Origin of the sequence: Candidatus Chryseopegocella kryptomonas, from assembly GCF_001536065.1 — a bacterium.
Taxonomy (GTDB): domain Bacteria; phylum Bacteroidota; class Ignavibacteria; order Kryptoniales; family Kryptoniaceae; genus Kryptonium; species Kryptonium kryptomonas.
The window spans coordinates 1-57,671 of sequence record NZ_CZVW01000010.1; the positions used below are offsets into that span (position 1 = coordinate 1).

Annotated in this window: 54 protein-coding genes, 1 tRNA gene and 2 pseudogenes (1 of these 57 running past the window's edge); 43 read left to right on the forward strand and 14 right to left on the reverse strand. The window is 36.9% G+C overall.

Features of this window, described 5'->3' with window-relative positions; translation table 11 throughout:
• Positions 1 to 132: 132 nt before the first annotated feature.
• The 3 genes from aroB to AWW83_RS05410 are packed head-to-tail and all read right to left on the reverse strand — an operon-like array spanning position 133 to position 2,409.
• Positions 133 to 1,224 (reverse strand): 3-dehydroquinate synthase, encoded by a 1,092-nt coding sequence (gene aroB, locus AWW83_RS05400; protein WP_159421114.1) that lies wholly within the window; start codon positions 1,222 to 1,224, stop codon positions 133 to 135.
• Positions 1,217 to 1,762 (reverse strand): shikimate kinase, encoded by a 546-nt coding sequence (locus AWW83_RS05405; protein WP_092349675.1) that lies wholly within the window; start codon positions 1,760 to 1,762, stop codon positions 1,217 to 1,219. The genes aroB and AWW83_RS05405 overlap by 8 nt, the downstream gene beginning before the upstream one ends.
• The gene (locus tag AWW83_RS05410; RefSeq protein ID WP_159421115.1) at positions 1,759 to 2,409 is read right to left on the reverse strand and encodes a class I SAM-dependent methyltransferase; all 651 of its coding nucleotides are present in this window, start codon (positions 2,407 to 2,409) and stop codon (positions 1,759 to 1,761) included. Before AWW83_RS05410 ends, AWW83_RS05405 begins: the two co-directional genes overlap by 4 nt.
• Before the next feature lie 121 nt (positions 2,410 to 2,530).
• Between AWW83_RS05410 and AWW83_RS05415 the strand changes: the two genes are divergently transcribed.
• The 6 genes from AWW83_RS05415 (at position 2,531) to AWW83_RS05435 (ending at position 8,415) form a co-directional block, all read left to right on the forward strand.
• Entirely contained in the window at positions 2,531 to 3,073 is a 543-nt protein-coding gene (locus AWW83_RS05415) for an RNA polymerase sigma factor (protein WP_092349681.1), read from the forward strand.
• Positions 3,070 to 3,516 (forward strand): zf-HC2 domain-containing protein, encoded by a 447-nt coding sequence (locus tag AWW83_RS05420; RefSeq protein WP_092349684.1) that lies wholly within the window; start codon positions 3,070 to 3,072, stop codon positions 3,514 to 3,516. Before AWW83_RS05415 ends, AWW83_RS05420 begins: the two co-directional genes overlap by 4 nt.
• An 11-nt stretch (positions 3,517 to 3,527) precedes the next feature.
• Positions 3,528 to 3,962: an energy transducer TonB gene (locus AWW83_RS05425; RefSeq protein WP_092349687.1), complete on the forward strand. Its 435-nt coding sequence runs from the start codon at positions 3,528 to 3,530 to the stop codon at positions 3,960 to 3,962.
• A gap of 121 nt (positions 3,963 to 4,083) precedes the next feature.
• Positions 4,084 to 4,656 (forward strand): TolB family protein, encoded by a 573-nt coding sequence (locus tag AWW83_RS10015; protein WP_234697258.1) that lies wholly within the window; start codon positions 4,084 to 4,086, stop codon positions 4,654 to 4,656.
• Positions 4,556 to 6,127, forward strand: a complete 1,572-nt coding sequence (locus AWW83_RS05430) for a dipeptidyl-peptidase 5 (RefSeq protein WP_234697259.1) — start codon at positions 4,556 to 4,558, stop codon at positions 6,125 to 6,127. The genes AWW83_RS10015 and AWW83_RS05430 overlap by 101 nt, the downstream gene beginning before the upstream one ends.
• Positions 6,128 to 6,336: 209 nt before the next feature.
• On the forward strand, positions 6,337 to 8,415 hold the full coding sequence (locus AWW83_RS05435; protein ID WP_092349690.1) for a multiheme c-type cytochrome: 2,079 nt from the start codon (positions 6,337 to 6,339) through the stop codon (positions 8,413 to 8,415).
• A gap of 64 nt (positions 8,416 to 8,479) precedes the next feature.
• Here AWW83_RS05435 and AWW83_RS05440 read toward each other — a convergent pair whose 3' ends face one another.
• From AWW83_RS05440 to AWW83_RS05460, 4 genes and pseudogenes are all read right to left on the reverse strand, one after another.
• A complete protein-coding gene (locus tag AWW83_RS05440) occupies positions 8,480 to 9,808 on the reverse strand; it encodes a thymidine phosphorylase (RefSeq protein ID WP_092349693.1) in 1,329 nt (442 codons plus the stop codon).
• An 18-nt stretch (positions 9,809 to 9,826) separates the two neighbouring features.
• Positions 9,827 to 11,674: pseudogene (locus AWW83_RS05445) on the reverse strand (bifunctional homocysteine S-methyltransferase/methylenetetrahydrofolate reductase).
• Positions 11,675 to 11,694: 20 nt separating this feature from the next.
• Positions 11,695 to 12,390, reverse strand: coding sequence for a HisA/HisF-related TIM barrel protein (locus AWW83_RS05455; RefSeq protein WP_092349701.1), 696 nt, complete (start codon positions 12,388 to 12,390; stop codon positions 11,695 to 11,697).
• 61 nt (positions 12,391 to 12,451) lie between these two features.
• Complete coding sequence (locus tag AWW83_RS05460; protein WP_092349704.1) at positions 12,452 to 13,318, reverse strand: TRAP transporter TatT component family protein; 867 nt, start codon at positions 13,316 to 13,318, stop codon at positions 12,452 to 12,454.
• Between the two features lie 162 nt (positions 13,319 to 13,480).
• Here AWW83_RS05460 and AWW83_RS05465 point away from each other — a divergent pair, with 162 nt between their 5' ends.
• The 6 genes from AWW83_RS05465 (at position 13,481) to dnaA (ending at position 25,316) form a co-directional block, all read left to right on the forward strand.
• Positions 13,481 to 14,011: an acyl-CoA carboxylase biotin carboxyl carrier protein subunit gene (locus AWW83_RS05465; protein ID WP_092349707.1), complete on the forward strand. Its 531-nt coding sequence runs from the start codon at positions 13,481 to 13,483 to the stop codon at positions 14,009 to 14,011.
• Between the two features lie 18 nt (positions 14,012 to 14,029).
• Positions 14,030 to 15,238, forward strand: a complete 1,209-nt coding sequence (locus AWW83_RS05470; protein ID WP_092349710.1) for an OmpP1/FadL family transporter — start codon at positions 14,030 to 14,032, stop codon at positions 15,236 to 15,238.
• Between the two features lie 27 nt (positions 15,239 to 15,265).
• Positions 15,266 to 16,690 carry an SGNH/GDSL hydrolase family protein gene (locus tag AWW83_RS05475; protein ID WP_092349713.1) on the forward strand — a complete coding sequence of 475 codons (1,425 nt, stop codon included), beginning with the start codon at positions 15,266 to 15,268 and terminating at the stop codon, positions 16,688 to 16,690.
• A 179-nt stretch (positions 16,691 to 16,869) separates the two neighbouring features.
• Positions 16,870 to 21,756: a T9SS outer membrane translocon Sov/SprA gene (gene sov, locus AWW83_RS05480; protein WP_092349716.1), complete on the forward strand. Its 4,887-nt coding sequence runs from the start codon at positions 16,870 to 16,872 to the stop codon at positions 21,754 to 21,756.
• A 162-nt stretch (positions 21,757 to 21,918) separates the two neighbouring features.
• Positions 21,919 to 23,478 (forward strand): hypothetical protein, encoded by a 1,560-nt coding sequence (locus AWW83_RS05485; protein ID WP_092349719.1) that lies wholly within the window; start codon positions 21,919 to 21,921, stop codon positions 23,476 to 23,478.
• 344 nt (positions 23,479 to 23,822) lie between these two features.
• Positions 23,823 to 25,316, forward strand: a complete 1,494-nt coding sequence (gene dnaA / locus AWW83_RS05490; protein ID WP_092349722.1) for a chromosomal replication initiator protein DnaA — start codon at positions 23,823 to 23,825, stop codon at positions 25,314 to 25,316.
• Between the two features lie 301 nt (positions 25,317 to 25,617).
• Here the strand turns inward: dnaA and AWW83_RS05495 are convergent, their stop codons facing one another.
• Positions 25,618 to 25,947, reverse strand: a complete 330-nt coding sequence (locus AWW83_RS05495) for a hypothetical protein (protein WP_092349725.1) — start codon at positions 25,945 to 25,947, stop codon at positions 25,618 to 25,620.
• A gap of 124 nt (positions 25,948 to 26,071) precedes the next feature.
• Here AWW83_RS05495 and AWW83_RS05500 point away from each other — a divergent pair, with 124 nt between their 5' ends.
• Genes AWW83_RS05500 through AWW83_RS05535 form a run of 8 tightly spaced genes read left to right on the forward strand, consistent with a single transcriptional unit; the run spans position 26,072 to position 33,613 of the window.
• Positions 26,072 to 27,601 carry a bifunctional metallophosphatase/5'-nucleotidase gene (locus tag AWW83_RS05500; RefSeq protein ID WP_092349728.1) on the forward strand — a complete coding sequence of 510 codons (1,530 nt, stop codon included), beginning with the start codon at positions 26,072 to 26,074 and terminating at the stop codon, positions 27,599 to 27,601.
• Entirely contained in the window at positions 27,591 to 28,364 is a 774-nt protein-coding gene (locus AWW83_RS05505; protein ID WP_092349731.1) for a DUF4013 domain-containing protein, read from the forward strand. The genes AWW83_RS05500 and AWW83_RS05505 overlap by 11 nt, the downstream gene beginning before the upstream one ends.
• Positions 28,322 to 28,579, forward strand: coding sequence for a hypothetical protein (locus AWW83_RS05510; protein WP_092349734.1), 258 nt, complete (start codon positions 28,322 to 28,324; stop codon positions 28,577 to 28,579). The genes AWW83_RS05505 and AWW83_RS05510 overlap by 43 nt, the downstream gene beginning before the upstream one ends.
• Before the next feature lie 7 nt (positions 28,580 to 28,586).
• Positions 28,587 to 29,333 carry an outer membrane lipoprotein-sorting protein gene (locus AWW83_RS05515; RefSeq protein ID WP_092349737.1) on the forward strand — a complete coding sequence of 249 codons (747 nt, stop codon included), beginning with the start codon at positions 28,587 to 28,589 and terminating at the stop codon, positions 29,331 to 29,333.
• 6 nt (positions 29,334 to 29,339) lie between these two features.
• A complete protein-coding gene (locus AWW83_RS05520) occupies positions 29,340 to 30,569 on the forward strand; it encodes an ABC transporter permease (RefSeq protein ID WP_092349739.1) in 1,230 nt (409 codons plus the stop codon).
• Positions 30,566 to 31,777, forward strand: a complete 1,212-nt coding sequence (locus AWW83_RS05525) for an ABC transporter permease (protein ID WP_092349742.1) — start codon at positions 30,566 to 30,568, stop codon at positions 31,775 to 31,777. The genes AWW83_RS05520 and AWW83_RS05525 overlap by 4 nt, the downstream gene beginning before the upstream one ends.
• Before the next feature lie 8 nt (positions 31,778 to 31,785).
• Positions 31,786 to 32,472: an ABC transporter ATP-binding protein gene (locus AWW83_RS05530; RefSeq protein ID WP_092349745.1), complete on the forward strand. Its 687-nt coding sequence runs from the start codon at positions 31,786 to 31,788 to the stop codon at positions 32,470 to 32,472.
• Positions 32,453 to 33,613: a hypothetical protein gene (locus AWW83_RS05535; protein ID WP_092349748.1), complete on the forward strand. Its 1,161-nt coding sequence runs from the start codon at positions 32,453 to 32,455 to the stop codon at positions 33,611 to 33,613. The genes AWW83_RS05530 and AWW83_RS05535 overlap by 20 nt, the downstream gene beginning before the upstream one ends.
• On the opposite strand, the gene dtd is transcribed toward AWW83_RS05535, so the two are convergent.
• The 3 genes from dtd to AWW83_RS05550 are packed head-to-tail and all read right to left on the reverse strand — an operon-like array spanning position 33,604 to position 35,419.
• Complete coding sequence (gene dtd, locus AWW83_RS05540; RefSeq protein WP_092349750.1) at positions 33,604 to 34,065, reverse strand: D-aminoacyl-tRNA deacylase; 462 nt, start codon at positions 34,063 to 34,065, stop codon at positions 33,604 to 33,606. The genes AWW83_RS05535 and dtd overlap by 10 nt on opposite strands.
• The gene (gene prmC, locus AWW83_RS05545; protein WP_159421116.1) at positions 34,062 to 34,973 is read right to left on the reverse strand and encodes a peptide chain release factor N(5)-glutamine methyltransferase; all 912 of its coding nucleotides are present in this window, start codon (positions 34,971 to 34,973) and stop codon (positions 34,062 to 34,064) included. Before prmC ends, dtd begins: the two co-directional genes overlap by 4 nt.
• Positions 34,970 to 35,419, reverse strand: coding sequence for a Mut7-C RNAse domain-containing protein (locus AWW83_RS05550; protein WP_092349756.1), 450 nt, complete (start codon positions 35,417 to 35,419; stop codon positions 34,970 to 34,972). Before AWW83_RS05550 ends, prmC begins: the two co-directional genes overlap by 4 nt.
• Positions 35,420 to 35,494: 75 nt before the next feature.
• Between AWW83_RS05550 and AWW83_RS05555 the strand changes: the two genes are divergently transcribed.
• The 16 genes from AWW83_RS05555 (at position 35,495) to AWW83_RS05625 (ending at position 50,081) form a co-directional block, all read left to right on the forward strand.
• Positions 35,495 to 36,040, forward strand: coding sequence for a 2'-5' RNA ligase family protein (locus AWW83_RS05555; protein WP_092349758.1), 546 nt, complete (start codon positions 35,495 to 35,497; stop codon positions 36,038 to 36,040).
• 61 nt (positions 36,041 to 36,101) lie between these two features.
• Positions 36,102 to 37,388 (forward strand): phosphopyruvate hydratase, encoded by a 1,287-nt coding sequence (eno, locus tag AWW83_RS05560; RefSeq protein ID WP_092349840.1) that lies wholly within the window; start codon positions 36,102 to 36,104, stop codon positions 37,386 to 37,388.
• 93 nt (positions 37,389 to 37,481) lie between these two features.
• Positions 37,482 to 39,401 (forward strand): threonine--tRNA ligase, encoded by a 1,920-nt coding sequence (thrS, locus tag AWW83_RS05565; RefSeq protein WP_092349761.1) that lies wholly within the window; start codon positions 37,482 to 37,484, stop codon positions 39,399 to 39,401.
• The gene (locus tag AWW83_RS05570) at positions 39,402 to 39,974 is read left to right on the forward strand and encodes a hypothetical protein (RefSeq protein ID WP_092349764.1); all 573 of its coding nucleotides are present in this window, start codon (positions 39,402 to 39,404) and stop codon (positions 39,972 to 39,974) included.
• 27 nt (positions 39,975 to 40,001) lie between these two features.
• Entirely contained in the window at positions 40,002 to 40,592 is a 591-nt protein-coding gene (gene infC, locus AWW83_RS05575; protein WP_092349767.1) for a translation initiation factor IF-3, read from the forward strand.
• Positions 40,593 to 40,602: 10 nt separating this feature from the next.
• Complete coding sequence (gene rpmI / locus AWW83_RS05580; protein ID WP_420021883.1) at positions 40,603 to 40,767, forward strand: 50S ribosomal protein L35; 165 nt, start codon at positions 40,603 to 40,605, stop codon at positions 40,765 to 40,767.
• 30 nt (positions 40,768 to 40,797) lie between these two features.
• A complete protein-coding gene (gene rplT / locus AWW83_RS05585; RefSeq protein WP_092349773.1) occupies positions 40,798 to 41,142 on the forward strand; it encodes a 50S ribosomal protein L20 in 345 nt (114 codons plus the stop codon).
• Between the two features lie 94 nt (positions 41,143 to 41,236).
• Complete coding sequence (pheS, locus tag AWW83_RS05590; protein WP_092349842.1) at positions 41,237 to 42,247, forward strand: phenylalanine--tRNA ligase subunit alpha; 1,011 nt, start codon at positions 41,237 to 41,239, stop codon at positions 42,245 to 42,247.
• Between the two features lie 25 nt (positions 42,248 to 42,272).
• A complete protein-coding gene (pheT, locus tag AWW83_RS05595) occupies positions 42,273 to 44,705 on the forward strand; it encodes a phenylalanine--tRNA ligase subunit beta (protein ID WP_092349776.1) in 2,433 nt (810 codons plus the stop codon).
• A 3-nt stretch (positions 44,706 to 44,708) separates the two neighbouring features.
• Complete coding sequence (zapB, locus tag AWW83_RS05600) at positions 44,709 to 44,987, forward strand: cell division protein ZapB (protein ID WP_159421117.1); 279 nt, start codon at positions 44,709 to 44,711, stop codon at positions 44,985 to 44,987.
• Between the two features lie 52 nt (positions 44,988 to 45,039).
• Complete coding sequence (locus AWW83_RS05605) at positions 45,040 to 45,333, forward strand: cell division protein ZapA (RefSeq protein ID WP_092349781.1); 294 nt, start codon at positions 45,040 to 45,042, stop codon at positions 45,331 to 45,333.
• A 276-nt stretch (positions 45,334 to 45,609) separates the two neighbouring features.
• Positions 45,610 to 47,160, forward strand: a complete 1,551-nt coding sequence (gene rny / locus AWW83_RS05610; RefSeq protein WP_092349844.1) for a ribonuclease Y — start codon at positions 45,610 to 45,612, stop codon at positions 47,158 to 47,160.
• Between the two features lie 103 nt (positions 47,161 to 47,263).
• Entirely contained in the window at positions 47,264 to 47,899 is a 636-nt protein-coding gene (coaE, locus tag AWW83_RS05615) for a dephospho-CoA kinase (protein WP_092349784.1), read from the forward strand.
• The gene (locus AWW83_RS05620; RefSeq protein ID WP_268761458.1) at positions 47,899 to 48,837 is read left to right on the forward strand and encodes an aspartate aminotransferase family protein; all 939 of its coding nucleotides are present in this window, start codon (positions 47,899 to 47,901) and stop codon (positions 48,835 to 48,837) included. The genes coaE and AWW83_RS05620 overlap by 1 nt, the downstream gene beginning before the upstream one ends.
• Positions 48,797 to 49,126: an aminotransferase class III-fold pyridoxal phosphate-dependent enzyme gene (locus AWW83_RS10140; RefSeq protein ID WP_268761459.1), complete on the forward strand. Its 330-nt coding sequence runs from the start codon at positions 48,797 to 48,799 to the stop codon at positions 49,124 to 49,126. Before AWW83_RS05620 ends, AWW83_RS10140 begins: the two co-directional genes overlap by 41 nt.
• On the forward strand, positions 49,095 to 50,081 hold the full coding sequence (locus tag AWW83_RS05625) for an aminotransferase class IV (RefSeq protein WP_092349787.1): 987 nt from the start codon (positions 49,095 to 49,097) through the stop codon (positions 50,079 to 50,081). The genes AWW83_RS10140 and AWW83_RS05625 overlap by 32 nt, the downstream gene beginning before the upstream one ends.
• 2 nt (positions 50,082 to 50,083) lie before the next feature.
• On the opposite strand, the gene AWW83_RS05630 is transcribed toward AWW83_RS05625, so the two are convergent.
• Positions 50,084 to 50,155, reverse strand: a tRNA-Lys gene (locus tag AWW83_RS05630).
• A gap of 77 nt (positions 50,156 to 50,232) precedes the next feature.
• Between AWW83_RS05630 and AWW83_RS05635 the strand changes: the two genes are divergently transcribed.
• From AWW83_RS05635 to AWW83_RS05665, 7 genes and pseudogenes are all read left to right on the forward strand, one after another.
• Entirely contained in the window at positions 50,233 to 51,450 is a 1,218-nt protein-coding gene (locus tag AWW83_RS05635; protein ID WP_268761460.1) for an alanyl-tRNA editing protein, read from the forward strand.
• 5 nt (positions 51,451 to 51,455) lie between these two features.
• Positions 51,456 to 51,746 carry an acylphosphatase gene (locus tag AWW83_RS05640; protein ID WP_092349794.1) on the forward strand — a complete coding sequence of 97 codons (291 nt, stop codon included), beginning with the start codon at positions 51,456 to 51,458 and terminating at the stop codon, positions 51,744 to 51,746.
• Positions 51,747 to 51,748: 2 nt separating this feature from the next.
• Complete coding sequence (gene ispF, locus AWW83_RS05645) at positions 51,749 to 52,228, forward strand: 2-C-methyl-D-erythritol 2,4-cyclodiphosphate synthase (protein WP_159421118.1); 480 nt, start codon at positions 51,749 to 51,751, stop codon at positions 52,226 to 52,228.
• Positions 52,229 to 52,238: 10 nt separating this feature from the next.
• The gene (locus tag AWW83_RS05650; RefSeq protein ID WP_092349800.1) at positions 52,239 to 52,847 is read left to right on the forward strand and encodes a DedA family protein; all 609 of its coding nucleotides are present in this window, start codon (positions 52,239 to 52,241) and stop codon (positions 52,845 to 52,847) included.
• A gap of 18 nt (positions 52,848 to 52,865) precedes the next feature.
• Positions 52,866 to 53,426, forward strand: a complete 561-nt coding sequence (locus AWW83_RS05655) for a phosphatase PAP2 family protein (RefSeq protein ID WP_234697260.1) — start codon at positions 52,866 to 52,868, stop codon at positions 53,424 to 53,426.
• Complete coding sequence (gene lnt / locus AWW83_RS05660) at positions 53,380 to 55,044, forward strand: apolipoprotein N-acyltransferase (RefSeq protein ID WP_234697261.1); 1,665 nt, start codon at positions 53,380 to 53,382, stop codon at positions 55,042 to 55,044. Before AWW83_RS05655 ends, lnt begins: the two co-directional genes overlap by 47 nt.
• Positions 55,045 to 55,156: 112 nt before the next feature.
• A pseudogene (locus AWW83_RS05665) lies at positions 55,157 to 56,793 on the forward strand (DUF885 domain-containing protein).
• Between the two features lie 2 nt (positions 56,794 to 56,795).
• On the opposite strand, the gene AWW83_RS05670 reads toward AWW83_RS05665, so the two are convergent.
• Positions 56,796 to 57,638 carry an alpha/beta hydrolase gene (locus tag AWW83_RS05670; RefSeq protein WP_092349812.1) on the reverse strand — a complete coding sequence of 281 codons (843 nt, stop codon included), beginning with the start codon at positions 57,636 to 57,638 and terminating at the stop codon, positions 56,796 to 56,798.
• A gap of 28 nt (positions 57,639 to 57,666) precedes the next feature.
• On the reverse strand, positions 57,667 to 57,671 hold the end of the coding sequence (locus AWW83_RS05675) for an ROK family protein (protein ID WP_092349814.1). Its footprint extends 952 nt past the window's final position; 5 of the gene's 957 nt are visible here — the last part of the coding sequence; its start codon lies beyond the right edge, outside the window; it ends in the stop codon at positions 57,667 to 57,669.

A 57,671-nucleotide genomic window follows, 5' to 3' on the forward strand; every position in this document is an offset into this window, starting at 1 on the left:
CTTGGCCAGTCAAGACCGTAAACAGTCGTCAACCAAACCGCACGAACTTCTCTTTTAGGATGAACTTGTGCGAAAAGAAATGAGCAAAAGAGAAAAAGAAGAAAATATATTTTTCGCATGTGCAATTTTGGTTTAATTTTGATCAAACAAAAACTCAATCGCTCTCTCAATCTCACCGAAACCGACATCATTGAAAAACTTCATCTTTCCGATTTTAACAGGTAAATACATGTTCAATCTTTCAGAATAAATTTTCTTATCATAACCAATATGCTTCAAGACAACATCTTTAGCAAGAATTTTCTTGGGAAAATTGACGCCGACTTTAAAAACTAATTTTTTTATCTTTTCAAAGTCATCTTTTTTCAAAATTCCTCTCTCAAAAGCGATGAAACTTTCCCCGACGATTCCAAACATGACTGCTTCACCGTGCTTTAACCTCTTATAATTTAACCCTGCTTCTATCCCGTGTCCGATCGTATGACCGAAGTTTAAAATCATTCTCAATTTTTTCTCTCTCTCATCTTTTTCAACAATTGATGTCTTAATTTGAATTGATTTAAAAACGAGCGGTTCAATAATTTTGAGATCAAAGTTTAAAATTTTTTCAAGTTCTGCTTCAACCGTTTTAAAAATTTCTTTATCCATTATAACTCCGTATTTTACAACTTCACCAAGTCCGCAGATTAACTCTCGCTTTGGCAATGTTTTCAAAAAAGCAACATCTGTAAAGATAAAAACAGGATGATAAAACGCACCGATCAAATTTTTCCCAAGCTTATGATTTATCCCAACTTTTCCACCGATTGAACTATCAATTTGAGCAAGAAGCGTCGTCGGAATGTGAATTAAGTTAACACCCCTAAGGTAAGTTGCGGAGATAAAGCCAGCAAGATCTCCTATAACTCCGCCACCAAAAGCAACGACACTTTCATCACGCCTTAATTTCATTTCAATTAAATTGGTGTAAATTTTTGAAACAACGGACAAACTTTTGCTTGATTCACCAGCATTTACAATTATTGGTTCAGGGTAAAATCCATTTTTTGTCATCAATCTCAAAAATTCATCAAGATATAAATCGGCGACTATTTTATCAGTTATGACTGCAAGATGTGATTTTATTCCATGCCTTTTGCAAATCTGTGGGAAGCGATCAAAAATTTCTTTTCCGATGTAAATCGGATACTTAACATTTTTTAAGTTCAAAAAAATTTTACGCAATTTTTCCCTCAAGTTTCTTTAAAATTTCCGCAACCGTTTCTTCAATACCTCTATCATCTGTTGAAACGAAAAAATCCGCCTGCAAATAATATGGCTCTCTCATTTGGAGCAATGTTGTAATTCTTTCAAAAAGCAAATTTTCTGGAAGCAGATTGCCCATCGGATCAAGAAGCAAAGGTCTATCGGTTTTGAATTTTATTCTTTGCAAAAGAATTTCGGGGCTTGCTTTAAGGTAGATTAAAATCCCAGACCTTTTGACGAGAAAAAGATTATCTGAAAAAGTTATCGTCCCACCACCCAAAGCAACGACAAATTTTGAAAGTTTTAAAACTGTTTCAATTAAAATTTGCCTTTCAAGATTTCTAAAATAAATCTCTCCGTCTTCACGAAATATATCAACGATCTTTCTTCCGTCAATTTTTTCAATGAGTTCATCAACATCAATAAAGTCATATCCAATTTCTTTCGCAAGGATTGGTCCAATTGTGCTTTTTCCCGAGCCCATAAATCCAGTTAAAAAGACAAGTGCTTTTTTCATCTGCTCATTTGAGATTTCTTTATTCTGTAAATTGATACATTCGCTTTCATATCTCTGTAAATAACTTCTCTCTTTGACGCTATCTCAAAATCAAATGATTCCATTTTCAAAATTTCAAAGAACTCAATCGTAAATATCCTGTTCGGGTCCGCAAGATAACAGATTGAATTCGGGGTCATCGCAATTCTCAAAACATTGACTATGTCCTGAAATAATTCTCTTTCATAGATTATATCCGCACCAATTACAAAGTCAAATTTTTCGGACAAAACAGGATGTCTCCAATCAAGATAGACAAATTTTGCACTTTCTTCATTTCCGACATTTTTAATGTAATTTCGTCTTGCGTATTGCAAAGCCATCATTTCATAATCTGTTGCTGTGACGATTGCGTTTTTAAGTCCGAGGGCAACTGTCGTAAGCCCGAGCCCACATCCAAGTTCAAGAACTTTTTTACCAGAGAATTCATCACTTTCAAGTATAAATTCCGCAAGAGCAATTGCAGATGGCCAGACATCAATCCAGAATGGAATTTTGTAATCGGTTGAGTATTTTTCAACGACATCATCAACGGATTTCAGATAATCCTTCGGGTCAAAGGGTGTTTCAATCAAAATTTTCTTATTTGCTATTTCAAAAATTAGCAATTTTTCAACAATTCTATTTTCTCATTTAAATTTATGCAAAATTCACACATTCTGCCAAAAGTAGAAACCTTTGCCCTGCTTCAGGGTTATATTAAATGAAAGCAAAAGACAGCACTTTGTGATGGACAGCGACAGGGAAATACTGGAGCGAATAAAAAACGGCGAAATATCCGCATTTGAGGAAATTTACGAAAAATACAAAAACCAACTTTACAGATTTTGCTTCAGAATGATCTCGGATAAGGAAACTGCTCTTGATATAGTTCAGGATGTCTTTTTGAAACTTTACGAAAACATAAATTCAATTGAGCCGAATTCATCTCTTTCCGCTTTGCTCTTTAAAATGGCAAGAAATAAGTGCCTTAACTTTATACGGGACAAAAAAGAAAAAATTGATACCGAACAAATTGAGATAAATTCAAACTTTGAAATTGAAAAAGAATTTGAAATCAAAGAAACGAAAGAAAGATTAATGAAGGTGCTTGATTTAATCGGAGATGAATACAGAGAAATTTTGATTTTGAGAGAGTGGAATGGATTAAGTTATGCCGATATTGCGGAGGTGCTTAACACAACAATTCCAGCTGTTAAGTCAAAACTTTTTAAGGCAAGAAAAAAACTCACAGAAATTTACAAAAAATTATACGGAGATGAAGAAAAATGAGATGCGAAGAAATTCAAGAAATAATTAGCTCATTTATTGATGGTGAAATTGTGGAAAATGTTGATGAGGCGTTTTCACATGTTTTTTCGTGCAGGGATTGTCAGGACTTTTTGAAAATTTCGCTCAAGTTTAAAACCGAGGCGATGAAAGATAAAATTGAAATTCCTGAAATTAAGAAAATTGAAATTGCGAGAAAAGAAACTTTGCCAGAGAAGATAAAGAGAAGTTTAAAAATGGAAATTCCAATTCCAGCTTCACTTCTTTCTGCGGTTATCTTTATGTTGTTTTTGCTTTCTTTTTTGCTTGGGATTTTTGTCTATGACAGAGCAATGACAATTGAAGCGATGAAAACGCAAACGCCAGTTTATACAAAAACAAGAACTATCATAGTTTATGGGATTCCACAGATAACAATTTACCCAGAAACACAAAAACAAAAATGAGGTAAATTACAATGCGAGTGAAATTTTTTATCTGGGCTTCGGTAATTTTCTTGTTCTTTGCCTGTTCAAAAACCAATGAAAAGAACAGCATCAAACTTGGTGAATCACCCACAGCTCCAAGCACTGAATTCAAAAAAGAAAACTACGCAACACTTGCTGAAACAATGCCACAATTAATCGGCGGTCTTCAATCAATCCAAAGCAAAGTCAAATATCCAGAAGAAGCGCTAAAAAAAGGAATTGAAGGAACTGTGTATGCGGTGGTTTATGTGAATGAAAATGGCGGAGTTGATCACGCAGAAATTGTGAAAGGAATTGGTTATGGATGTGATGAAGAAGTGTTAAAAGCAGTATCACAGGCAAAATTTACGCCTGCTTATTCACAGGGCAAACCCGTTAAGGTCAAAGTTATAATTCCTGTAAGATTCAAGTTGAACAAGAATTAAGTGCAATCTTCGGGGAATTTAATCTTGAATTAATTTTCATTTTTGATTAAAATTTACCTGTCTAAAAATGGGAAGGTTCTCGCCTTCCCGATTTACTTTAAAACAAAAACAAATGCAAACCATGTTCAAAAAATTTTACCTTCCGATTTTAGTCATTCTCATTATTTTAATTGCACTTCCAGTTTATGCACAAAAAAGGGCTATAACTGTTGAGGATCTCTGGGCGATGAAAAGAGTTTCAAACCTTGCTGTATCTCCCGATGGTAAATGTATTGCTTATGTTGTTACATCTTACAATATGGAAGAAAACCGTGGGCAAAGGGATATTTACATTGTTTCAATTGACGGCAAAGAGACGAGACAACTCACAAAAGGCGAGGGTTCAAACTACTCCCCAGCATGGTCTCCAGATGGCAAAAAAATCGCTTTTATTTCAACTCGTGATGGTGAACCACAAGTTTACATCATGTCGCTTGAAACCGGTGAAGTTAAGAAAATTACAAGCGTTGCTCTTGGAGCTGATGCTGTGATATGGTCTTCGGATGGGAAATATCTTGCTTTCACATCTCAAGTTTATCCAGATTGTCCCGACAATGATTGCAACGCAAAAAAGGGAAAAAGAAAGAGAAACGAGCAAAGTCAAAGCAAAATTCTTCACAAAATTACCTTTCAGAATTTGGAACAGATGGATTGACGACAAGCGAAGCCATCTTTTCGTTGTTGATCTAAACAGTGGAAAGATCGCCGATATAACGCCGGGTGATTATGATACGCCACCGATTGATCTCGGAGGAAAAATTGATTATGCGTTTTCACCCGACGGGAAAGAAATTTGTTTTGTAAGAAATACTGATACGATGATAGCAATAAGCACTAATAACGATCTTTTCGTCACAACTCCAGAAGGTGGATTGATAAAGAAAATAACAACGAATAAAGCAAACGACAATCAACCTGTTTACTCACCCGATGGAAAATATATCGCATACAGGGCACAGTTTAGAGCCGGATTTGAATCCGACAAATACAGATTGATGCTTTACGAAAGGGAAACAGGAAAAACAATTAACTTAACAGAGAATTTTGATCGTTCGGTTGGCGAAGTGATATGGTCACCTGATGGAAAATTTATATATTTTACTGCTGAGGATCAAGGATACAATTCAATTTACAGGATTGATGTAAAAACTGCTGAGATTAAAAAAATAACCGAACGAAGCTACAACACTGAAATTGCGATAACTCCAGATGGAAAATTTCTTATCTTCAAAAGAGAATCAATTAACAAGCCAGCAGAAATATACCGGCTTGATCTTTCAACATTTGAAACAGTCCAAATTACGCATCAAAACGATTCAATTTTATCTCATCTTGAGAGAAACTCGTTTAAAGATTTTTGGTTTAGTGGTGCTGGTGGGACGAAATTTCACGGTTTTTTTTTGAAACCGCCATTTTTTGACGCAAGCAAAAAATATCCAGCCGTATTTTTAATTCACGGCGGACCTCAATCAATGTGGGCTGACAATTTCCACTACAGATGGAATGCGCAGATGTTTGCATCAAGAGGTTATGTTGTTGTGATGATAAATCCAAGAGGTTCAACTGGATATGGACAGAAATTTACAGATGAGATAAGCGGTGATTGGGGCGGGAAGGTTTTTGAGGATTTGATGAAAGGTGTTGATCATGTTCTGAAAAATTATAAGTTTATTGACCCAGAAAAAATTGGTGCAGCAGGCGCTTCATATGGAGGGTATATGATAAACTGGATAGCGGGACATAACGAGAAAGAAATTTTCAAATGTCTTGTTTCACACGCTGGCGTATTTGACCTGCCAAGTATGTATGGTTCAACAGAGGAATTGTGGTTCCCAGAGTGGGAATTTAAAGGAACACCGTGGACAAATCCGGAAATGTATAAAAAATGGTCGCCAAGCAATTATGTGAAAAATTTCAGAACACCAACTTTGGTTATCCACGGTCAGCTTGATTATAGGGTTGATGTAAGTCAAGGTTTTATGATGTTTACAGCTCTTCAAAGAATGGGGGTCCCATCAAAAATGCTTTATTTCCCGGATGAAGGTCATCACATATTGAAACCACAAAATGCCCGCCTTTGGTGGAAGACTGTTCTTGATTGGCTTGATATGTATTTGAAAAAATAAACTCAAGGGGGCTTTAGTTTGCCCCCTTTCCTTCCAGAAAAATCCCTCGCATTGTTGAAAAATAAGACAATGGGAAATCCTCACTTTGTGCCAATTATGTCAAATGAACCTCAAAAATTAGCAAAATTTAAAAATTTTTGAAGTGGCATAAAATTTGCTTTATGAATTTCTGCAACTTGTAGATAAAACAACAAAATTTAGGTGAAAAAATGAGATTAAGATTTACAACTTTGGCGATTTTGCTTCTCACTCTAACACTGCCTTTGTTAGCCCAAAAGGCGTATATCAAAATTGAAGGTATGTCCCCACATGTCCTTGAGCAAATGGGAATCATGAATCTTGACAGTATTTCATCTGGTTTGCCGGTTGTTGGGACCGGGACAGTTGTTTGGCTCAAAGGTTACGATGTTTCAGGTGATACGGCTTTCAAGCCGGCTACAAGTTATGAATGGTCAATCGTCGGAAAACCATCAGGTTCAAATGCAACCCTGAGCAGCACAAATCAGCAACTTGTCACATTTACGCCTGATGTTGCCGGGTCTTATCAGGTCAAGCTTGTTGTAAATGGTGTTGATGATACAACGATCACAATTATAGCAGCTAATTATACGGGCGTTGATTGGAAAGATGTTGGTGCGAGCACTCTCAACTGTGCCACTTGCCACAAGGGTGCAACGCCGAATATTTACAATGAGTGGGTTGCCTCAGATCACGCAACCATGTTTCAACGAGGAATGAATGGTCAAGTTGCACCATACTGGGGTCCAAACTGTTGGAGATGTCACACAACGGGATACAACACGATGGCAAATAACGGTGGTTTTGATGATGTAGCGACACAGCTTGGATTTGACTGGAACCAATGGAAACCACCAAGAGCTGGATTGTTTGATTCACTTTTGACAACGGATAAGAAGAATTTAAGCTTGCTCGCAACAATTGGATGTGAAACTTGCCATGGTCCAAAGAACCCAAGTCACTTTGGGGCTGGAACACAGCCGAAGACAATGAGCGCTGAAGTTTGTGCACAGTGCCATAATGAACCGTGGAGACACAATCGTTATGTGCAGTGGGAATATTCAGGTCATGCTGAAGCAGTTTGGTCAAATAGTTTCCGTTCAAGTGGAACAACAACGATTCAGCCAGGTCAATATAATCTTAACACTTGCGTTCGTTGCCACGATGGAGCCGGATTTGTTGCATTCGTTAAGAATGAACAATTTGACAACAGAATTTCATCTGGCTATTCTGCAATTAAACACACGAAGATAACCTGTCAGACCTGCCACGATCCGCACTCAATGGAGTTAAGAGAAGCTCCTGCAACAGCTGATACTCTGGCAAATGGATTTAACTATTCACAAATTGATCTTGGGAAAGGAAAACTTTGTGTCAATTGCCATAAGTATCGCAGGAATGCGTTGACCTATGTTACAACAAATTTAAGCGCTGTTTGGGGACCACATTATGCTGGTGCTGGTGATGTTTATCTTGGTCAAAATGGTTATACTTGGGGAACAGTTTTGCCAAGCAGTGTTGGGCATCGCCTTGTTGAAAATGCTTGCGTCGGTTGCCATATGTCTGCAACCCCAGACACAGGGCATGTTGCAAGAGATAAAATCGGAATGCACACATGGAAAATGAAATATATCGCACCCGATGGTCAGGAATATGATAACATAACTGGTTGTGTAAAGTGCCATACTGGAATAACGAAATTTGATGACATTATGGCTTCGTATGATTACGATAAAGATGGAACAATTGAGCCATTTATGAAAGAGGTTGATGGATTAATTGAAATGCTTGCAATGGCACTTCCGCCCGTAGGACAACCAACGGTTGATTGGACACAAATAAGAACAAACCCTGACTCTGTGAAATTAAAACAAGCATATTGGAACTATCGCTATGTTGTTGAAGATAAAAGCCACGGCGTGCATAATCCGAAATATGTTGTGAGCTTACTGCAACTTTCAATCAATAAACTCACAGGCGTTGAATTCAACACGCCCGATGTTCCGGTTAGCTTTGAACTCTATCAAAACTATCCGAACCCATTCAACCCATCAACAAAAATTGCATTTGCACTGCCGAAAGATGCGAGAGTTAAACTTGAAGTGTTCAATGTCCTGGGTGAAAGAGTTGCCGTGCTGAAAGATGAGTATATGAGAGCTGGTGTTTATACAGTTGAATTCAATGCGACAGGTCTTTCAAGCGGTGTTTACTTCTACAGATTGACCGCGGATGATTTCGTAGCAACGAAGAAGATGGTCCTGATGAAGTAAGTTTTGCACAGATGTGGATAAGTTGTGAATAAAAACGAAGGGCGGGTTCTTAAACCCGCCCTTTTTACTTCCATTCTCTCACTCCTTCTGAATCAATTATCGTCTTAACAAGTTTTGGTATTTGCGGTTTTTCTGAACTTATTTTGAAAGCTTTTGAAAGTCGCTCTTTTGCTTCTTTTATGACATCGTCTTTATCCGTGTAAAAAACAGCAAGTTGCTCACCAACTTCAACTTTATCCCCGACTTTTTTTCTCAAAACGATACCTGCTTTGGGATCAATTACATCGTCAACTTTCGTTCTGCCAGCTCCTAAAATTAGCGACACAATCCCAACTTCAAGAGCATCAATTTCATAAACATAACCATCAAACATACTTTTTACTTCAATTGAATGTTTTGACATCGGATATTTTTCAAGGTTCTCAATGTAGCTCACATCTCCACCTTGTCTTTCAACGAGTTGGAGAAATTTTTCATACGCTTCGCCAGAGAGAACGACTTTTTGAGCAATTTTTATCCCTTCTTCAATTGAGTTTGCCTTTCCGCCCAACATAATCATTGCTCCTGCAAGAACATATGTGACATACATTAGATCTGGGACATCAAGCCCGCGAAGACACTGAACTGATTCAACAACTTCAAGCCAGTTTCCAACCGCATATCCAAGCGGTTGATTCATATCTGTTATAAAAGCAATTACTTTCTTTCCAAAATTTTTTCCAATTGTAAAGAGCGTTTGAGCAAGTTCAAGCGATTTTTCATATTCTTTCATAAACGCACCGCGTCCTGTTTTCACATCAAGGACAAGCGCATCAATTCCTTCAGCGAGTTTTTTACTCATTATGCTTGCGGATATAAGAGGTATTGATTCAACGGTTGCGGTGACATCTCTCAAAGCGTAAATTTTTTTATCCGCAGGTGCAATTTCCTGCGTTTGACCTATCATCACAAGCCCAATTTCTGAGATCACTCTTTTATACTCTTCAATTGAAAGATTTGTTTTGAAACCCGGAATTGATTCAAGTTTATCAAGAGTTCCACCTGTATGTCCAAGACCGCGACCTGAAATCATCGGGACGGGAACACCAGCGGATGCGACAATTGGAGCAAGAATGATTGATACCTTATCACCAACCCCACCAGTAGAATGTTTATCAACTTTTATCCCGGGGACATCTGAAAGATCAACGATATGTCCGGAATTTAACATAACTTCCGTTAAATATGTCGTCTCTTCAAAATCCATACCTCTGAAATAAACAGCCATTAAAAAAGCAGACATTTGATAATCGGGTATTCTTCCATCAAGATAACCATTGACAAAAAAAGAAATTTCATCTTTTGAAAGTTTTCCTCCGTCCCTTTTCTTGCGAATTATCTCCTGAGGTAGCATTTGAAATGCTGGTTTGTTTTAAATTTTTTGAAGTATTTCAACAGCAAGATGATACTTTTTAAATGGTGGGAGAAGATAAGCACCACTGACGAGATGTTTGGCTTCTTTTAAAAACTGAGCTGAAATTTCAACTCCAACTTTTCCCGCATCATCACGAGCAAGAAAAAGTTTTTCTCTTACCCAATCAGGTATGTTTATACCCGGAACCTCATTATGCAAAAATTCGGCGTGTTTATAACTTCGCAATGGCAATATCCCAAGCATAACAGGAATTTTCAAATGTTCAATCTTCTTTATGAAAAGTTCAAGCGTCTTCATTTCGTAAAGTGGTTGAGTGAAAACAATTTGTGCTCCCGCTTCAACTTTTTTCTCAAGACGTGAGACCTCATAATCAAGATTTTGTGCAGTTGGATTAACTGCGCAGGCGATTAGAAAATGCGTCGGCTCACCGATTGTATTTCCAACTGCATCAAGCCCTTGGTTCATATTTTTCAAAATCCTTATCAAACCAATTGAATCAACATCAAGAACAGTCGTAGCATTGGGGAAGTCGCCAATTTTTGTCGGGTCGCCTGTGATAGCAAGTATATTTTTAATTCCCAAAGCCCACGCTCCCAGAAGCAAACCCTGTAAACCGATCAAATTTCTATCTCTGCAAGCAATGTGCGTTATCGTCTCAATTCCAACAGAAGATTGAACAAGATGTGAAATCGTCACAGGGTCCATTCTAAACCTTGCTCTTGCCCCATCGGTTATGTTAACCGCATCAATTCCATTTTCCTTCAAATATCTTGCACCCTCAATTACCGAGCTCATATCAAGCCCCCGTGGAATATCAAGCTCAACCGTCGTCAGAAATTTTTTCCCAATTTTCTTCGCAAAGTTTGAACTTTTATCCTCAATTACAACGCTTATGCGTTCATCGGAAGTTGAATTTGTCTGTGTTTGTTTTTCTTCTTTTTTAATTTTTATCTCAATCTGTGCTTTTTTCAATTTTAAATCCTTAACGGCAGAAGCAATTGCTTTTATATGCGATGGAGTTGAACCACAACAGGCGCCAATTATTTTAACACCTGCTTCAACAAGCTGTTTAGCGTAGGTTGCAAGATACTCAGGGCTTGCGTGATAAACAGATCTACCATCAACAAGAGTTGGAATCCCAGCTGCAGGTTGCGCTGAAAGAATCACATCGTCCTGATACATCGCTTTTATTATTGAAAACATACGCTGTGGTCCAACCGTGCAATTTGAACCGACAACGGTCACACCTTTTTCCTTTATGTGTCTTACTACTTCAATCGGGAAATCAGTTGCAAGTATTGCCCCATCTTCGGGAAATGTTTTTTGAGCTATCAATGGAATTTTATCTGAAACCTCTTTAACTGCTTCAATTGCTGCATCAAGTTCATTCAAGCTCACAAATGTTTCAAGAATTATGAGATCAACCCCAGCCTCAATTAAAATCTCCGCCTGTTCTTTTATCACATCCTTGACCTGTTGAAACTTTACTTTTCCAAGTGGTTCAAGAAGTTTTCCCGTTGGACCAATTGAACCAGCAACATAAACATTTTCGCCTGCAACTGACTTTGCGATCTCAACCCCAGCTCTGTTAATTTCTTTAATTTTATCCTGAAGATGAAAAAACTAAAGGCAAAATCTATTTGCATCAATTGTGTTCGTTTAAATTTTCTCCGCACCCGCCTCAATGTATTCACGATGGATTCTGGCTACAATATCTGGATTTAAAATGTTATGAATGCATCTTGGTTGTTCAGGATATTCATAAAGATCAAGCATTGTTCCCATCGCACCATCGCAAATAATCGGTCTGTCGTCAAGCAATCTTTCAAGAAATGGCTTTTTCATTTTCAAAAAAATAACTTTGTTTATAAAATCTCTGCCTCAACAATTCTCCAAAGATATTGACAAGGAAACCTGTTTTGATAAAGCGATTTGCTTAACACAATTGAATCAACTCCGTATTTTTCCATTTCGGAAAGTTTCTTCAAATCGGGATAACCCGCTAACTCGCCAAAAGCGGTGATCTTTAAACCGACACTCTTTGCAAAATTTTCAAGTGAAATAAAATTAACGGTTTCATCTTCAAAGACATCTTTATAAACGATTCTCTCAATCCCACTCTCCTTCGCTCTCAAAGCAAACTTAACAGCATCAACATTTTCCTTTACTTCAACATTAAGAGCAATTCTTTTTGAGCCAAACTCATCTATCAATTCTTTCAATTGGAAATCCCCATCACATATTTCCATATCTAAAACAATCCTTAAAATCCCAATGTCAATCGCCTTTTTAACATCTTCATAACTTCTAAAACCACCACTTACAACAACAGGAATATCAACCACATTGACGATATTTTCAATCACTTCCCAATTTTCGGGCTTTCCAGAATCTTTGCCGTCAAGATCAACAAGATAAAGAACCTTTGCATTTTCTTTTCTCCACAATCTTGCCATCTCAATCGGATCATTTGGATATGTCTTCGGATTTTCTGGCAAACTTTGAACCACGCACGCACACTTTCCCTGTCTTATTTCAATTGCTGGTATAACCAAAATCATCTCCTACCGCATTTGAATTTGTTAAAATCTATTTAAAAATTGGCTAATTTTCAAGCAAAGTTTAGAAAAACTCATCTACCATGCTTTTAAATTTTTCTGCTTTCTTTTTTGCGATGACATTCAAAAGTTCTCCACCTTTGAGGATATCCACCGGCGAATCAACAACATATGTTAACAATTTTTCAAACAACTCCCTGTCCTGAACCTGAACTGCATAATATCTTGCATAGAAAACATATGGAAGAAGATATTTGCGATTTGATATTTCTATACATTTTTCAAAATGCTCTTTTCCTTTCTCCGGGTCTCCGCCCAAAATTTTAGGTCTTGCGGAAAGCAAAACGCCAAGAAACATATGTCCCGAGCCATAAAAATAATTTTCATCAAGTTCAATTGCTCTTTTAACCATCGCTTCAATTTTTGGAATCTGGCTAACTGCGTCAGGGTCATCTCTACTTAAATTAACATAACTTCCCCACGCCATTGCTGTCCAGAAAATAACAGGAACATCCTTCTTGCTGAACTCACTTCTTAAAACTTTTTCAAACTCTGGGAATTCACCATTTAAAGCAGATGAAAATTTTTTACTTTTTGACTTGATAAAATTCAAACCATATTCAAAAGCCCTTTTGTAAATTAACTTCGCCCGACTTGGGTCTTCATCTTCTACAAAGCCCATAGCGTATCCAGTATAACCCTGCACCAGAAAGACAACCGTTTTCTCATTCGTTGAATCAACATTATAAACCGCTTCAAGAAGTTTTAAATTCGCCGGTATGCTTGTTTTTGCGATCTCATAGTCGGTTTCACTAAAAATTGCTTTAACTCCAGAATCAAAAACACCACTTGCGTATTTGATTGCAACTTTCTGAACACTGCATCCATAAAGCACGAAAATCAAAAAAATAAATGCGTAAAAATTTCTCATTGCACCTTTTTGAATAAGTTTTCAATTTTTAAAAAATTTAAAGACGCCCGATTTTAAAAACAATTAAAACCAGCGGATGCGAACGATCAAAGCAAAACCTCCACTTGAAATAAAAATTTTTTTGCTTTATATTTAAAGGCAGAAAAACACTCGGAAATTGCTATGAAGATAATTGTTAACGATTTTGAAATTGAAGTTGATTTAAACAAAATCGCCACAAGCAACGCCCTGGCTGATGAGAACAGTTTTGAAGCAAAAATTGGGGACAAAAAATTTGAAATTAAAGTTTTAAAAATTTCCGATAAAGAGATAACATTTTCAATTGACAATAGAATTTTTTCATTCGCCTTCGCATTAAACAACGATTTTGCCATTCTAACCAACCCCATCCGTGATTACAAGTGTAAATACATAAACAAGTATCAATCCCTGATAGATTCCTACCGAAGCACCTCGCTTGGGGAAAGCAAGAAAGATAAAATTCTAAAATCACCTATGCCCGGGCTGATAACCAAAATTTTTGTAAAGCCCGGAACCAAAATTAAAATTGGAGACAAACTCTTAATCCTTGAAGCCATGAAGATGGAAAACGAAATACGAAGCGATGTTGAAGGCACTGTTGAAGAAGTTTTCGTAAATGAAGGAGCAGCCGTGGAAAAAGACGCGTCTCTTTTAAAAATTTCAACAAACTAAACAAAATATGGAGGACATATGCGCTTTATCCTGACTCTTTTATCACTTTTTTTAATTTTTTCAACCGCTTTGTTTTCCGGTGGCTTTCAAATCAACGAACATGGCGCAAGAGCTACCGGAATGGCTGGGGCTTTTACAACATCCTATGCCCCGATAAGCATCTTTTATAACCCAGCTGGACTGGCTTATTTGAAAGGAACAAATTTCTCAGTTGGGACAACGCTTATATTCCCGTCAGCAAGATTTCGCGGTCCATATCAATTTAACACGACTCAAGAGACCAAAATGGTAAAGCAAGTTTTTTACCCGAGCAATCTTTACTTAACACATGCAACAGAATTCGGACTTGCTTTTGGAATTGGCGTATTCAATCCATATGGACTTGGTTCAAAATGGCCTGAGGATTGGGTCGGTCGCGCAATCACAGTTGAATCTGACCTCAAAACATTTTATATCAACCCGGTCGTCGCTTACAAACTCGCAGATGAACTCTCAATTGCTCTCGGATTTGATTATGTTTACAGCACCGTTACACTTTCAAGAAAAATTCCATCATTTACGCCCGAGGTAAGTGTTAAGTTATCTGGCAGTGGAACGGGCACTGGTTATAATGTTGGCGTTTTGCTCAAACTTGATCCTGTATCGTTTGGATTCTCCTATCGTTCACAGGTTAAGGTTAATTATTCTGGAACTGCGGACTTTCAGAAATCACCTGTGCTTGATCCGCTTCTTCCGGGTGGAAATATCAAAACAAGTGTTAAGATGCCAGACATTGTGATGGCTGGAATTGGCTTTTCAAGTGAAAATGTGACTTTTGAGCTTGGGTATCAATTCACGAGATGGTCTTCTTATGATGTTCTCAAAGTTGATTTTGAAACTGAAACAAGCGCACAACAAGATCAAACGCTTGAAAGATATTACAAAGATGTTTCAATCTATAAAGCTGGACTTGAATATCGCTTCGGAAGTTTGGCATTAAGAGCTGGAATAGCGTATGATCAAAATCCAATTGACGACAAATATGTTGAGCCATCTTTACCTGATGCGGACAGATGGGAATTTACATTTGGGGCTGGATATACCTTTGGAAACTTAACAGTTGACCTCGGCTATATGTTCGTGAGATTCAAACAAAGAGAGGTCATTGGAACGCTCGTTGGATTTGATGGAGTTTATAACTCAAGCGCTCACTTGCTTGGGATAAACCTCACATACAAAATTTTTTAATTCAAAACTAAAACAGGGTTTTGTGCTATGAAAAGTAAAATTCAATTTTCTGGAATATTCGCTGTCCTGTTAATTTTCTCATTCGCATTCATTTTTTACGCCTGTGAAGAATTTTCAGAAGTTGGCACTCCTCCATCGCTTGGAGTTCAAGTTGATTTCTCAAGGATTGTCGCCATAGGAAACTCAATAACCGCTGGATTTCAGGATGGCGCTTTATTTGAAAGTGCTCAACAGTATTCATATGTCAATTTAATCGTCAAGCAAATTAATTCACTTGGCAAAAATGTTACATTCGTTCAACCCTTGATAAGCGAACCGGGGATTGGACAAAGATTATATTTAAGATCGCTTTCGCCTTTAAACATAGAACAACGACTTGTAACCGGTGCGCCGAAGAATTCAAATCATCCATCTCCGTTTAACAATCTTGCTGTCCCCGGAGCAATTTTATATGATGTCTTTGATACGACAGATTATGCGACAAAATCAATTCAAAGAAATAATCCATTTTTCCAGATCGTTTTGAGAAGCAAAGCATTTGGTCCAACGATGTTTCATCAGGCTAAAATTTTAAATCCAACTTTTGTGTTTTTCTGGATGGGAAATAATGATGTCCTTGGCTACGCTGCAAGCGGTGGAACAAGGGGAACTGATCCGACCGGAAAACTTCCCACACCCGATGTAATCTTCCAACTTTTATTCAGACAGGCGATTGACTCATTGCTTAGAATCAATTCAACTGTCAAAATCGCAGTTGCCAATATCCCTGATGTAACTGTAATCCCATTTTTCACAACTATACCTTGGTTCATCGTTGATCCGAACACAGGGAAACCCGTTCTTGACCAGCAAGGCAGACCGATTCCTTTAATTGGCATCAAGGGTGGCTCTCCGGCACAATTAACGCCGAACGATCTTGTTTTATTACCTGCAGGCACATTGATTGCGACAGGTTATGGTCTTCCAAATGTTCCACCATTTAACCAACTTCCAAACGCTGGGAGACCATTGCCAGATGAATATGTCCTTGATGCGAATGAAGTTGCAGTTGCAAAAAGCGCAATTCAAAAATTCAACTTTATAATTGACACCGTCGTTTCAAATCCAGCAAGAGCTGGGAGAGTTGTAAGAGTTGACATTTATTCAAGATTAAACGAAGCCAAAACACATGGAGTTGAAATTGCAGGTGTTAAATTCACAACAGATTATATAACTGGTGGAATTTTTAGTTTAGATGGTGTCCATCCATCAAGCCGTGGACATGGGATAGTTGCAAACGAATTTATAAAAGCAATAAATTCAAAATTTGGCTCAAATATCCCGTATGTTGATGTGATGTCATTGCCAGGGATTCAACTTCCAAGCAGTTCTGTTGCACAGGGGAAATATCTACTTCCCAAAGTTCCAGCTGAAGCTTTAAAAAATGTAGTTGAACTTTTCACCGCAAGATAAATTTTTAATTTGACTTAAAATTCTTCAGGGCGTGCTTTCGCACGCCCTTTTTTATTCGGAAGCAAAAAAGTTGAAATTGAGATTTGAAAATTATATCTTTAAGTAGTCGGAAACAAAGCAAGGTTTGGTTATAGCTGAATTGCTACGCTGTCAAACATAATCGCCGATGAATTATCTTTATGCTCTCAAGAGTTTATGTTATTTTAATCATCGCAATTTTGCCAGTTGTTGCAGTTGCGAATTATTCAAATTTTTATTTTTTCGCCTCTTCAGATACAATTCCATCCGACACAAGCTTAACAAAATTTGACTCAACCGCTGTTGATTCAACAGCTCGTGTCAAGATTTTTAACAAAAAATTTGTCTTAAAGCCCTACATTCAACTTAACAACAAAAATCCTCACCCATTATTATTTGCGCCGTCAAACTTAATCACACGGGAAGTAAAAATTGATTCAACAGGAAAATTTGTCAGAATTGTTGATAAAATTGCTGGCTCGGAATATGCCTTCCCACTTGTCGTGCCTCTTGAAAAATATATTCAAATTCGGCTTGAAGAGACAAGGCGAAAATCCTGGATTGAACTTGCCCACAAATACGAGAAAAAAGAAGAAAAAGATGACATTGAAAAACTTTTTGGAAGCATAACAAACATCCAAATTCCTGTCCCTGCAAATCCAATTTTGAGCATATTCGGTCCACCCGTGATAAATCTTCACATCTCTGGAGCGGTTGATATAACCGGCGCTTGGAGAAACGAGAAAACAGAACAATTGATTCTCTCACGACTTGGAAGCGTCCGCAATGAGCCAGATTTTTCGCAACAGGTTCAGATAAATGTCGGCGGAACAATCGGAGATAAACTTAACATAACAGCTGACTGGAACACGCAAAGACAATTTGAATTTGAAAATCAACTCAAAATAAAATACAAAGGTTATGACGACGAAATAATCCAAAGCGTAGAAGCTGGAAATGTCTCGCTTCAAACCCCATCTTCCCTAATCGGAAGCAGTCAAGCATTGTTCGGGATAAAGGCAAATTTGCAACTTGGACCTTTAAAACTTACAACTATCGCAAGCCAGAAAAAAGGTGAATCACAGGAAAGAGTTTTAACTGGCGGAGCACAAACGCAGGAGACAAAAGTTTATCTTTATCAGTATTCCCAAAATCACTATTTCATTGATGAGAAATACATTCCAACATTTGAGCCATATTATCAAAATAGTCCGCCTGTAAGAATTGCCCCTGAGTTGCAAGTCAAAGATATTGAGGTCTGGGTTTCACAACTTGAAAGACCAGAGCCCGGATTGACAAGATTTGTGGTCGCAGATATAAATTTACCACCGATTACAAACAAAGCATATTATGATAGTTTAAGAACGCAAGTTTTACAGAGTGATCCAGGAAGAATTGAAGTTGGGCTTTTTAGAAAACTTGAACAAGGAAAAGATTACACAATTAATCCAGACATTGGCGTCATCTCACTTAACATAAACATACAGGACAATCAAGCTATTGCGGTTGCATATAGAGTTGAAGGACCGACACAAATCGCAAGTGATGATACAGTTTATGGTGACTTTGTAAATTCTTTGACGGACACATCAGCAACTCTCGTTTTAAAACTTGTTAGACCGAGATCACCTCAACCGTCGTTTAAGAAGGCATGGGCTTTACAATTGCGAAACATTTATCCGCTCGGTGGAGCAAGGAATATAAAGAAAGAAGGATTTGATTTAAAACTTCTCTATCAACCCAGCCCGGATCAAGAGCCAAGAGAAGATATTGAAGGGAAAAACCTTCTTGAAATTTTTGGCTTTGATAAATTCCACGAAGATGGCTCCCCCGGACCCGATAACAAATTTGATTTTTCAGAACTTACGATAAACTCATCTCGTGGCGAAATTATCTTCCCGTATCTTAAACCGTTCAGCAAAGAAACTCTTAAAAAACTTTTTCCAGACAAAGGTGACGATTTCATAAATTCAATCGCTTATGATGACATCTACGATACAAATCAAGTCGCAGCAAGAAATAACACAGCGAAAGCATCAAAATTTATAATTTCAGCAAAATTAACAAGTGATGTCCAAGCAACTTATAATCTCGGATTCAATATCGCAGAAGGAAGCGTGCAGGTTTATTTGAACGATAGAAGATTGGTTGAAGGTGTTGATTATAGAGTTGATTATATCCTCGGTCAACTTACCATCATAAATCGCGATGCTCTTCTTCCGGGCGCAAACCTAAAAATAAGATATGAAACGAATGATTTATTCTCTTTCGCATCAAAGACAATTCTGGGCGCACGCGGAGACCTTGACCTGTGGGAAAATACGAAGTTTGGTTTTACGCTTATGAATTATTCACAACAAAGCTTAAGCGATAAAGTAAGATTGGGAGAAGAACCAATAAGCAACACGATGCTCGGCGTTGATTTTTCAAGTAGGTTCAATTCAATGAGATTTTCAGAACTTTTCAACATTTTGCCCGGCTATCAAGCGAAACAAGACGCTGTCTTTTCACTCCGCGGTGAATCAGCTTTCATACTTGCCGATCCAAACACAAGAAAAAGCACAATCGCCGGGGATAACAACGAAAGCATTGTTTACATAGATGACTTTGAAGGTTCAAAAAGGATTATATCATTCAGCTTAATTTCAAGCCATTGGCATTTTGCAAGCTCGCCTGCATTTATGCCTCTGCTCGGAGAAGCAAGAAAAGAAGAAATCCCTGACACGATAAAAGTTCAAAGAAAAGGTTATCTTGCGTGGTTTAACATCCCTCAATCAGTTCAAGTCCAAGAAATATGGCCACAGAAAAGAGTTGCACAAGAAGAACAATTTATCACACCGCTTGATATTCAATTTTTCCCTGACAAAAGAGGTCAATATAACTACACGACAAAATGGGACTCAATAAAACTTTTCCCGCGCCAGAATTGGGCTGGAATGATGAGAGTTTTACCGTATTTTTCAACTGATTTGACAACTGAAAATATAACCTACATTGAAATCTGGTTCAAAATTATCGGAAATCCCGGACCAAATGCGAAAATGCTCATAAACCTCGGACAAATTTCCGAAGATGTGATACCGAATAGAAAACTTGACACAGAAGATAAAAACGGAAATTATCGTCTTGACCAAGATGAAGATGTCGGGCTTGATGGAATGGATGATAACGAAGAAAGAGCAAAATATCCATACCTTGGCAATGACCCGAGCCAGGATAACTTTGACTACGGAAATCTTATGTTAAGAAATGGAACTGAGGGAAACAGAAACTTTTATCCTGAGCCAGATCAGGAAGATCTTAACGGAAATCATATTCTTGACCTTGTCAATAATTATTTTGAATACGAAATCCCGCTTGATACGGCAAATAATCCATTCATCGCTGGCGGTGGCTCAAATGGATGGTATCAGCTTAAAATACCGCTCTCCTCATACACAAGAACAATCGGAAATCCAAGTTTCACGCTGATTGAATTCGTGAGAGTTTGGTTCACTGGATTTGACAATGACGCAATTGTGAGAATTGCTGAATTTAATCTCGTTGGAAATTACTGGGAAGAGCTCGTGAAAAATGACGACCTTTTCAAAGTTACGGTTGTAAGCGTTGAAGACAACCCGGATTACTCACCACCGCCTGGGGTTCAAAGACCAAGAGATAGGACAAGACCAGATCAACAGATAGAAGGAAATGAGCAATCGCTTGCGTTTATAATTAGAAATTTGCCAGATGATACATTGCGACTTGCTATGAGAAGATTTCCACAAAGGCTTGATCTTTTCAATTACAAAATTATGCGTCTTTTCGTCCACGGCGATAGAAACTTCTATGTAAGAGATACAACAGATTACGCTGGGGAAATTTTCATCTGGATTGGAACTGACACATCAAACTATTACGAATACCGACAGCCAATCTGGCCAGATTGGGACATAAGAAATAACATTCAAATTGTTTTTGATCAGCTCACTGCACTAAAACAAACGCGTGATTCTGTAAATCAACCTGTTAAGAGAGTTCCCGTTCCAGATGGACCACCCGGGGCAACATATTGGATCAAAGGAAATCCATCGCTGACAAATGTCACTTTTATTGCAATTGGAGTTACAAACCCGAAAGGGAAGGGAGCACAATTTCTCTCGGGCGATGTATGGGTGAATGAATTGCGACTTCTGAAAGCAAATGACGCAGTTGGATGGGCTTATAATTTTTCGGCTCAATTAAATGTCCCCGAACTTTTAAGTGTTAACTTTGGAATTGCAAGGCGAAGCCCTGAATTTAGAGGTCTTGCGGATAGATTTGTCAACTCATCATCTCGCGTTCTCTCAACAAACTGGTCTCTCTCAACGAATTTAAATGTTGAAAAAATACTTCCATCGTTTTTGAGCTCTTCTTTGAAAATTCCTCTCTCTTATTCAAGGTCTGAAAACATTGGAATCCCAAAATATATACCAGGCAAAGATATACTTGCAACCGAAGCTGCAAATCGTCTTCGTCAAACTGTTCTTGAAAATGGCGGGACCGAAGAAGATGCAAATAGAAAAGCAGACAGCTTGTTGACGGTCATCCAACAATTAAGCATCTCCGAAACTTGGGCTATCCCATCTGTTAACTTCACAATTAACTCTCAAAAATGGTATGTGAGGGATGTTATAAACAAAATCAACTTCGGCTTCAGCTTCAACCGCGCAAGCTCAAGGGACATAAACACAGAAATAAGCAAAAGATGGGGTTTCAACTTTCAATCAAGTTATTCAACAAACATAAAACCAATAACCATAAAACCTTTCAAATCAATTTTTGATGGAATTCCATTTCTTGACAATTACAAGGACTGGGAAATACAACTTACTCCATCTGGATTTTCTGGGATGATGAGATTTGACCGCGGGCAGGAAAATAGAAAATTTAGAACCAAAACAAGTTTTGAACCTACAACAAGAGCATTTAATGCTCAAAGAGGTTTCTCGTTTGACTGGAAATTTTCAAACAATGGTCTCCTTAATCCATCGTTAAGATACCAGGTTGACATCGGAAGCCGAAGTTGATTTTGTTTATAACATCCCTCACATACCATTTTTGAGAGTTAATTGTGAAGTTAACAGATGGGATAGCCCAAGTTTCGGAGATGCTTAATTGTTGGATGAACATCAAGTTTAAATCAGCAAATAAGCATTGGAACAAATCCACGGATACCGCCGATTCTTGGATTGAACAAATATGTAAACATAAATTTAAGTTATTCATCTGGTTATAGATGGCAAAATAATTTTCAACAGGGGACGCTTGGAAGAAGCGCGGGCTATTCAGCGAACTTAAATCTTGGATTTTCAATAAGGTTGAAATCACTTGCTGATTCATGGTTTGGCGAGGAAACAGAAACTCGTGGGCGTGGCTTACAAACTCCAAAAGACACAACGAAAAAATCCGACGCTTTAACAATTTCACCAAAACAAATTTTAAAATATCTCATAAAAACACCTTTCCTTGATTACGACAATGTTCAGATCACATTCACGCAAACAAATACAGCAATGAACACGGGACTTTACTCCGAAAGACCCGGAATGGGAAATTTATGGTCATGGCTTCCGTTCACAAGTGATAAAATTGAATATGGACCATCGCTTCTGTATCAACTTGGGCTTGTCTCTTATCCAAATGGCGAATTGAAATTAACTCCTAAAAAAGGATTTCCATTCTTCGGTTTTGAACAAAGTATGGGTCTTCGGGCGCCGAACGGAAATCTTGACGATAACTTTAACCAGACAAACAAAATAACCCTTACAACTTCACGACCACTCTGGCAAGGTGCATATCTTGACTTGAGTTGGAACCTTAGCTGGAGTTTTCAAAGAAACCAAAGAATTATAACAGATTCCTCAGGTGTTCCAAGAGTTACATCGCTTACAAGCTCTGGCTCACTTGGGAGATCGTTTTTAACGCTTCCACCAGTGTTTATATTCAGCATATTTAAAAGTGGAATAAGTTCAGTCGCGTCAAAATATAGCGAATTAAAACTTGATCCAACAGATAAAAGAACTGATGATGAAAAATTAGCACAGGCATTTGAAGAAGGATTTGAGACATTGCCATTTTTGAGCAAACTTCTTGGAGGATTTCTCCCACGTGTTAATTGGAGATTAAGATGGGATGGACTTGAGAAATTTTCAATTTTCAAATCATTTGCAACTCGCGTCTCACTTGAACACGCTTATACATCAAACTTTGAAAAAAGATGGAGAAGTTTCATTGGACAGGGACAAACATTTGAATCAGAAAGAACTGGCTATGATTTCAATCCACTTGTCGGGTTAAACATAACTTTCAAACCATTATGGAACGGAAACTTAACAGGTGGTTTCAGGTACATCACATCAACTTATTACGATCTTAACTTTTCAGCGAAAGCAATAGTTGAAACATTTAGGAGAGAAATTTCCTTTAATTTGAGTTATTCAAAGCGTGGTTTTAATTTGCCACTTTTTGGACTCTCTCTAAAAAACGATGTTGACATAATGATAACTTACTCATCCTCAAAAAATTCAAGGCAAACATACCAAGCACGAAATCTCTCCGAAGCAATACCTCTTGATGGAATCCTGCGAACAACAATGGAGTTTAGATTCAGATATATGTTAAGCACACGGGTTACCGGCTCACTTTTCTATAGATTTACAAAATCAAAATCTGATTCAAGAAGCACATTTATCCCAGGTTCAACGATAAACGAAGTCGGCGTTGACCTACACATCGCAATAGGGACATAAAGCATATACCTGCCTCTTGACTTTTCCAAAAACTTTGATTATAAATAATTGGAGTGTGAAATTTATCTATGTTGATAACTTGTTGATAAAACCAAAAATTTGTGCAATAAAATTTTTACCTTGAAATGACAATTTTAACCATTTTTAGCCCCATGTTGATAACTTTGACGAATTTTGACAAAAATTGCTTGAATTTCAATAAAAAACTTGACTGTGCACATGTGGATAATTTTGTGGATAAGTGTGGATAACTTCAAAAAATGACTCTGTGAGTTTTCCACAAGTTATCCACAATTTTTGTAAAAATGTGGATAAGTTTAAAAAATTAAACTAGGAATTTCCATATGGATAAGCCATCAGATCAAGCAAAAAACTTGCTTAAAAATCCTGTTAAAGAAAGTGAGAACGCTCAATCTATTGATGAAATCCAACTTCAAAAATCACAGGAAAACGAACATCCTGCCGACGCTAAAGCAATTTGGAACGAATGTCTCGCCATAATCAAAGACAATGTAAATCCATTGAGCTTTAAAACATGGTTTGAGCCAATTGTACCGTTAAAAGTTGAAGGCAAACAACTCACAATCCAAGTTCCAAGCCAGTTTTTCTATGAGTGGCTTGAAGAACATTATTACAGTTTAATTAAGAAGACATTGACAAAGGTTTTGGGAGAAGGTGCAAAACTTGTTTATTCGGTCGTGATGGAAAATTCGTCTGCCGATTCAAAAACGACAATAAATCTTCCACCAGCACCAAAGCCATCTTATCCAACAGTTCAAGTCAAAACTACATATGAACAACCATTTGAATCAAATTTAAACCCGAGATATACATTTGATAACTTTGTCAAAGGAGATTGCAATCAACTTGCAAGAGCAGCTGCTCTTGCTGTTGCAAATAACCCAGGTGGAACATCTTTTAATCCGCTGGTTATATATGGTGGTGTCGGACTTGGAAAAACTCATTTAATTCAAGCCATTGGAAATTATGTCCTCGCAAATAAAAAATCATTGCGTGTTTATTATGTCTCAAGCGAAAAATTTACAATTGATTTCGTTGAAGCAATTCAAAAGGACAGGGTGAGTGATTTCTCAAACTTTTACAGAAGCATTGATGTTCTCATCGTTGATGATATACAATTCTTTGCTGGAAAAGAAAAAACACAAGATAATTTCTTCCACACATTCAACGCCTTACATCAAGCAAGAAAACAAATTGTTCTCTCTTGTGATAGACCACCGAAGGAATTAAAAGGTCTTGACGATAGATTGATTTCAAGATTTCAATGGGGACTGATTGCAGATATTCAACCACCAGATCTTGAAACGAGAATTGCAATTTTGAAAAAGAAAGCGGAAGATAGTGGAGTTGAACTTCCACAAGAAGTTATTGAATATATCGCAGTTCATATAACATCAAACATACGAGAACTTGAAGGTTGTCTTATAAGTTTGCTTGCAAAATCTTCACTTGAAAACAGAAAAATTGATGTTGAACTTGCAAAAGAAGTCGTCAAAACAATTGTTAAAGATACATCCGTCAAAGTTTCAATTGAGGAAATTCAAAGAGTTGTAGCGGAACATTTCGGAATCCCGCCAGATATGTTGAAGGCAAAAACAAGGAAACAGGAAGTTGTCGTAGCAAGACAAATCGCAATGTATCTTTGCAAGGAATTAACAGATTCATCCCTTAAAACAATTGGATTACATTTCGGAGGCAGAGACCATAGCACTGTCATTCACGCATGCCAATCGGTTGAAGAAGATATGAGAAAAAATGAAAAGTTGAGAAATCTTGTTGAATCGTTGAGAAGAAAAATTGAATTTAACTACGGATAATTAACATTGTGGATAAAGTTGTGGATAACTTGTGAATTTGTGTGGATTGTGTGTTAATAAGTCAAAAAGTTATCAACATTTGACTTGTGGATAACTTTAGAGTGTGGATAATTTCAAAGTTATCAACATCAAATTAACACTCGTTATTACTCAAATTTAAATCAAACGCTGAAAAATTGACCGAAACAAATTAACAAACAATAAATTTTCAACAAGCACTTTACACTGTTATTTTTCAACAAAAGTTATCCACATATCCACATCGCTTATTAACAATCTAACTAATTCTTTAAACAAAAAACTATTTATTAACAGATTCAATTGCCTGAACGATAAGGGGATAATATCTATCAAGTGCACATTCAACCGAATTTCTCAATTCACACACGCCATCTGGCGTTTCTTTGCATTCTTTACAAACATTTTCTCTCAAGGCAAGTATGTAATCATCCATTTTATCGCTCTTAATTGAAAGGACGATGTTAACAATTTTCGGAAAGTAAACTTTCACAGCACACATTGAAGCATCAGAGATTCTGCAAACCCCATTGCCGTAGGGATCGCTATCAATACAAACTCTGCAAACAACATCTTGAACTGCTTGCCAGTATTTTTCAAGTTCGGGAGTCATAGCAATTCTCCAAGTTTTGTTTTACAATTCTATTTTGGAAATTTTTTGAGAAAAAATCAAGTTTCATTTTCCGTTGATTGTAAAGTTTTAATTTGTTATATTAAACAAAAAATTTGCTTCGCTTATGCGAAAGAAAATCGCATCATTTTTTATCCTTCTTCTTTTTCTTGTTCAATTCCTGCTTTCGCAAAACCTTGAAAAAATTTTAATTCTTCATTGGAATGATTTTCACGCTCAAAATACGCCGATGAAAACAAAATGTGGTGATTCTGTTTGCTATGTTGGAGGAACTGCAAATTTACTTGGCTTGATAAATAAATTCAGAAATGAAGAGAAAAATGTCCTCGTTTTAAATGCGGGAGATGATTTTCAAGGAACTCCTATATCATCAATCACAAAGGGGAAATCACAAATTGAGTTGATGAACATTATAAAGCCAGATGCTATGACTCTTGGCAATCACGAGTTTGATTATGGGAGGGAATCACTTGAAGAAAATTTGAAAATAGCAAAGTTTAATGTTTTAAGTGCAAATTTATGGGACAAAAGAAAGGGAAAATTATTTGTCAAACCATACATTGTTAAAAAAGTCGGCAGAGCAAAAATTGGAGTGATTGGACTTACGACGCCAGAACTTTTTAAACTTTCTTTAAGAGAAAATTTGAAAGACATTGAACTTCTTGACATTGACAAAGTTTTAAAACAATACATTTATGAACTCAAAAATAAAGAGAAAGTTGATTTAATCATCGCACTTACTCACATCGGAGTGTATGGTGATTCGCTTATTGCTGTGAAATTTCCAGAGATAAAAATTATAATCGGTGGACATAGCCATACGGCGTTATTTGAGCCAAAAGTTGTAAATGGCGTGATAATATGTCAAGCAGGTTCAAGAGGTGAATATCTTGGATATCTTTCAATTGAAGTTGATCTTGACGGTGATTCTATTTATTCTTACAACGGTAAATTAATCCGTGTTGTAAATGGCATTGTTGAGCCAGATAAAGTTGCGTTGAAAAAGGTTGAAGAACTTGAAAAAATTGTTGATAAAGAATTTGGGCAGGTTATAGGATGGCTTGAGGTTGATTGGAAGAGAAATTTTTACGGTGAAAGCAATCTTGGAAATTGGGAAGCAGATGTGATGCGTGAATTTGCTAAAACAGACATTGCTTTTCAAAATTCTGGTGGATTAAGAAAGGACTTGCCAAGAGGGGAGATAAAAGTTCGTGATATATGGGAAATAAATCCATTTGGAAATACATTTGTTGTTTTTGAGGTTGATGGTAAAACTTTGAAAAAAATGATGGAATGGCAGGCGTCGGGAAAAGCAGAGTTGATGCAAGTTTCGGGAATTAAAGTTGTAATTGATTCAAGAAGAAATGTCGGGGAAAGAGTGATCTCAATTGAAGTTGGGGGAAAGCCACTTGATGAAAATAAAAGATATTCAATCGTCACAAACAATTGGGTTGCTGATCATCTTTATGATTTGTTTGGAATTCCGCAGGAAAGCGTTGAAGTTAAAAATCTCGGCGTAGTTGATAGAGATGTTTTCATTGAAGCAGTGAAAAAACAAAAGGTTATAAAATCAGAAGTTGAAGGGAGAATAATTGATCTTGCAAAACATAAAGGAGGAACAAACAATGAATATTGAAAGGGGATTTAAATTTGTTTTCCAAGAGAAAAACTGGCTCGGCAAAATTGTCGTTGGTGGTTTGATGATTCTTTTCTCTTTTTTGATAATTCCGCTGTTAATTTACTACGGCTTTCTTGTTGAGGTCACAAGAAGAACTATCAAAGATGAAACTCAACTTTTACCTGACTGGGATAACATCGGACATAAAATTGCTCTTGGGTTTAAACTTGCTGTGATAATAATTGTTTATCTTTTGCCGTTTGCTATTTTGATTGCTTTAAGCGTTCCATTTTCCGATTTTGAATTTGACCATATGAGAACCAGAGAGATAGTTTTGTTAATTCCTATGCTAATTTCAAATTTTCTTTTCAGAGGTGAGATGTCAGGAATTTCGCTTTTATTCTTTTTGAGTGCATTAGTTTACATTATTTTGTTTGTTTTGATTTTGCCTTTTATCGTGAGTAAATTTGCGGAGAACGAATCAATAAATGATGCGTTTGCTATTTCAGATATTTTGTCAATGTTCAGAGAGAATCTTGGTGATGCGATTTTGGTTTTTCTTCTCGTTGTTTTTCTTCAAATACTTGCATCGCTTGGAATTGTTTTGTGTTTTGTCGGTGTGCTTTTGACGGGATTTTGGGCGAGCGTTGTTCAGTATTATCTTTATGGCGAACTTTACAAAAAAAAGTTTGAAGGCAAGAACGATCACACAAATTTAAAAATAAATCTGGAGGGAAAATGCAAAAAATTGAAAAGAAAAAATTTGGTTTCATTGAATTGAGGTTGCAAAAATTAAACGAACAATTTACACGAGTTGAAATAGATTTCAAAGGGCGTTTCATCTGGACAACTTGCAAAAGTGGTGAGGAAAGAAATGCGATAGTTGAACTTTTAAAAGAACTTTTTGAGGATGAATTCACATCAATTTTAAAAATTTGTGAAGAGATGAAAATTGACATAAACGAACTTTTCAAAGTTGAAGAAATCAAAAGTTAAAAATTAAATGCGGAAGCAAAATTTAGTTTTTCTTTTCACAATTTTATTTCATTTGCTTTTATTCTCACAATCAGCACATGAAATTGTTAAGAAGTCGGAGGATTTAATCAAAGGTAAGACATCGTGGGGAATTGTTGAGATGAGCATAATCACGCCTGAATTTAAACGCACGATAAAAATAGAAGCGTGGTGGGTTGGGAATGAGAAAGCGTTGATTGAGATTAAATATCCGAAAAGGGAAGAGGGGAATAAGACATTAAAAATTGGAAACGAAATCTGGCTCTATCTTCGCAATACGGAAAGTTTGGTCAAAATTCCGCCATCAATGATGCTTCAATCGTGGAATGGCTCTGATTTCACTTACGATGATCTCGTCCGTGAGTCAAATCTTGAAAGAGATTACGAGATGAGAATTGTTTCAGATGACACAGTTAATTCGGAAATTTGCTGGAAGATAGAACTTGTCCCAAAACCAAATGCTCCTGTCGTTTGGGGAAAAATTTATTACTGGGTTAGAAAAATTGACTATCTTCCCGCTAAAATTGAGTATTATGATGAAAAAGGGAAACTTGTCAGGTATATGGAATTTTACGATGTGAAGAGTATGCATGGGAGAAAACTTCCGACGAGATGGATAATGTATAACAATGTTGAAAAGGGAAGGAGGACGGAATTTGTTTTAATTGATGTTAAGTTTGACATCAAGATAGATGAGAAAATTTTTTCTTTCAGAGAACTTGAAAGAAAGCGATAGCACCTTATGAAATTCTTTTTGAAATTTGCTTGGAGAAATATCTGGCGAAATAAGAGAAGGACTTTAATTACAATTCTTGCAGTTATGTTCGCAACCTCTCTCACGGTTGTGATGCGGGGGCTTCAACTTGGAAGTTATGCTTATTTTATCAGGACAATCGCTGGTGATTATTCTGGATATATTCAAATTCAAAGAGCAGGTTATAAAGACGATCCTTCGTTGAGAAAGACATTCCATTTTACAGAGGATATAAAAAATTTGCTTGATTCAAATCGTGATGTTGTTGCTTATTCTCCGAGATTATTTGCAAATGTTCTTGTAAGTTCGGGTGAAAATTCATACGGTGGGTTAATTTACGGGGTTGATCCAAATTTTGAAGTTAAGTATTCAAATTTTCACAATAAAATTGTGAAAGGGAAGTTCTTGAATTCAAGTTCTTCTGGTGAGGTCGTTTTGGGTTATAAACTTTTTCAGAATTTAAGGTTAAACATAGGCGATGAGGTAGTAATTCTGGGACAGGGAATTGACGGTGGATTATGCGATGGGAAATTTAAAGTTGTTGGTGTAGTGAAACTTGGTTATACGGAACTTGACAATATGGTTATCTTTATGGGTTTAAAAGACCTTCAAGATTTTCTCTATGCTGAAAATCGTGTGAGCGTGATTTCAGTTCTTCTTTCTGATTTTGATAGAATTGAAAAAGTGAAGAAAAATTTTTCTGATATTTTGAATCCAAAGGGACTTGTGGTTTTGGGATGGGATGAAGTGATGGTTGAATTAAAACAAACAATTGATTTTGACAATGCATCTGGGATTTTATTCCTTGCGTTTTTGATAATTCTTGTCGCTTTTGGAATACTTAACACAGTTTCAATGTCAGTTTTTGAAAGGTTTAATGAGTTTGGAATTTCGCTTGCGATTGGATTTAAAAATCAAAAACTCGCTTTGGTTGTTTTATTTGAAGTTGTAATCATCGCAATCATTGGGATAATCATCGGCTGTTTTCTCGGTGGTTTGGTGAATTATTACATCATAAAAAATCCGATAGTTTTAACAGGGGAATACGCTTCTGTTTATGAAGATTTCGGGTTTGAGCCGAAACTTGTTTCAAGTTTGAATCCGAGGATATTTGTAAATACCGCTTTGTCAATTTTATTTATTTCTCTGATTTCCGCTCTTGTGCCAGTTTATAGAGTTTATAAACTTGAGCCATTAAAAGGGATAAGATACACATGATTTTTAAACTTGCGTGGAGAAACATCTGGCGAAATAAGAGAAGAACTTTGATCGTAGTTGTTTCAATCGTCGTAAGCGTTTCCGTGCTTTTGCTCATTGATACTCTTTCTATGGGGATGATGAAACAGATGCTTGATAACCAGATAAATCTTCACATCGCACACATTCAAATTCATAAAAGAGGTTTCAACGACGATAAAACGCTCAAAAATTACATTCCAGATTCTGAAAAGATTGAGGAAGTTTTAAGGCAAATTGATGAGATAAAATTTTACAGCAGACGAGTAATAAGTTATGGATTGATAAACAGTGCTTTTAATTCTTCTGGCGTGATAATTGTCGGGGTTGAACCTGAAAGAGAGAAAAATATCACGATAATTTCAAGATCAATTGTTGAGGGAAAATACATCGGGGAAGATAGGGGAATAATTCTGGGCAAAAAACTTGCTCAAAAGTTAAATGTTGAGATCGGTGATAAAGTTGTTTTGATGGTTTCTGATTTGAACGGGAATGTGAGTTCAGATGTTTTCAGAGTCATCGGTTTATATGAGTCGCCGAGTTCTGAATTTGATAAAGTTTATGTTTACATTCCGATTGAAAGTGCTCAACAACTTCTTGGTTTAGGTGATAAAGTTATTGAGTTTGCTTTGATTTTGAAAGATCAAAATTTTATTAATTCTGTTAAAGACAAAATCGCAAGAGCAATTGGCAACTCTTACGAGGTTTTGAGTTATGATGATATATCACCGCTTATTAGAATTGGAATTGAAATGTATAAGGAGTTGATTTGGATTTATTATTTGATTTTCGGGATTGCTGTTGGCTTTGGGGTTGTAAATATAATGTTGATGTCTGTGTTTGAAAGGGTGAGAGAGTTTGGAGTTTTAAAGGCGATAGGAATGAAGAACAAAAAAATTTTTGCTTTGATTTTGCTTGAATCTTTTATGATAGGCGTGGTTGGGACGATAATTGGTCTTGTGATTGGACTTGTTTTGTATCTTCCACTTTCAAAAACAGGGGTTGATTTGGGGATATTTGCAGAAAGTTTGGCTTGGTTCGGGAGCGGAAGAATAATTTATCCAGTTTTAACTGAATTCACTCTTTCACTTCTTATTTTTACGATGCCATTTATCTCGCTAATTGGTGCGATTTATCCAGCGATAAAATCTATAAAGTTTGAGCCAGTTGAAGCGTTAAAACATATTTGAGTTTTAAAATGACATTGATCAAGACGGAAAACTTAACAAAAATTTACAGCGATGGGAAAGTTCAGGTTGAAGCGTTAAAAAGTGTTAACCTTGAAATTGAAGCGGGCGAATTTGTTGTCGTCGCTGGTCCATCTGGTTCGGGTAAAACAACGCTTTTAAATTTGATAGGCGGACTTGATAAGCCAACGGATGGAAAAGTTTATCTTGAAGGTGTTGATATATCTCTTTTGAAAAGGGATGAGATGGCTGATTTTAGATTGAGAAAAATTGGATTTATTTTTCAGGCATATAATCTTATACCTGTTTTAACTGCGTTTGAAAATGTTGAATTGCCTTTGATTTTGCTTGGGATTTCGGAAAGCGAGAGACGAAAAAGAGTGATGGAAGTTTTAAACCTGCTTGAAATCGGGGAACTTGCGGATAAGAAGCCAAACGAAATGAGCGGGGGACAGCAACAAAGAGTTGCAGTTGCAAGAGCGATTGTCACAAATCCATCAATAGTTCTTGCGGATGAACCAACGGCACATCTTGATTCAAAAACTGGTGCTATGTTAATTGATTTGATGCAAGAGATGAACCGAAAAAGAGGGATTACATTTGTTATTTGTTCGCACGATCCACAAGTCATTCAAAAAGCAGGGAGATTGATAAAGTTAAGAGATGGCACAATAGAGGATGACAAAAAGTTTTGGTAAAATTATTTTCGTTTTGATTTTAATTTTGAAGTCAAATTGTTTTGGGTTGGGTCAAAGTTTAAAATTTTCTGGATACTTTGCCGATTTCGTAATTTATCAAAAGATAAAAGATGATTTTGCGGTTCGCTTTGGCTTGGATAAAAATTTGTTTTTAAATTTTGGAAGGATTCGGCTTCGCCCAGAGTTTGAATACGAATGGGGAGGTGGAGTTTATGTTGAATATGAAATTGACGCTCTTTACAATTCTTCAAATTTATTTTTCAATTTTGCGGAGATTGGAACGAGAAGACAAATTTTGAAATTGCGATGGAATCTTGCGAATGGTTCAAAATTTAGCACATTTCATTTTATTGACAGGTTATATTTCAAAAAAGATTTTGGAAATTTGAACTTAACACTTGGGAGACAGCGAATTTCGTGGGGAACGGGGAGAATTTGGAATCCAACTGATTTATTTAATCCGATAAATCCAGCAAATTTCAGCAAGATTGAAAAAGATGGTGCAGATGTCGTGTCTGTTAAGTTTTATCTTGGAAGTTTTACGGACATTCAATTTGTTTATAATCCGATTGACAAGTTTAAAATGAATAATTACGGAGTTCGTTTCAGGACGAATTATCACGAGTTTGATTTTTCTTTTATGTCGGGTTTATTTGATAAAAGAGGTGTTGCTGGTTTTGATTTTGCGGGAAATCTCCTCAAGGCGGGTGTAAGAGGTGAGATGATATTTTCTGCTGATGTGAAAAATTTTAAATCAAACTTTTTCAAGTTCATACTTGGCTTTGACAATCAATTCACAAAAAATATATACGGACTTGTTGAATATCACTTTAACGGCGAAGGCAAATCCAAAAAAGATGAATACGAGATTGAGAGATTGATAAATGGTGAGATTTTAAATTTGAGCAAAAATTATGTCTTCGTTATGCTAAATTATGCTTTAAATCCAATTGCGAGTTTTTCTGCGTCATTAAATAAAAATTTGAACGATGGAAGTGGCTTTGTTTCGCTTGGCTTTTCATATTCGGTGAGCGATAACTCCGATTTAAACTTTGGGGCTTTAATTTTTCACGGTGATGAAGGGGATGAATACTGGTATTATTCAACTTCTGCTTTTGTCAGATTTCAATTTTATTTTTGATTCTTTTCTTTGCTTTCAACAAGAAGCGTCACAGGTCCATCGTTTATGATTTCAACTATCATCATCGCCTTGAAAACGCCTGTTTTAACCTTATCTTCTCCCATTTCCTGTTTGAGATATTCAACAAATTTGTTGTATAAAATTTCTGCTTCTTCTGGTTTTGATGCCTGTGTGAAGTCGGGTCTGTTTCCATATCTTGTGTCGCCATAGAGAGTAAATTGTGAAACGACGAGCGCTTCTCCATTTATGTCTTTAACTGATAAATTCATTCTTCTGTTTTCATCGTCAAAAATTCTCAAATTTGCACATTTTTTCGCAAGATATTTCGCATCTTCTTCTGTATCTCCATTTTTAACTCCGAGAAGTATCACAATTCCTTTTCCAATTTGACTGTAAAGAGAACCATCAATTGTCACACTTCCACGATTAACTCTTTGGACGAGTGCTCTCATAATTTTTCAACTTTTATTTTTGCAACTCTTTCAATTCCGAGATAATCTTTGAAAAATTCAATTTCTTTAAATCCTGCTTTTGTGAAAATTTCTCTCACTTTTTCGGATTGATTGTAAGCCATTTCAACAAGGACGAAGCCACGCTCAAAGATTAAATTTTTTGCTATGTTTGAAATTCTCCTGAAAAAGTTTAATCCATCAGCGCCATCTGTAATAGCAATCCACGGCTCGTAATTTTTTATCTCATCCTGCAATGTTTGGACTTCTTCAATTGAAATATATGGTGGATTTGACACGATGATGTCAAATTGATTTTTAAATTTTTCGTTGAATTCATCGCTGAAAAGATCAAAAGCAAGAAATTTTACATTTTCAACTTTGTTTAATTTTGCGTTTTCATTTGCAACTTCAATTGCTTTTTCGCTTATGTCAATCCCGACAATATAAACTTTTTCTCCGAGAAATTTTGCCAAACTTATTGCTATGTTTCCGCTTCCTGTTCCAATGTCAAGAACTTTAACCAAATTTTTTTGTGCAAATTCTTTCTTTATCGTTTCAATCGTTTTTTCAACGAGGATTTCGGTTTCGGGTCTTGGTATTAGGACATCGGGAGTAAGTTTGAATTCAAGTCCCATAAATTCAGTTTTGCCAAGGATATATTGCAATGGTTCTCTTTTCAATCTTCTTTTAATCAAGGTTTTTATCTCTTCAAGTTCGTTTTTTGAGAGAGGTCTTTCAAAATCAATGTAAAGGTCAATTCTTCTACATTTCAGGACATGACAGAGAATAAGTTCAATTGTTGTTCTTGCTTCGTTTCCGTTTGAGTTGTGAGTGATGCCTTTTGATTTAAAAAATTCAGTTCCCCAGTTTATGATGTCAATTATTCTCCAGATTTTTGTCTCTGTCATTTTTTGATCTCGTTTAAAGTTTTCAAAATTCGTGCGGTATGAGAGCCGTTCCAATAGATTTTGCCACATTTTGGACACTGATAAAATTCATCAAATGATTTTGCGGTTTCTTCGGGAATTAAATCAATTATGCTTGATTTTGGGACTTCAACGATTTCGGTGTTGCAGATTGAACAGCGTGAAAAAAGGTTTGTCTGTGTGTCAAGATTTAAATTTTTTATCACTTCGGAGAGTTGCTCTTTGAATCTTTCAGATTTAACGATGTAAAAATTTTTTATGTTGTTTTCTTCAACAATTCTTCTGCTTCTTGTGAGAAAAATTCTGTCTTCTTCAAGAAATTTTAAAAGTTCTTTCAGAGGCAAATTTGGTTCATAAATTGTATCGTATCCGAGAAGACGAAGCCATTTTGCAAGTTTTCCAAGCATTGTATCTGCGACGAATTTCATCTTGTTGATAGATTTTGTTTTTCAGGTTTAAAAATAAAAAATTAGCAGTGTATTTGCAATAAACGAATTTTCAAAATGGGAAAGAAGACGCACAAAACCGCAGTTGTTATAATTCCGCCGAAGGAAATTTGGAGTCCAATTCAAAAGATTAGAGAAAAATATGACAGGCAATTTAGAAGATGGATGCCACATATAACGCTTCTATATCCGTTCAGACCTTTTGAGGAGTTTGAGAGTGTTTATCCTGATTTTGAAAGAGTGTGTAAAGAAGTTGAAAGTTTTGAAATTGAACTTTCAGAGTTTAGGTTTTTCAAGCATTATGGGGAAAGTTATACGATATGGTTGAATCCAGAGCCAGCGGAGGGGGTGAAAATTTTGCAGGAGAAATTGCAAAGCATTGTTCCAGATTGTGATGATGTGAGGAAATTTGAAAATGGTTTTACGCCACATTTGAGCGTTGGGCAAGTTAAGGGTAGAGAAAATCTTGAAAAGTTGCTTAAAGAGTTGCAAAGTTCGTGGGTTAGTTTAAAATTTGTGGTTGATTCTGTTTTCTTCATTTGGAGAAATGATCCGCCAGATGATATTTTCAGAATTTGGAAGGAGGTTAAGTTTTCAGTTTGATTTTTTGTTTTTATCGGTTTTCGTTGGTAAAATTAAACAAAAACAAAATTTCGGGAGAAAAATGACGACAATAGTTGATATTCAAGCACGTGAAATTCTTGATTCAAGGGGAAATCCAACGATTGAGGTTGAAGTTTATCTTGACTCTGGGGCAGTGGGGAGAGCGTCAGTTCCAAGTGGAGCATCAACAGGTGAGAATGAAGCGATTGAGTTAAGAGATGGAGATCCGAAAAGATATATGGGTAAAGGTGTTTTAAAAGCAGTTGAAAATGTTAACAACATAATTGCAGATGAACTTGAGGGTTGGGATGCGCTTGATCAAGTTGGGATTGATAGATTTTTAATTCAACTTGACGGGACGCCGAACAAATCACGACTTGGTGCGAATGCGATTCTTGGTGTCTCTCTTGCAGTTGCCAAAGCAGTTGCAAATCATTTTGGAATTCCACTTTACAGGTATATCGGTGGAGTGAATGCGAAAGTTTTGCCTGTGCCTTTGATGAACATTTTAAATGGTGGAAAACACGCAGATAACAATGTTGATATTCAAGAATTTATGATTGCGCCAGTTAAAGCAGAAAATTTTTCAGAAGCGTTAAGAATGGGCGTTGAGGTTTTTCATTCTCTTAAATCGGTTTTAAAATCAAAAGGATATAACACAGCGGTCGGAGATGAAGGTGGATTTGCGCCGAATTTGAAATCAAATGTTGAAGCAATTGAGGTAATTCTTGAAGCAATTGAAAAAGCAGGTTATAAAGCTGGTGAAGATATTTATCTTGCGCTTGATTCAGCTGCGAGTGAATTTTATCAGGATGGGAAATATGTTTTCTTTAAATCAGATAAAAGTGAGAAAACATCTGAACAGATGGTTAAATTTTACGAGGAACTTGTCAATCAATATCCGATCATTTCAATTGAAGATGGAATGTCTGAACACGATTGGGATGGGTGGAAGATGCTAACGGAGGCGCTTGGGAATAAGGTTCAGCTTGTTGGCGATGATATTTTTGTGACAAACATTGAGATATTTTCAAAAGGGATAGAAAAAGGGATCGCAAATTCAATTTTGATAAAGTTAAATCAAATTGGAACTTTAACTGAAACGCTTGATTGCATTGAGCTTGCAAAGAGAAATGGATATACTGCGATTGTTAGTCACAGGTCAGGTGAGACGGAAGACACAACAATTGCTGATCTTGTTGTTGCCACAAATGTTGGGCAGATAAAGACGGGTTCAGCTTCAAGGACGGATAGAGTTGCGAAGTATAATCAACTTTTGAGGATAGAGGAAGACCTTGGGGAAGATGCTGTTTTTGCAGGGTTGAGTGCGTTTAAGGTGAAAAGATGATTGAAAGTCAAACATGTAAGGTTTTTGATTTTCCCCTGATTTTTCGTAATTTTAGGAAAACTTTCCAAAGAAAATTCAAAATTTTTTTCGTTTATGGACAAGATAAAGGTTAAACTGCCTGATGGCAGTGTTTTAGAAGTTGATAAAGGGACGACGCCTTTGCAAATTGCAGAGAAATTAAGCAAGCGACTTGCCAAGGAAGCCGTTGCTGCAAAGGTAAATGGTGTTGTAATTGATCTTGTTCGTCCGCTTGAAGAGGATTGCGAGCTTCAGATTTTAACTTTTGATGATCCCGAGGGTAGAGAAGTTTTCTGGCATAGTTCAGCTCATCTTATGGCACATGCGATTGAAGAACTTTTCCCTGGTGCGAAATTTGGTGTTGGACCGCCAATTGAAGATGGATTTTATTATGATGTTGATGTTGATAGACCGCTAACACCGGATGATCTTGTTAAGATTGAAGAGAAGATGAAGGAACTTGCGGAGCGAGACGAGCCGTATATCAGGAAAGTTGTGACAAAAGAAGAAGCGCTTGAATTTTTCAGAAAGAAGGGAGACCCTTATAAAGTTGAAATCATAGAGCAAATTGACGATAACGACACGATAACATTTTACAGTGAGGGGAGTTTTACAGATTTATGTCGCGGACCTCATTTGCCTTCAACTGGTAAGATAAAGTATGTTAAGTTATTAAGCGTTGCTGGGGCTTACTGGCGTGGCGATTCAAGGAATAAAATGCTTCAAAGAGTTTATGGCGTTGCTTATCCGAAGAAGGAACTTCTTGATGCGCATTTGAAACGTCTTGAAGAAGCCAAGAAAAGAGATCACAGAAAACTTGGGAAAGAGCTTGAGCTTTTTGTCTTTCACGATATCGCTCCAGGTGCTCCGTTCTGGTTGCCAAAAGGTATGGTAATTTTCCGCGAGCTTGAGAAATTTATCCGTGAGGAACTTGATAAACGTGGTTATGTGGAAATCTCAACCCCGATCCTTGTTAAGAAAGATTTGTGGGAAAGGTCTGGACACTGGGAGCATTACAAGGAGAACATGTTTGTCCTTGAGGTTGAGAATGAAATTTATTCGCTCAAACCTATGAATTGTCCCGAAAGCACCTATGTTTATAAGATGAAGACACGAAGTTATAGAGATTTGCCTTTGCGACTTGCAGAGATTGGACGGCTTCACAGAAACGAGATATCGGGTGCACTTGGTGGGATGTTTCGCGTTCGTCAAATAACGATGGATGATGCTCACATTTATTGCAGACCAGATCAAATTTTGAACGAGATAAATGAGTTGATTGATTTTGTAAATTATGTTTATGGGATTTTTAAGTTTGAGCCAGCTTATTACCTTTCAACGAAGCCGGATAATGCAATGGGTGACCCGGCGTTGTGGGAGCAAGCAGAAAACGCCTTGAAGACAGCGCTTGAACAGAACGGAATTAAATATGGCTTAAAAGAGAAAGAAGGCGCATTTTATGGACCAAAGATAGATGTTCAAATAAAAGACGCTCTTGGAAGGGATTGGCAAGTTGCGACGATTCAACTTGATTTCGTTATGTTGCCCGAAAGATTTGATTTGACATACATTGATGCAGATGGACAGCCGAAAAGACCAGTTGCTATACACAGAGCTATATTTGGTTCGTTTGAAAGATTTGTTGGGATTTTGACGGAGCATTTTGCGGGTAATTTCCCTGTGTGGCTTGCGCCCGTTCAAGTTGCTGTTTTGCCGATAACAGATGCACAGAATGATTATGCGATTGAAATTTACACAAAACTTAAAGACCTGAAGATACGCACAGAAGTTGACACAAGGAATGAAAAGATAACTTACAAAATTAGAGAAGCTGAAACGCAAAAAATTCCATATATGCTTATCGTTGGTGAAAAGGAAAAAACGAGCAAAACTGTTTCCGTGAGAAGACACGGCAAAGGCGATCTCGGAGTTTTTGATTTGGAAAGTTTTATTTCACGAATTAAATTTGAAATTGAAACTAAAGCGGTTGAGTGAATGAATTTTTATGAGATTTTGACACTGGGTGGAGTAATGGCAACGATACTTGGTGCGTTTTTAACTTTGTATGCAATTATAAACAATAGAACTCTTAAAGCAGAAGCAAGAAATACAAACGAGCTGATAAATCAATTCAGACGAGAACATAATGAGACGATAAATGAATTTAGAAGAGAACATCGTGAGTTGATACAAAAAATGAGTCAAAGTTTGGAAGATTTTAGAAGGGAGCATCGCGAGATGATGCAGAAAATGAACCAAAGTTTAGAAGAATTCAGGAAAGAACATCGTGAGACGATTCAAAAAATGAGTCAAAGTTTGGAAGATTTTAGAAGGGAACATCACGAGATGATGCAGAAAATGACTCAAAGTTTGGAAGAATTCAGAAGGGAACATCGTGAGACGATGCAAACTATGATGCAAGCTCTTGAAGAATTTAGGCGAGAACATAACGAGAGGATGGATGAGTTTAGAAGATCCCACGAGGAGACGATTAGATATATTGCGAATTTAATCGTCACGGACGGGGAGAGAACCCGGCAAGAGATAAGAAAAAAAGCGAGGCGTTAAATTTTAAAAACAAAAGAGGAAGTCGCCATAGAGAAAGAATTACGCATTAATGAGCAGATCAAGGTCCCGAGAGTTAGAGTAATTGACGAGAACGGACAGCAGATCGGGATCATGAACACGCGTGATGCGTTAAAACTTGCAGAGGAAAGGGGATATGACCTTGTTGAAATCGCGCCGTTTGCGAATCCCCCAGTTTGTAAGTTAATGGATTATGGAAAGTATAAGTATGAAAAACAAAAAGAAGAGAAACAGCGTAAGAAGCAGCAAGCATCAACCACGCTGAAAGAGTTAAGATTTCATCCGAATATGGGCGAGCAAGATTTTCAATGCAAAGCGCGGCACGCAAGAGAATTCATACTTGAAGGTCATAAAGTCAAGGCGCAAGTAATTTTCAAAGGCAGGGAAATTTTACATACGGAGTTTGGAGAAAAACTTTTGAAGAAGTTAATTGAGTTTTTATCTGATGTTGCGCGCGTTGAGCAAGACATTCGGCTTGAAGGGAATGCGATGAGTGTTCTATTTGCGCCTGATAGAAAGAAAATTCAAATGTTAAAGGAACAGGAAGAAAAAAACAAACAATCTGAAGGAGAGACATCAGATGCCAAAGATGAAAAGTAATCGCGCAGCTATGAAAAGGTTCAAGGTGACCGCAACAGGTAAAGTCAAAAGACAAAAAGCCGGAAGGAGTCACCTTGCAACTGGAAAATCAAGAAAGAGAAAAAGGCAGCTTCGTAAACCGACGCTTGTTCATCCATACGAGGAGAAGAGAATTAAAAAGTTGATTCTTGCGTGATTTTTAAAAACTAAATTTGAATATGTAGAGATGAGAGCAACGAATAAGCCAGCATCAAGAAGGAGAAGGAAGAAAATCCTTGAGAGAGCGAAAGGATTCTGGGGGATGCGTGGAAACACCCTCAGACAGGCAAAAGACCATGTCGCAAAAGCACTTCAATACTCATATCGCGACAGAAGAACCAAAAAGCGCGAATTCAGACGGCTCTGGATTGCAAGGATAAACGCTGCAGCAAGATTAAACGGGACGACTTATTCAAAACTTATTTCTGCTTTGAGAAAGAAGCAAGTTGAAATCAACCGCAAGATGCTTGCAGACCTTGCGGTAAATAATCCGGATGCTTTTTCTGATATTGTTAAGTTCGCTTTTAGTTAAAAATTTTGCTCCCATCGTCTGGGTACGTTGCTTCCAATCCCGATGATGGGAGTTTTTTATTTGTATTAAACCCGAACAAATGATGTTTTTTGAAATGATTAATCAAATTGAAGAAGTCAAAGCAAAATTTCTTGAAGAACTTCAAACCTTGAAAGATGAGAAAGAACTTGAAGAATTCAGAGTCAAATACCTCGGACGCAGGGGGATAATTCAATCATTGTTTGACAAACTTAAAGAGATACCGCGTGAGGAAAAGCCAACGGTGGGGAAAATTTTAAACGAGTTGAAAGAACTTGCACAGGAAAAGTTTAATGAGAAGAAAAAAGAAATTGAAGCAAAGAAGGAAAAAGTCAAAATATCTCTTGACTTAACGATTCCGGGAAGATTTAAATACACGGGGAGAAAACATCCGCTTACTCAAACACTTGAAGAAATCAAAAAAATTTTCGTTTCAATGGGATTTGAAGTTGCATCAGGTCCTGAGATAGAAGATGATTATCACAATTTTGAAGCGCTCAACATACCTCCGGAACATCCAGCAAGAGATATGCAGGATACATTTTTCATCAAAGAGAATATAATTTTAAGAACGCACACCTCGCCAGTTCAAATAAGAGTTATGAAATCAAAGCAACCCCCTGTGAGAATTATTGCGCCAGGGAGAGTTTACAGAAACGAAGCGATAAGCGCACGAAGTTATTGCCTTTTCCATCAAGTTGAGGGTTTATATGTTGATGAAGGAGTTTCTTTTGCCGAATTGAAAGGGACATTGCTTGCTTTCGCAAAGCAGATGTTCGGAAGCAGTGTAAAGTTGAGATTCAGACCGAGTTTCTTCCCGTTTACTGAGCCGAGCGCTGAAGTTGATGTGAGTTGTTTTATATGCGGTGGCAAAGGATGTAAAGTTTGTAAATACGGAGGATGGCTTGAAATTTTAGGATGTGGAATGGTTGATCCAAATGTTTTTAAATTCGTCGGTTATGACTCTGAAAGATACACTGGCTATGCCTTTGGAATGGGCGTTGAGAGAATCGCAATGCTTAAATATGGAATTGATGACATAAGATTGTTTTATGAAAATGATTTCAGATTTCTTGAACAGTTTTGAATCAAAATAAAAAATTTTCCCAGAGATGAAAGTTTCGCACAAATGGTTGAAAAATTACATTGACCTTGAAGCAGAACCTGAGGAGGTGAAAGAAAAACTCACAATGTTGGGGCTTGAAGTTGAAAGCGTTGAATACCTCGGAGAGAAATATAAAAATTTTTATGTCGGTGAAGTTCTTGAAGTGATGAAACATCCAAATGCAGATAAATTAACGGTTTGCAAAGTAAATGTTGGAAAAGATACGCTTCAAATAATCTGTGGTGCTCCAAATGTTGCAGTTGGACAAAAAGTGCCCGTTGCGCTTGTTGGTGCGGTTATTCCAAGAAATCAACACGACCCCGAAGGGAAACCTTTTGTCTTAACAAGAGCAAAAATCAGAGGTGTTGAATCTTATGGAATGATTTGCTCGGAATATGAACTTGCTCTTGGAGATGATAAAGAAGGGATAATGGTTCTTGAACCTGATGCAATTGTCGGGCAACCGCTTGCGGAATATTTCGGGCTTGATGATGTTGTGTATGATGTTAGCATAACTCCGAATCGTCCAGATTGTTTAAGTCATATTGGAATTGCAAGAGAACTTGCTGTTGCATTCGGACTTAAACTTAAAAAACCAGAAGTTAAACTCGCAGAATCAAGTAAAAAAGTTTTTGAATTCGCTTCGGTTGAAATAATTGACACGGTCAATTGTCCAAGATATGCTGCAAGGGTTGTTTTAAATGTCAAGGTTGAGCCATCTCCGAAATGGTTGCAGAATTACCTAAAATCGGTTGGATTACGCCCGATAAACAACATAGTTGATATTACAAATTTTGTTCTTTACGAGGTTGGTCATCCATTGCATGCATTTGATTATGATAAACTTGCTGGGCATAAAATTGTTGTCAAATGTGCGGAAGAAGGTGAGGTCTTTATAACTCTTGATGGTAAAGCGAGAACATTGAGAAGAGATACTTTGATGATATGTGATGCGGAAAAACCAGTTGCGATTGCAGGTGTGATGGGTGGATTGAATAGCGAAATAACAGAGCGTACGAGAAATGTTTTGATTGAAAGCGCATACTTCAATCCGATAAGCATCCGCAGGACATCAAAATATCTTGGGCTTTCAACTGATGCATCATATAGATTTGAAAGAGGCGCAGACCCCAATGCAGTGATATGGGCTGTAAATCGTGCAGCTCAACTTATGGCTGAAATCGCAGGCGGAGAAGTGCTTGAAGGTGTCATTGATGTTTATCCGATTAAAATTGAGCCGAAAATTATCAATTTAAGATTTTCAAGATTGAATTCAATAATTGGAATTGAAATTCCAAAAGGCGAAGTTATCAAGATACTTGAAGGACTTGAGCTTGAAATTTTAAAACTTGACGAAAACGGTTTAACAGTAAAAGTTCCGACTTTCAGACCAGATCTTGAGCGTGAGATTGATCTTATTGAAGAAGTTGCTCGTGTTTACGGCTATGATAAAATCCCCGACAAGATGAGCTCAATAGTGCATTTTTCAACCGATAAGATAAAAACAGATTTTCACGAACTTATCCGTGAAAGATTAATTGGTGCTGGATTTAAAGAGGTTGTGACAAACAGTATGCTTGATGAAGATAGGGCAAGAATTTTCGGTGATAATTTTGTTAAAGTTTTGAATCCTTTGAGCAGGGAAATGTCTGCATTGAGGACAAGTTTAATCCCGAGCGCTCTTGATGTCGTAAGGCATAATTTTGGGTATGGAATAAAAAATTTGAAATTTTTTGAAATAGGTAAGGTTTTTAGAGTTTCATTTGATGAGGATGAAAAGCCGAAATTTGTTGATAACTATATTGAAGAAGAACGTCTTTTAATTTTGATGACGGGACTTGCAGAGCCAATCTCGTATGATGTTAAAGAGCGAAATTTTGACATCTACGATCTGAAAGGGGAAGTTGAAAAGCTGTTCCGTGCGGTTTTTCTTGAAAATTACCAATTTATTTATTATTCTAATAATAGCGAGATATCGGAGTTTGAGCTCGGAGTTGAGATAGGAGGCAAATACGCAGGAAGATTGATGAAGGTAAGTGAAGCACTTTTGAAAAAATTTGATCTTGAAGCGGATGTGTATATTGCGGAGATTGATTTTGATTTGATACGTGAAAATTCAAAAATTGAAGAGAGGCATTACTCAGAAATTCCGAAGTTTCCGAGTGTTTATAGAGACCTTGCATTTGTGATTGATGAATCTGTTTCTGTTGGAGATGTTGAAAAAGCGATAAGAGAAAGCGCAGGAGATGTTTTGAAATCAATTCGTCTTTTTGATATTTATAGAGGTGAAAAGATCGGTGAAGGAAAGAAAAGCGTTGCTTTTTCGCTTGAAATTCTTTCGCCAGAGAAAACATTGACGGATGAAGAAGTTAACAGCTTGATTCAGAAAGTGGTCAAATATGTTGAGCAAAAGCTTGATGCCAAACTTAGGAGTTATTAAATCTTGAAGGTTGATAATAAAAGCGACAAATTTAGCTTTATCAAAATTGTTGAGGAGCTTCAAGGGAAGTTTGATAAGGTTCTTGAATATGTGCAGAATTTAAAAAGCGAAAATGAGAGTTTGAAGGTTAGAATAACGGAGCTTGAGCGAGAGGTTGAGATGTTGAAGCGAGAGAATGAGGAATTGAAGAAGAATGGTATTGTTTTATTTTCAGGAGAAGAGAGAGAGGAATTGAAGAGAAAAATTTCAAATTTGCTTGAGAAGATCAATCAGTATCTTTGAAAATTTTTAACGCTGGTTTTCCCCGTAGATAAAATAAAAAGGCGAAGAAAATTTGGATTTATCACAGCCGAAAACGATCAAAGTAAAAATCTTCAACACCGAATACACCTTAAAAGTTGAAGATGAAGAGCTTGCTTATAAAGTTGCTGAATATGTTGATGGATTGATGAGGGAGTTGCATGATAAATTGCCGAATCAATCTGTATTGACGATTGCGATTTTGACAGCTCTTAACATTGCTGAGGAATTGTTTCGTGAGAGGATGAACAAGGGCTATGTTGAGAGCGAGATAGAGGATTTGTTGCGCGGTTTGTCTTCAAAGGTTGATAAGATATTAAGTTTATGACCGCGCTGTCAGCTCGGTTTGGGCTGAGGGGAGAACCAGCGTTTTAGTTGAGGGAGATTGCCTGGCTCTTGGATGCGGATTACAGGCCACGCTCTCACCCTGAGTTGGGGTGAGAGTCCGCTGTCCCGGTTTAGCCGGGACTTAAAAATGCGGACGGTGGAAGTAAGAAGTATCCAGGCAGGCAATGGGTTCTTGCCCCAAAGCTTGCGTCTGAGCTGGCAAGCGCGGTTTTTTAATTTTGGAATTAATTTGAAAAGAAATTATGGAGGGAAAAATATGGCTGTATACATAGTTGTTTCAGCTGCTGTCTTGATAGCGTTTTTCGTTGGATGGTTCTTTCATTCAAAAATTGAAGAAAAGAAAATTGGAACTGCAGAAGCTCGCGCCCAAAGAATAATTGAAGAAGCAGAGCGTGAGGCAAACAACATCAAAAAAGAGAAACTTCTTGAAGTAAGAGATGAATGGTTTAGAAAAAAACAGGAATTTGAAGCAGAGGTAAATCAGATAAAGCAAAAACTTCAATCTTATGAAAAACAGCTTCTCAACAAAGAGGAAAAATTAAACGAAAGAGCTGAGGAATTAAACAAAAGAGAGCGTGAACTTAACAAATTTCAGCAACAAATTGAAGAGCAAAGAAAACAACTTGAACTCAAGCAAAAAGAAATTGAGCAAATTATAGAAGAGCAGAAAATTCAGCTTGAAAAAATTGCTGGTTTAACACGTGATGAGGCGAAGAAAATTTTGATTGACAGTATGGTTGCTGAAGCAAAAGCAGAGGCTGCGAAAATGATACGTGAGATTCGTGAGCAAGCAAAAGAGGAAGCCAAAAAAGAAGCCCAGAAGATCATTGTCCAGGCAATTCAAAGAACAGCAGCAGACCACTCTGTTGAAACTACCGTCACAGTTCTTCACATTCCAAATGACGAGTTGAAGGGAAGAATAATCGGAAGAGAAGGAAGAAATATAAGAGCTTTTGAACAGTTGACAGGTTGTGATATAATCGTTGATGATACTCCAGAGGCGGTTATAATTTCTGGTTTTGATCCGTTCAGAAGAGAGGTAGCGAAAATTGCGCTTGAAAGGTTGCTTGCAGACGGAAGAATACATCCAGCAAGAATTGAAGAAGTTGTTGAAAAGGTCAAGCAAGAACTTGAAGAGGAGATGATAAAGGTTGGAGAAAACACTTTGCTTGAACTTGGAATTCACAATGTCCATCGTGAGATAGTTCGTCTCGTTGGCAAAATGAAATATCGTTCAAGTTACGGGCAAAATGTTCTCCAACACAGCATTGAAGTTGCTTATCTTGCAGCGATAATGGCATCCGAGCTTGGGCTTGATGCACATCTTGCTAAAAGAGCTGGACTTTTCCACGATATTGGTAAAGTCGTTGATAAGCAGGAAGGACCGCACGCTTTGATTGGCTATGAAATTTTAAGCAAATATGGCGAACATCCGATTGTCGTCAACGCAGTTGGTTCGCATCACGAAGATATACCGATGGAAACCCCGATTGCAGCGATTGTTCAGGCAGCTGATGCGATAAGTGGCGCAAGACCTGGGGCAAGGAGAGAATCAGTTGAAGGTTATGTTAGAAGATTGCAAAAACTTGAAGAAATAGCAAAATCATTTGAGGGCGTTGCAAAAACATACGCAATTCAAGCCGGTCGTGAGGTAAGAGTCATCGTTGAGCCAGATAAAGTTGATGATAATCTTGCGGATCAATTGTCCCGTGATATTGCAGCGAAAATTCAAGAAGAGATGGAGTATCCGGGACAAATTAAAGTCACGGTCATAAGGGAAGTTCGTGCGGTTGCATATGCAAAGTGATTTGATTTAGCTTTGAAATTTCAAAAGGGGCGTAAGAAGTTACGCCCCTTTTTTATTTTGTGAAGTTTTTTTAACTTATCAAAAAAAGAAAAGTTGAAAAGTTTTGAAGTTTAAGCACGGCATTTTGACAATAGGTGTAACAGGCGGGATCGGCTCGGGTAAAACAACAGTTTGCAAAATTTTTGAAGAGCTCGGGGCGAAAGTAATTTATGCAGATGAACTTGCAAAAAATTTGATGACAAATGATGAAAATTTAAAGCGAAAAATTATAAAAATTTTCGGAAACGAAGCTTATATCGGGGGAAAGCTGAACAGAAAATTTATCGCTGATGTCATCTTCACGGATGAGAAAAAGAAAAAAGAGCTTGAGTCAGTTGTCCATCCAGCGGTGATAAAAGAAATTCTCTCGGAGTTTAAAAAACTTGCGAAAAATAAAAGTGTTAACTTCGTAATTGTTGAAGCTGCGCTTATTTTTGAATCTGGATTTGACAATGAACTTGATTATGTAATTGTGGTTGATGCGGATGAGGAGACGAAAATTAAAAGAGTTATGGAACGAGATAGATGTTCAAGAGAAGAAGTTTTGAAAAGGATGAGATCGCAGATGGATGTAAGGAAAAAAAGAGAACTTGCGGATATACTTCTTCAAAACGATGGAGACATTGAAGAGTTGCGAAATAAGGTCAAGTTTCTTTATTCATTGTTTGATAAAATTTCAAAATCAACGGAGGTAAATTGATGCAAATTTTTGAGATTGAAAAAGAGATTTTCTTTCAAACATACAAACGTCTTGGGGTTTACATTAAACGTGGTGAGGGCGTTTATTTAATTGACAGCGACGGGAAAAAATATCTTGACTTGATCTCTGGCATAGGCGTAAATGCTCTTGGGTATGGAAATGAAAGTGTTAAAAAGGCAATTTTTGAGCAAGTTGAAAAATTTATCCATCTTTCAAATCTTTTTGTTCAAGAGCCACAAGTTGAACTCGCAAAACTTTTGATTGAATTGACGGGTTATAAAAAAGTTTTCTTTACAAATAGCGGTGCTGAGGCGATTGAGACATCAATTAAGCTTACAAGGAAATGGGGCAAAAAATTTGGCAAAGATGAAATTATTGCTTTTTCAAATTCCTTTCATGGAAGGACAATGGGTGCTCTATCGCTTATGGACAGGGCAAAGTATCGCGAAGGTTATGAGCCGTTTCTCCCGGGAATTATCAATGTAAAGTATAACGATGCTGAAGAGATTGAAAAAAGAATAAACAACAAAACGGCGGGCGTCTTTCTTGAATTTGTTCAGGGTGAAGGTGGAATTGTTCCAGCAAGTGAAAGCTTCATCAAAAAAATTTTTGAGTTGAGAGAGAAATTTAATTTTCTGGTTGTTGCGGATGAAATTCAGAGTGGTTTATGGAGAACGGGAAAATTTTTCGCATTTGAACATTATGGTGTTAAGCCGGATGTTGTTGCGCTTGCAAAACCGCTTGGAGGTGGGCTTCCGCTCGGAGCTGTTCTTGGAAATGAAAAAGTTGCAGATGTTTTTACGGTTGGAACTCATGGTTCAACATTCGGCGGAAATCCAGTTGCTTGCTCGGCTGGATGCGCTGTGATAAAAGAAATTCAAAATGGCATAATTGAAAATGTTAAATCAATGTGTGATTATTTCAAAAAACGAACTTAACAAACTCAAACAAAAATATCAAAATCTCATCCGTGAAATACGCGGAATTGGATTGATGCTCGGGGTTGAACTTAACATTGAATGCTTTGACATTGTTCGGCGTCTAATTGAAAAAGGTGTCATTGTAAATTGCACAAATAACAATGTCGTCAGGTTGCTTCCACCGCTGGTGATAAAAGAAGAGCAAATCAACTTCTTTATTGAAAAATTTGACGAAGTTTTAAACGAAATACAACAACAAAGTTTTGGGAAATTTTATGAAAGCGAAAAAATTAAAAATCTGGTCTGAGCAGGACTACCTGAACTGGGTTAAGCAGGAAACAGCGCTTAAAGAGAAATACTTTGCGATGTATTCAACTGTTTGGGACGCTGTTGTGACAAATCCAAATCTTATGACAATTCCTTTTGACGATCATATGGTTCATCGTGGTGATGGAGTTTTTGATAATTCTCTTGTTGTGAATGGAAAAGTTTATCTTCTTGAAGAACATCTTGACAGGATAATTCGCTCTGCGACAGCGATCGGAATAAAGATACCGCTTACAAAAGAGCAGATGCGTGAGATCATCCTTGAAACAATTGCTATAACCGGAAAAAGGGATTGTATTGCAAGATTTTGGATTTCGCGCGGTACAGGTGGTTTCAGCGTTTACCCTGATGAATCTCCGCGAGGACATTTTTATTTGATAATAACATCGTTTCCGAGCTATCCGGCAAGATATTATGAAGAGGGTTTAACAGTTGTGACAAGCCCGTTTCCATTGCGTCAGCCGTTCACACCGCAGGTTAAAAGTTGTAATTATCTTTCAAATGCAATGATGGAATTTTTTGCTCATAATGTTGGGGTTGATTCTGCGATCGCAATTGATTCGGAAGGTTATTTAACCGAGGGTTCAAATAAAAATGTTGCGATCGTAACGAAAGATAAAATTTTCAAATATCCACGACTTGAAAAAATCCTTCACGGGACAATGCTTAAAAGAGCAATTCATTTTGCAAATCAACTAAAAGAACAAGGAATTTTAAAAGATGTTGTCTCAACAGATATCCCAATTAGTGAAGCATATAATAGTTCAGAGATGATGTTTTTCAGCACGACTTTGATCGTAGCTCCGATTGTAAAGTATGATGGCATAACAATAGGTGATGGGAAGCCGGGGGAAATTTATAGAAAATTAAGAGAAATGTTTAAAAAAGATATGACTGAAAACGATGAGGTTTTGACCCCGGTTGATTACGATTGAAGTGAGCCCGGGAGGGATCGAACCTCCGACCTCCTGCTTAAAAGGCAGATGCTCTACCACTGAGCTACGGGCCCAAATTACATTGCAAATATACAAAAATTTTTCCTGCCAAGCAAATTTTGAAAATCAAATCCACAGGCAGTAAATTTTAATAAAAAATTTTCAAACTATGACAGAAAAATTGTATTATACCGACAGCTACACGATAGATTTCAAAGCAAGGGTGGTTGATATAAAAAATCTAAACGGCAAAATCGCAGTTGTGCTTGATAAAACTTATTTTTATCCAACATCTGGGGGACAAGAACATGACACTGGCTCAATAAATGGAGTTAAAGTTGTTGATGTGATTGAAAATGACGACGGAGAAATTTTGCACATAGTTGATGGTGAAATTCCAGCGGGAGAAGTTGAGTGTAAAATTGATTGGGAAAGAAGATTTTCAAATATGCAACAACATACGGGACAACACATACTTTCAAGAGCGTTTGAAGTTCTATTTGATTATGAAACTATTTCATCACGACTCGGGGATGAAGTTGGAACGATTGATCTTGACGCCGAAACTCTGGACTATGAGAAAGTTAAAGAAGTTGAAAATCTTGCAAATAAAATCGTCTGGGAAAATAGAGATGTGAAAATTCATTTCGTAAGTGATTCCGAGGTTTCAAAATTTCCGTTGAGAAAGCCACCAAAAGTTTCAGGGACGATTAGAATAATTGAAGTGAGTGATTTTGATTTTTCTCCGTGCGGTGGAACTCATGTCTCAAAAAGTGGAGAAATTGGCTTGATAAAAGTTAAGAGATGGGAAAGAGTTAAGGGTGGATTGACAAGAGTTGAATTTGTTTGCGGAGTTCGGGCTTTGAGAGATTATCAATTGAAAAATAAAATCTCAAATGAACTTGTCTCGCTTTTGAGTGTGCGAGATTCGGAACTTGCTGAACAAGTTATAAAGATACTTGAAACGCAGAAAGAAAAGCAAAAATTGATAAACTATCTGACCGAAAAATTGATGGAATTTGAAGCGGAAAAACTGGTTCAAAATGCGGAAAAGTTTAAAGATGTAAATTTCGTCAGCATCTCTTTTGAAGATAAAAATGTTGATGACTTGAAAATCCTTGCAAAGAAATTAATTCAATATCCGAAGGTTGTCTCAATAGTTGGCTCAAAATTTGGAGGTGCGAATTTTGTAATTGCGAGGTCTTCGGATGTTGAAATTGATTTAAGGGAAATTTTAAAAGAAATTTTGAATGAAGCAGGTGGAAGAGGTGGAGGTAAGGTTGATTTTGTTCAGTTTGGAGGTCAAATTGAAAAGTTTGATGATTTTTTCAAAGTCAGCATTGAAAAGTTGAAAACAAAATTACTTTGAAAACTATGTCTGGAGATTATGTCTGTGCGCACATAATTGTAAAAGGGCTTGTTCAGGGAGTTGGATTTCGCTGGTTTGTCCAAAAGCACGCAAATCATCTTGGGTTAAATGGCTGGGTTAGAAATTTAAGCAATGGCGATGTTGAAATTGAAGTTGAAGGTGAACGCTCGCTCGTTGAAGAATTAATAAAACTTGTAAAAGTTGGACCAAGATATGCACAAGTTGAAGATGTTCAGATAACATGGAAACCTTACGAAGCAAAGTATAAATCATTTGAAATAAAAGGTTGGTTTTAAATTTGAGAGTTGGCATCGGTTATGACATACATCCACTCGTTGAAGGAAGAAAACTTTACATCGGTGGAGTTGAGATTCCATCTGAAAAAGGTTCTTTAGGTCATTCAGATGGCGATGTTTTAATCCACGCAATTTGCGATGCTTTGCTTGGTGCGATTGGTTATGGAAATATCGGCGAACTTTTCCCTGACACTGATGAAAAATTTAAAGATGCTAAAAGCGAAATTTTTTTGAAAGAGGTAAAAAAAATTCTTGACGAAAAAAATTTTGAAATTGTAAACATTGATTCAACGGTTATACTTGAAGAGATTAAACTTTCCCCGTTTGTTGAGCAAATCAAAAATCGTTTGAGTTCAATTCTTGATCTTTCTTCTGATAAAATTTCTGTTAAGCCGAAGCGAAATGAAAAATTTGATTCACTTGGGAAAGGTGAAGCGATCGCTTGCTTTGTAGTTGTGATGGTGAAATTGAAAAATGAATAATTAAACTTTTATGGAGACGAAACAAATTCTTGATTTTATCCTCGGCATTGATAATATCTGGATTTACGCTGTTGTATTTTTCTTTGCATACATAGAAAATCTTTTCCCTCCATCGCCAAGCGATGTTGTTGTCGTTTTTTGTGCTTCACTTTCTGGCATCGGGAAAACGGACTTTACACTTACGCTTCTTTCCGCAATTTTTGGGAGCACGCTCGGCTTTTTAACGATGTATTTCATCGGTGATAAATTTGGAGATGAAATAATAGAAAAGGGCAAGATAAAGTTTATAAATCCAGAAAATGTCAAAAAAGTTGAGACATTGTTTGCAAAATATGGCTATTTTTTGATCGTGATAAATAGGTTTCTTGCGGGAACAAGAGCATTTGTCGCTTTCTTTGCAGGGCTTGGGGAATACGATGTGAAAAAATCCCTGATTCTATCTTTCATAAGTGCTTCCCTCTGGTATTCAATTCTTGTCACCGCTGGAAAAATTCTTGGTGAAAATTGGCATTTGATCGCTGATGTTATCTCCGCTTACAGCAAAATCATAACCGCAGTTATCACAATTTTTGTGTTGATTTTTATTTTGAAAAATTTTTTGAAAAGCAAAAAAAGATGAAACTTGCTCAACGAAATTTTGAAACTTGACAAATTGATTTTTTATCTTCTCAATCACAAAATCGCAAATCCAGTTTTTGATGTTTTGATGCCATTTATAACGAGCGATTTCAATTTGAGAGTTTTTCTTGTTTTTGTCTGGCTCGGTCTTTTAATTTTCGGCGGAAGGACGGGAAGAATTGTCGCAATTCTTTTGATCCCAGCGATTGCGATAAGTGATCAGTTAAGCAGTCACATTTTAAAACCACTTTTTGGGAGAATTCGTCCGTGCCATGAACTTGAAAATGTGAGATTGCTTGTTCCGTGTGGAAGTGGATTATCTTTCCCATCAAGCCACGCTGTTAATAGTTTCACTGTTGCGACGCTTTTATCAAAGTTTTATCGCAAGTATCTTGTTTATCTTTTTTCACTTGCTTTTTTAATTTCTTTTTCAAGAGTGTATGTCGGCGTGCATTATCCTGCGGATGTTCTTGCTGGGATGATGATTGGATTTGTTGTTGGAATTTTTATTTTTTATCTATGGATTTACTCCGTTGAACTTTACAAAAACAAAATCAAGAAAAAATTTGAAAAAACCTGATTCGTTTGCGAAGTTTTTACTTTCTTTCGCAAGTGGTGTTTTGCTTTCTTTATCTTTTCCGCCTTTGAAAACTGGTTTTTTCGCAACCGCTGGATTTGTCCCATTGCTTTTTTTGATTGACAGAGTTAAAAATTACAGAGAACTTTTCCGCTATTCTTATATTGCTTTTTTCTTCTTCAATCTTTTTACACTTTATTGGGTTGGTGGATGGTCAAAAGAAGCAGACCCTTTTCTTATGGTTGGTTGCGTTCTTCTTATTCTCGTTCATCCCGTTCTTTTCTTTCTTCCAATGTGGTTTTATATGTTCGTAAAGAAAAATGTTTCTGGAAAATTTCATCTTTTGATTTTCCCGTTTGTCTTCGTTTTGTTTGAGTATTTTCGTTCAACGACTGAACTTGCTTTCCCGTGGCTTACGCTTGGGAATACGCAGACATATTATCTTGCTAAAATTCAATTTATTGAATTCACAGGAGTTTACGGTCTTTCTTTTTTAATACTTGTTGTGAATGTTTTGTTTTATCTTTCGCTCAAAAAAATTTTTGAAGAGAAAAAAATTTTTTCTCAACGCTCGCTCAAATACTTTGCTCTCGGAGTTTTAATTTACATCTTGCCAGATTTTTACGGGTTTTATGTTTTGAAAAATGCTGATGAAAAATTTTTCAAGCAGATGAAAATTGGTTTAATTCAGCCAGATATAAATCCGTGGCTTAAATGGGAGGGGACGCTTTCGGATCAGATAAATCTTTATATGGGGATGACGAAAAAACTCGTCGCAGAAAATCCAGATGTTGAACTTGTCGTTTATCCTGAAACAGCGATAACTTATTATTTTCTTCTTTCGCCGTATCGTTATTACTTTAATTGGTTTAAAAGTGAAGTTGATAGTTTGAATGTTGCTATCTTAACGGGTTTTCCAGATGCTAAATTTTACGATGATCCATCGCAAGCACCACCAAGCAGTCATCTTATAAAAGAGACGGGGCAAAGATACGACGCTTTCAATGCGATGGGACTTTTTCTTCCGAAAAATGACAAAATTCAAAAATATGCGAAGATAATTCTCGTCCCGTTTGGAGAGCGTTTGCCTTATGCGGATACATTTCATTTTTTGATTGAGCCGTTGCAATGGGGGGTTGGGATAAGTAGTTGGGCAAAGGGGAAAGATACGACAATTTTTGAAATGAAGAGAAAAAATGGAGATGTCGTTAAATTTTCAGGCGTTGTCTGTTATGAGTCAATTTATCCGTCTTTCGTTCGCCAGTTTGTGAAAAAAGGTGCGGAATTTCTCGCAGTGATAACAAACGATAGTTGGTATGGGAATACATCAGGACCTTATCAACATTTTCAATATTCAATTTTGCGTGCAGTTGAAAATAGAAGAAGCATCGTAAGATGTGCAAATGGTGGAATTTCTGGCTTCATTGACCCATATGGAAGAGTGCAGAAAAAGACAAAATTTCACGAGAAAACTCAAATTGCAGATGTTGTGAAGTTAAACTCTGAAAAAACTTTTTACACTATGTATGGCGACTTGCTCGTTTATATTTCGTTTTTGGTTTTTGTCTTTGCTTTTGTTTTAGCAGTTTATAAAAAATTTCAAAACAAAAGGGATTTGTAATATGAAAATCATCAAAAAGTTAATCGCAATCCCCGTGATGTTTTTGTTTCTAATTTCTGGTTGCACAACTCAAAGCGAAGATGAAAAATTTTCAAAACTCGTTCAAAAATTTATGGACGAGTATTTCAGGTTTAATCCCGTCTCCGCAACATGGGTCGGGTATCATAAGTATGATAATTTGCTTGATGATCTCTCCGAGAAGTCCTTAAAGGAAAAACTTGAATGGCTTAAAAATTACAGGGAGAAGTTTTCAAAATTTGATTTGAGAAAACTTTCAAAAGACAACAGCATTGATTGTCGCATTTTGCTTGAGGAAATTGACGAGATGATTTTCAATCTTGAAGAGTTAAGAGAGTATGAGTGGAATCCATTAATTTACAATTCAATAGTTGGAGATGGTTTGATGTATCTTATCACGCAGGATTTTGCACCAGCAGAGGATAGATTGAAGAATGCTCTTGAGAGAGTTAAACAAATTCCGCAATTTGTTGAAACCGCAAAGAAAAATTTAAAAGACGCACCGCAGATTCACATTGAGACGGCGTTAAGACAGAACAAGGGAAACATCAACATTTTGAAAAATGATTTGATTAAGTTTGCGGATACTTTGAAGATATCTGATGAATTGAAAGCGGAAGTCAAAAGAGCAAGCGAAGTTGCGGTTGCTTCGCTTGAAGATTATGGAAGATGGCTTGAAAATGAGTTAAAGCCAAAATCAAAGCGTGATTTTCGGCTTGGAAAAGAACTTTACTACAAAAAGATGAAGTATTATTTGAAATCAAGTTTCACACCAGATGAAATCCTTTCCCTTGCGGAGAAAGAAAAAGCGAAAACACATGATGAGATGTATCAAATTGCACTTCCACTTTACAAGTATTATTACGGCAGAGAACCAAAGGGAATGGATAAACTTGCGGTTGTAAAAGCAGTTCTTGATAAAATTGTCCTTGAACATCCGAAGCCGAATGAGATTATGGATAGAATAAAATCAGATTTAAGATATTTGACACAATTTGTGAAGGAGAAAAATCTTTTAACGCTTGATGAAAGCAAACCACTTGTTGTGAGAGAAACGCCAGAATATCAAAGAGGTGTTGCTGTTGCTTCGCTTGAAGCACCCGGACCACTTGAGAAAAATATGAAAACATTTTACAATGTCTCTCCAATCCCTGAGGACTGGACACCTGAACAGGTTGAATCTTATCTTCGTGAGTATAATTATTATTCGCTTCTTGAATTGAGCATACACGAGGCGATCCCGGGACATTATGTTCAACTTTACTATTCAAATCGCTGTCCATCAATTGTGAGAAGTGTTTTCTGGAGTGGACCAATGGTTGAGGGCTGGGCTGTTTACGCTGAAAGGTTGTTAATTGAAAATGGATTGTTAAACAACGACCCAAAGATGAAACTTATTCATTTGAAATGGTATATAAGAGTTGTGATAAATGCAATTCTTGATCATAAAATTCACGCTGGCAATATGACGCAGGAAGAAGCGATGGATCTTATGATGAGAGAAGGATTTCAAGAGAAAGCAGAAGCAGAGGGAAAATGGAAACGTGCGTGTCTTACATCAGCACAACTTTCAAGTTATTTCACAGGATTTCAGAAATAATGAGTTTGAGAGAGGAATATATGAAAAAGAAGGGTGAAAAGTTCAACATAAAAGAATTCAATGAGAATTTGCTCTCGCATGGGTCACCGCCCGTTAAGTATCTCAGAGAAATTTTGCTTGAGGAAAAATAATCTCACCAGGTCAAACTGTTAATTTCTGAAACACGGCGCAGGAAGTTTTTTATTTCCATATCCCAGAATGACCAAGTATGTGAGCCAGGAAGCTCGTGGTATTCGTAGTTTATGTTTTTCTTTTGGAGTTTTTCCACGAGATTTCTGTTCGCTTCAAGCAATCCAATTATGTTATCATCTTTGCCAACGGAGATATAAAGATAAGGTAAATTCCCAATTGCGACGCTATCAACGAGAGAGAAAACATTATTTTTATGCCAGTGTTGAGTTTTCGCTTCTCCGAAAGCATCTTTTAAACTTTGAATTATTTGACCTTGTCCTCTTTCAAGTATTTGTTCCCAGTTGAAAGCACCGCTGAAAGAGCCAGCAAGCAAAAACATGTTTGGATATTTTAACGCAAATTTAATTGCTCCATATCCACCCATTGAAAGCCCCGCTATTATGCGACCATGTCTTGTGGAGATAACTCTGTATTTTTTCTCAACATAAGGAATTAAATCTTTGATGATATAATCTTCGTAGTTTTTATTTTTCAGCGTCGGAGAATTTGTATACCAACCATTGTCGGCTTCTGGAGTTATGATGATGAAGTTGTAATCTTTGAGATATTTAACAAGCGATGTTTTGTTAACCCAATCTTGATGGCTTCCACCATAACCGTGCAGTAGATAAATCGCAATAAATCTTTCTTCGGTTTTAAAATAATTTTCTGGTAAAACGATATGAAAATGTTTAAACGAGTTTAAACTTGGGGAATAAACGCTATCAAGAACGACTTTAACTTGTGAGATGAGAATTTGATTTGCGATTATGAAGATTACAAGAATGAATTTTTTCAACTTCATAAATCTTTACCTTGATTTTTTAAAAAATTCAGG

Excerpts from the sequence above, each read along its gene's own strand:
- AWW83_RS05405 (WP_092349675.1), bottom strand. The coding sequence starts at position 1,762 with ATGAAAAAAGCACTTGTCTTTTTAACTGGATTTATGGGCTCGGGAAAA.
- AWW83_RS05415 (WP_092349681.1), top strand. The coding sequence starts at position 2,531 with ATGGACAGCGACAGGGAAATACTGGAGCGAATAAAAAACGGCGAAATA.
- AWW83_RS05420 (WP_092349684.1), top strand. The coding sequence starts at position 3,070 with ATGAGATGCGAAGAAATTCAAGAAATAATTAGCTCATTTATTGATGGT.
- AWW83_RS05425 (WP_092349687.1), top strand. The coding sequence starts at position 3,528 with ATGCGAGTGAAATTTTTTATCTGGGCTTCGGTAATTTTCTTGTTCTTT.
- AWW83_RS10015 (WP_234697258.1), top strand. The coding sequence starts at position 4,084 with ATGTTCAAAAAATTTTACCTTCCGATTTTAGTCATTCTCATTATTTTA.
- AWW83_RS05430 (WP_234697259.1), top strand. The coding sequence starts at position 4,556 with ATGATTGCAACGCAAAAAAGGGAAAAAGAAAGAGAAACGAGCAAAGTC.
- AWW83_RS05435 (WP_092349690.1), top strand. The coding sequence starts at position 6,337 with ATGAGATTAAGATTTACAACTTTGGCGATTTTGCTTCTCACTCTAACA.
- AWW83_RS05440 (WP_092349693.1), bottom strand. The coding sequence starts at position 9,808 with ATGCTACCTCAGGAGATAATTCGCAAGAAAAGGGACGGAGGAAAACTT.
- AWW83_RS05455 (WP_092349701.1), bottom strand. The coding sequence starts at position 12,390 with ATGATTTTGGTTATACCAGCAATTGAAATAAGACAGGGAAAGTGTGCG.
- AWW83_RS05460 (WP_092349704.1), bottom strand. The coding sequence starts at position 13,318 with ATGAGAAATTTTTACGCATTTATTTTTTTGATTTTCGTGCTTTATGGA.
- AWW83_RS05465 (WP_092349707.1), top strand. The coding sequence starts at position 13,481 with ATGAAGATAATTGTTAACGATTTTGAAATTGAAGTTGATTTAAACAAA.
- AWW83_RS05470 (WP_092349710.1), top strand. The coding sequence starts at position 14,030 with ATGCGCTTTATCCTGACTCTTTTATCACTTTTTTTAATTTTTTCAACC.
- AWW83_RS05475 (WP_092349713.1), top strand. The coding sequence starts at position 15,266 with ATGAAAAGTAAAATTCAATTTTCTGGAATATTCGCTGTCCTGTTAATT.
- sov (WP_092349716.1), top strand. The coding sequence starts at position 16,870 with ATGCTCTCAAGAGTTTATGTTATTTTAATCATCGCAATTTTGCCAGTT.
- dnaA (WP_092349722.1), top strand. The coding sequence starts at position 23,823 with ATGGATAAGCCATCAGATCAAGCAAAAAACTTGCTTAAAAATCCTGTT.
- AWW83_RS05495 (WP_092349725.1), bottom strand. The coding sequence starts at position 25,947 with ATGACTCCCGAACTTGAAAAATACTGGCAAGCAGTTCAAGATGTTGTT.
- AWW83_RS05500 (WP_092349728.1), top strand. The coding sequence starts at position 26,072 with ATGCGAAAGAAAATCGCATCATTTTTTATCCTTCTTCTTTTTCTTGTT.
- AWW83_RS05505 (WP_092349731.1), top strand. The coding sequence starts at position 27,591 with ATGAATATTGAAAGGGGATTTAAATTTGTTTTCCAAGAGAAAAACTGG.
- AWW83_RS05510 (WP_092349734.1), top strand. The coding sequence starts at position 28,322 with ATGCAAAAAATTGAAAAGAAAAAATTTGGTTTCATTGAATTGAGGTTG.
- AWW83_RS05515 (WP_092349737.1), top strand. The coding sequence starts at position 28,587 with ATGCGGAAGCAAAATTTAGTTTTTCTTTTCACAATTTTATTTCATTTG.
- AWW83_RS05520 (WP_092349739.1), top strand. The coding sequence starts at position 29,340 with ATGAAATTCTTTTTGAAATTTGCTTGGAGAAATATCTGGCGAAATAAG.
- AWW83_RS05525 (WP_092349742.1), top strand. The coding sequence starts at position 30,566 with ATGATTTTTAAACTTGCGTGGAGAAACATCTGGCGAAATAAGAGAAGA.
- AWW83_RS05530 (WP_092349745.1), top strand. The coding sequence starts at position 31,786 with ATGACATTGATCAAGACGGAAAACTTAACAAAAATTTACAGCGATGGG.
- AWW83_RS05535 (WP_092349748.1), top strand. The coding sequence starts at position 32,453 with ATGACAAAAAGTTTTGGTAAAATTATTTTCGTTTTGATTTTAATTTTG.
- dtd (WP_092349750.1), bottom strand. The coding sequence starts at position 34,065 with ATGAGAGCACTCGTCCAAAGAGTTAATCGTGGAAGTGTGACAATTGAT.
- prmC (WP_159421116.1), bottom strand. The coding sequence starts at position 34,973 with ATGACAGAGACAAAAATCTGGAGAATAATTGACATCATAAACTGGGGA.
- AWW83_RS05550 (WP_092349756.1), bottom strand. The coding sequence starts at position 35,419 with ATGAAATTCGTCGCAGATACAATGCTTGGAAAACTTGCAAAATGGCTT.
- AWW83_RS05555 (WP_092349758.1), top strand. The coding sequence starts at position 35,495 with ATGGGAAAGAAGACGCACAAAACCGCAGTTGTTATAATTCCGCCGAAG.
- eno (WP_092349840.1), top strand. The coding sequence starts at position 36,102 with ATGACGACAATAGTTGATATTCAAGCACGTGAAATTCTTGATTCAAGG.
- thrS (WP_092349761.1), top strand. The coding sequence starts at position 37,482 with ATGGACAAGATAAAGGTTAAACTGCCTGATGGCAGTGTTTTAGAAGTT.
- AWW83_RS05570 (WP_092349764.1), top strand. The coding sequence starts at position 39,402 with ATGAATTTTTATGAGATTTTGACACTGGGTGGAGTAATGGCAACGATA.
- rpmI (WP_420021883.1), top strand. The coding sequence starts at position 40,603 with ATGAAAAGGTTCAAGGTGACCGCAACAGGTAAAGTCAAAAGACAAAAA.
- rplT (WP_092349773.1), top strand. The coding sequence starts at position 40,798 with ATGAGAGCAACGAATAAGCCAGCATCAAGAAGGAGAAGGAAGAAAATC.
- pheS (WP_092349842.1), top strand. The coding sequence starts at position 41,237 with ATGATTAATCAAATTGAAGAAGTCAAAGCAAAATTTCTTGAAGAACTT.
- pheT (WP_092349776.1), top strand. The coding sequence starts at position 42,273 with ATGAAAGTTTCGCACAAATGGTTGAAAAATTACATTGACCTTGAAGCA.
- rny (WP_092349844.1), top strand. The coding sequence starts at position 45,610 with ATGGCTGTATACATAGTTGTTTCAGCTGCTGTCTTGATAGCGTTTTTC.
- AWW83_RS05620 (WP_268761458.1), top strand. The coding sequence starts at position 47,899 with ATGCAAATTTTTGAGATTGAAAAAGAGATTTTCTTTCAAACATACAAA.
- AWW83_RS10140 (WP_268761459.1), top strand. The coding sequence starts at position 48,797 with ATGTTAAATCAATGTGTGATTATTTCAAAAAACGAACTTAACAAACTC.
- AWW83_RS05625 (WP_092349787.1), top strand. The coding sequence starts at position 49,095 with ATGAAAGCGAAAAAATTAAAAATCTGGTCTGAGCAGGACTACCTGAAC.
- AWW83_RS05640 (WP_092349794.1), top strand. The coding sequence starts at position 51,456 with ATGTCTGGAGATTATGTCTGTGCGCACATAATTGTAAAAGGGCTTGTT.
- AWW83_RS05650 (WP_092349800.1), top strand. The coding sequence starts at position 52,239 with ATGGAGACGAAACAAATTCTTGATTTTATCCTCGGCATTGATAATATC.
- AWW83_RS05670 (WP_092349812.1), bottom strand. The coding sequence starts at position 57,638 with ATGAAGTTGAAAAAATTCATTCTTGTAATCTTCATAATCGCAAATCAA.